At 72.8% G+C, this 56,933-nt stretch carries 48 protein-coding genes and 2 tRNA genes (1 of these 50 only partly in view); 35 read left to right on the plus strand and 15 right to left on the minus strand.

Annotation, left to right across the window (positions count from 1 at the left end):
• Positions 1-188: 188 nt before the first annotated feature.
• The 5 genes from pelF (at position 189) to moeZ (ending at position 5,894) form a co-directional block, all read left to right on the plus strand.
• Complete coding sequence (gene pelF / locus ACFW2G_RS14485; protein ID WP_384584350.1) at positions 189-1,808, plus strand: GT4 family glycosyltransferase PelF; 1,620 nt, start codon at positions 189-191, stop codon at positions 1,806-1,808.
• Positions 1,805-2,767: a hypothetical protein gene (locus ACFW2G_RS14490; RefSeq protein ID WP_384584341.1), complete on the plus strand. Its 963-nt coding sequence runs from the start codon at positions 1,805-1,807 to the stop codon at positions 2,765-2,767. Before pelF ends, ACFW2G_RS14490 begins: the two co-directional genes overlap by 4 nt.
• Positions 2,768-2,899: 132 nt before the next feature.
• On the plus strand, positions 2,900-3,910 hold the full coding sequence (locus ACFW2G_RS14495; protein ID WP_037919555.1) for an NAD-dependent epimerase/dehydratase: 1,011 nt from the start codon (positions 2,900-2,902) through the stop codon (positions 3,908-3,910).
• Complete coding sequence (locus ACFW2G_RS14500) at positions 3,898-4,653, plus strand: spherulation-specific family 4 protein (protein ID WP_037919557.1); 756 nt, start codon at positions 3,898-3,900, stop codon at positions 4,651-4,653. The genes ACFW2G_RS14495 and ACFW2G_RS14500 overlap by 13 nt, the downstream gene beginning before the upstream one ends.
• A gap of 62 nt (positions 4,654-4,715) precedes the next feature.
• Positions 4,716-5,894 carry an adenylyltransferase/sulfurtransferase MoeZ gene (gene moeZ / locus ACFW2G_RS14505; protein WP_037919559.1) on the plus strand — a complete coding sequence of 393 codons (1,179 nt, stop codon included), beginning with the start codon at positions 4,716-4,718 and terminating at the stop codon, positions 5,892-5,894.
• 81 nt (positions 5,895-5,975) lie between these two features.
• Here the strand turns inward: moeZ and ACFW2G_RS14510 are convergent, their stop codons facing one another.
• Positions 5,976-7,586: an alpha/beta hydrolase gene (locus ACFW2G_RS14510; protein WP_384584338.1), complete on the minus strand. Its 1,611-nt coding sequence runs from the start codon at positions 7,584-7,586 to the stop codon at positions 5,976-5,978.
• A gap of 141 nt (positions 7,587-7,727) precedes the next feature.
• Positions 7,728-10,520 (minus strand): YbhN family protein, encoded by a 2,793-nt coding sequence (locus tag ACFW2G_RS14515; protein ID WP_384453072.1) that lies wholly within the window; start codon positions 10,518-10,520, stop codon positions 7,728-7,730.
• Between the two features lie 119 nt (positions 10,521-10,639).
• Here ACFW2G_RS14515 and ACFW2G_RS14520 point away from each other — a divergent pair, with 119 nt between their 5' ends.
• The 5 genes from ACFW2G_RS14520 (at position 10,640) to nudC (ending at position 20,751) form a co-directional block, all read left to right on the plus strand.
• Positions 10,640-11,029, plus strand: coding sequence for an MGMT family protein (locus ACFW2G_RS14520; protein WP_384453075.1), 390 nt, complete (start codon positions 10,640-10,642; stop codon positions 11,027-11,029).
• A gap of 180 nt (positions 11,030-11,209) precedes the next feature.
• Positions 11,210-14,581, plus strand: a complete 3,372-nt coding sequence (locus ACFW2G_RS14525) for an ATP-dependent helicase (RefSeq protein ID WP_384453078.1) — start codon at positions 11,210-11,212, stop codon at positions 14,579-14,581.
• 107 nt (positions 14,582-14,688) lie between these two features.
• Positions 14,689-18,324, plus strand: a complete 3,636-nt coding sequence (locus tag ACFW2G_RS14530; RefSeq protein ID WP_384584335.1) for a UvrD-helicase domain-containing protein — start codon at positions 14,689-14,691, stop codon at positions 18,322-18,324.
• 9 nt (positions 18,325-18,333) lie between these two features.
• Complete coding sequence (locus tag ACFW2G_RS14535; RefSeq protein WP_384453084.1) at positions 18,334-19,758, plus strand: dipeptidase; 1,425 nt, start codon at positions 18,334-18,336, stop codon at positions 19,756-19,758.
• Between the two features lie 51 nt (positions 19,759-19,809).
• Complete coding sequence (gene nudC, locus ACFW2G_RS14540; RefSeq protein ID WP_037919568.1) at positions 19,810-20,751, plus strand: NAD(+) diphosphatase; 942 nt, start codon at positions 19,810-19,812, stop codon at positions 20,749-20,751.
• Between the two features lie 103 nt (positions 20,752-20,854).
• Here nudC and ACFW2G_RS14545 read toward each other — a convergent pair whose 3' ends face one another.
• Entirely contained in the window at positions 20,855-21,115 is a 261-nt protein-coding gene (locus ACFW2G_RS14545) for a mycoredoxin (RefSeq protein WP_030011087.1), read from the minus strand.
• A gap of 170 nt (positions 21,116-21,285) precedes the next feature.
• On the opposite strand from ACFW2G_RS14545, the gene ACFW2G_RS14550 reads away from it, so the two are divergent.
• The 5 genes from ACFW2G_RS14550 to ACFW2G_RS14570 all read left to right on the plus strand — a co-directional run bounded on the left by ACFW2G_RS14550 (position 21,286) and on the right by ACFW2G_RS14570 (position 25,132).
• Positions 21,286-23,451 (plus strand): ATP-dependent DNA helicase UvrD2, encoded by a 2,166-nt coding sequence (locus ACFW2G_RS14550; protein ID WP_384584332.1) that lies wholly within the window; start codon positions 21,286-21,288, stop codon positions 23,449-23,451.
• Positions 23,452-23,630: 179 nt separating this feature from the next.
• Positions 23,631-23,942, plus strand: a complete 312-nt coding sequence (locus ACFW2G_RS14555) for a hypothetical protein (RefSeq protein WP_037920017.1) — start codon at positions 23,631-23,633, stop codon at positions 23,940-23,942.
• 183 nt (positions 23,943-24,125) lie between these two features.
• The gene (locus ACFW2G_RS14560; protein WP_037919572.1) at positions 24,126-24,497 is read left to right on the plus strand and encodes a WhiB family transcriptional regulator; all 372 of its coding nucleotides are present in this window, start codon (positions 24,126-24,128) and stop codon (positions 24,495-24,497) included.
• Positions 24,494-24,823, plus strand: coding sequence for a hypothetical protein (locus ACFW2G_RS14565; RefSeq protein WP_037919577.1), 330 nt, complete (start codon positions 24,494-24,496; stop codon positions 24,821-24,823). Before ACFW2G_RS14560 ends, ACFW2G_RS14565 begins: the two co-directional genes overlap by 4 nt.
• A 99-nt stretch (positions 24,824-24,922) precedes the next feature.
• A complete protein-coding gene (locus tag ACFW2G_RS14570; protein ID WP_037919579.1) occupies positions 24,923-25,132 on the plus strand; it encodes a hypothetical protein in 210 nt (69 codons plus the stop codon).
• Positions 25,133-25,144: 12 nt separating this feature from the next.
• Here the strand turns inward: ACFW2G_RS14570 and ACFW2G_RS14575 are convergent, their stop codons facing one another.
• On the minus strand, positions 25,145-26,473 hold the full coding sequence (locus ACFW2G_RS14575; RefSeq protein ID WP_384584329.1) for an ABC1 kinase family protein: 1,329 nt from the start codon (positions 26,471-26,473) through the stop codon (positions 25,145-25,147).
• A gap of 74 nt (positions 26,474-26,547) precedes the next feature.
• Positions 26,548-27,702, minus strand: coding sequence for a ThiF family adenylyltransferase (locus ACFW2G_RS14580; protein ID WP_384453096.1), 1,155 nt, complete (start codon positions 27,700-27,702; stop codon positions 26,548-26,550).
• Between the two features lie 220 nt (positions 27,703-27,922).
• Here ACFW2G_RS14580 and ACFW2G_RS14585 point away from each other — a divergent pair, with 220 nt between their 5' ends.
• From ACFW2G_RS14585 to ACFW2G_RS14600, 4 genes are all read left to right on the plus strand, one after another.
• Entirely contained in the window at positions 27,923-28,462 is a 540-nt protein-coding gene (locus ACFW2G_RS14585) for a M48 family metallopeptidase (RefSeq protein ID WP_052030310.1), read from the plus strand.
• A 173-nt stretch (positions 28,463-28,635) separates the two neighbouring features.
• On the plus strand, positions 28,636-30,270 hold the full coding sequence (locus ACFW2G_RS14590; protein WP_384584326.1) for a TerD family protein: 1,635 nt from the start codon (positions 28,636-28,638) through the stop codon (positions 30,268-30,270).
• Between the two features lie 20 nt (positions 30,271-30,290).
• Positions 30,291-30,971 (plus strand): AIM24 family protein, encoded by a 681-nt coding sequence (locus ACFW2G_RS14595; protein WP_037919595.1) that lies wholly within the window; start codon positions 30,291-30,293, stop codon positions 30,969-30,971.
• 17 nt (positions 30,972-30,988) lie between these two features.
• Entirely contained in the window at positions 30,989-31,744 is a 756-nt protein-coding gene (locus ACFW2G_RS14600) for an AIM24 family protein (protein WP_384453102.1), read from the plus strand.
• A gap of 78 nt (positions 31,745-31,822) precedes the next feature.
• On the opposite strand, the gene ACFW2G_RS14605 is transcribed toward ACFW2G_RS14600, so the two are convergent.
• Positions 31,823-32,359: an NUDIX hydrolase gene (locus tag ACFW2G_RS14605; RefSeq protein ID WP_037919599.1), complete on the minus strand. Its 537-nt coding sequence runs from the start codon at positions 32,357-32,359 to the stop codon at positions 31,823-31,825.
• Complete coding sequence (locus ACFW2G_RS14610) at positions 32,356-33,774, minus strand: zinc-dependent metalloprotease (RefSeq protein ID WP_384584323.1); 1,419 nt, start codon at positions 33,772-33,774, stop codon at positions 32,356-32,358. Before ACFW2G_RS14610 ends, ACFW2G_RS14605 begins: the two co-directional genes overlap by 4 nt.
• A gap of 193 nt (positions 33,775-33,967) precedes the next feature.
• Between ACFW2G_RS14610 and ACFW2G_RS14615 the strand changes: the two genes are divergently transcribed.
• The 4 genes from ACFW2G_RS14615 to ACFW2G_RS14630 all read left to right on the plus strand — a co-directional run bounded on the left by ACFW2G_RS14615 (position 33,968) and on the right by ACFW2G_RS14630 (position 37,314).
• Positions 33,968-35,146, plus strand: a complete 1,179-nt coding sequence (locus ACFW2G_RS14615) for an SDR family oxidoreductase (RefSeq protein ID WP_384584320.1) — start codon at positions 33,968-33,970, stop codon at positions 35,144-35,146.
• Positions 35,147-35,246: 100 nt separating this feature from the next.
• Positions 35,247-35,708 carry a molybdenum cofactor biosynthesis protein MoaE gene (locus ACFW2G_RS14620; protein ID WP_384453110.1) on the plus strand — a complete coding sequence of 154 codons (462 nt, stop codon included), beginning with the start codon at positions 35,247-35,249 and terminating at the stop codon, positions 35,706-35,708.
• Between the two features lie 166 nt (positions 35,709-35,874).
• On the plus strand, positions 35,875-36,090 hold the full coding sequence (locus ACFW2G_RS14625; protein ID WP_037919606.1) for a hypothetical protein: 216 nt from the start codon (positions 35,875-35,877) through the stop codon (positions 36,088-36,090).
• 132 nt (positions 36,091-36,222) lie between these two features.
• Positions 36,223-37,314 carry a PDZ domain-containing protein gene (locus ACFW2G_RS14630; protein WP_384584317.1) on the plus strand — a complete coding sequence of 364 codons (1,092 nt, stop codon included), beginning with the start codon at positions 36,223-36,225 and terminating at the stop codon, positions 37,312-37,314.
• Positions 37,315-37,360: 46 nt separating this feature from the next.
• On the opposite strand, the gene ACFW2G_RS14635 is transcribed toward ACFW2G_RS14630, so the two are convergent.
• Positions 37,361-37,957, minus strand: coding sequence for a PPA1309 family protein (locus ACFW2G_RS14635; protein WP_384453114.1), 597 nt, complete (start codon positions 37,955-37,957; stop codon positions 37,361-37,363).
• Between the two features lie 131 nt (positions 37,958-38,088).
• Here ACFW2G_RS14635 and ACFW2G_RS14640 point away from each other — a divergent pair, with 131 nt between their 5' ends.
• The 4 genes from ACFW2G_RS14640 (at position 38,089) to ACFW2G_RS14655 (ending at position 43,320) form a co-directional block, all read left to right on the plus strand.
• Entirely contained in the window at positions 38,089-40,968 is a 2,880-nt protein-coding gene (locus ACFW2G_RS14640) for a UPF0182 family protein (RefSeq protein WP_052030311.1), read from the plus strand.
• Positions 40,969-41,020: 52 nt separating this feature from the next.
• A tRNA-Met gene (locus ACFW2G_RS14645) sits at positions 41,021-41,094 on the plus strand.
• A gap of 201 nt (positions 41,095-41,295) precedes the next feature.
• Entirely contained in the window at positions 41,296-43,143 is a 1,848-nt protein-coding gene (locus tag ACFW2G_RS14650) for a tetratricopeptide repeat protein (RefSeq protein ID WP_037919615.1), read from the plus strand.
• Positions 43,144-43,246: 103 nt separating this feature from the next.
• A tRNA-Met gene (locus ACFW2G_RS14655) sits at positions 43,247-43,320 on the plus strand.
• A gap of 150 nt (positions 43,321-43,470) precedes the next feature.
• On the opposite strand, the gene ACFW2G_RS14660 is transcribed toward ACFW2G_RS14655, so the two are convergent.
• Positions 43,471-43,887, minus strand: a complete 417-nt coding sequence (locus ACFW2G_RS14660; protein WP_384451970.1) for a Fur family transcriptional regulator — start codon at positions 43,885-43,887, stop codon at positions 43,471-43,473.
• A gap of 130 nt (positions 43,888-44,017) precedes the next feature.
• On the opposite strand from ACFW2G_RS14660, the gene ACFW2G_RS14665 reads away from it, so the two are divergent.
• Positions 44,018-45,487, plus strand: coding sequence for a catalase (locus tag ACFW2G_RS14665; protein ID WP_384451973.1), 1,470 nt, complete (start codon positions 44,018-44,020; stop codon positions 45,485-45,487).
• A gap of 69 nt (positions 45,488-45,556) precedes the next feature.
• On the opposite strand, the gene ACFW2G_RS14670 is transcribed toward ACFW2G_RS14665, so the two are convergent.
• The gene (locus ACFW2G_RS14670) at positions 45,557-45,949 is read right to left on the minus strand and encodes a cyclic nucleotide-binding/CBS domain-containing protein (RefSeq protein WP_037919620.1); all 393 of its coding nucleotides are present in this window, start codon (positions 45,947-45,949) and stop codon (positions 45,557-45,559) included.
• A 175-nt stretch (positions 45,950-46,124) separates the two neighbouring features.
• Positions 46,125-46,928: a histidinol-phosphatase gene (gene hisN, locus ACFW2G_RS14675; RefSeq protein ID WP_037919621.1), complete on the minus strand. Its 804-nt coding sequence runs from the start codon at positions 46,926-46,928 to the stop codon at positions 46,125-46,127.
• A 143-nt stretch (positions 46,929-47,071) separates the two neighbouring features.
• On the opposite strand from hisN, the gene ACFW2G_RS14680 reads away from it, so the two are divergent.
• A complete protein-coding gene (locus ACFW2G_RS14680; RefSeq protein WP_384451978.1) occupies positions 47,072-47,614 on the plus strand; it encodes a TetR/AcrR family transcriptional regulator in 543 nt (180 codons plus the stop codon).
• Here the strand turns inward: ACFW2G_RS14680 and ACFW2G_RS14685 are convergent.
• The 4 genes from ACFW2G_RS14685 to ACFW2G_RS14700 form a co-directional block, all read right to left on the minus strand.
• Positions 47,580-47,903 (minus strand): multidrug efflux SMR transporter, encoded by a 324-nt coding sequence (locus tag ACFW2G_RS14685; RefSeq protein WP_030658800.1) that lies wholly within the window; start codon positions 47,901-47,903, stop codon positions 47,580-47,582. The genes ACFW2G_RS14680 and ACFW2G_RS14685 overlap by 35 nt on opposite strands.
• Positions 47,904-48,004: 101 nt before the next feature.
• Complete coding sequence (gene rsgA, locus ACFW2G_RS14690; protein ID WP_037919623.1) at positions 48,005-49,015, minus strand: ribosome small subunit-dependent GTPase A; 1,011 nt, start codon at positions 49,013-49,015, stop codon at positions 48,005-48,007.
• Between the two features lie 8 nt (positions 49,016-49,023).
• Positions 49,024-50,382 (minus strand): 3-phosphoshikimate 1-carboxyvinyltransferase, encoded by a 1,359-nt coding sequence (gene aroA, locus ACFW2G_RS14695; RefSeq protein ID WP_384583875.1) that lies wholly within the window; start codon positions 50,380-50,382, stop codon positions 49,024-49,026.
• A 64-nt stretch (positions 50,383-50,446) separates the two neighbouring features.
• A complete protein-coding gene (locus ACFW2G_RS14700) occupies positions 50,447-51,160 on the minus strand; it encodes a M50 family metallopeptidase (RefSeq protein WP_037919630.1) in 714 nt (237 codons plus the stop codon).
• Between the two features lie 53 nt (positions 51,161-51,213).
• Between ACFW2G_RS14700 and ACFW2G_RS14705 the strand changes: the two genes are divergently transcribed.
• The 6 genes from ACFW2G_RS14705 to ACFW2G_RS14730 all read left to right on the plus strand — a co-directional run.
• The gene (locus ACFW2G_RS14705; protein WP_384451986.1) at positions 51,214-52,032 is read left to right on the plus strand and encodes an SOS response-associated peptidase; all 819 of its coding nucleotides are present in this window, start codon (positions 51,214-51,216) and stop codon (positions 52,030-52,032) included.
• A gap of 58 nt (positions 52,033-52,090) precedes the next feature.
• A complete protein-coding gene (locus tag ACFW2G_RS14710) occupies positions 52,091-52,741 on the plus strand; it encodes an alpha/beta family hydrolase (RefSeq protein ID WP_384451989.1) in 651 nt (216 codons plus the stop codon).
• Between the two features lie 294 nt (positions 52,742-53,035).
• On the plus strand, positions 53,036-53,680 hold the full coding sequence (locus ACFW2G_RS14715; protein ID WP_030771483.1) for a sigma-70 family RNA polymerase sigma factor: 645 nt from the start codon (positions 53,036-53,038) through the stop codon (positions 53,678-53,680).
• Complete coding sequence (gene rsrA, locus ACFW2G_RS14720; RefSeq protein ID WP_037919638.1) at positions 53,677-53,982, plus strand: mycothiol system anti-sigma-R factor; 306 nt, start codon at positions 53,677-53,679, stop codon at positions 53,980-53,982. The genes ACFW2G_RS14715 and rsrA overlap by 4 nt, the downstream gene beginning before the upstream one ends.
• A 197-nt stretch (positions 53,983-54,179) precedes the next feature.
• On the plus strand, positions 54,180-55,727 hold the full coding sequence (locus tag ACFW2G_RS14725; protein WP_384583872.1) for an HD-GYP domain-containing protein: 1,548 nt from the start codon (positions 54,180-54,182) through the stop codon (positions 55,725-55,727).
• A protein-coding gene (locus ACFW2G_RS14730; protein WP_384583869.1) for an HD-GYP domain-containing protein crosses the window boundary here: on the plus strand, positions 55,724-56,933 show its 5' portion. 50 nt of this gene lie beyond the right edge of the window; 1,210 of the gene's 1,260 nt are visible here — the first part of the coding sequence; it begins with the start codon at positions 55,724-55,726; its stop codon lies beyond the right edge, outside the window. The genes ACFW2G_RS14725 and ACFW2G_RS14730 overlap by 4 nt, the downstream gene beginning before the upstream one ends.

Raw genomic sequence — 56,933 nt, forward strand, 5'->3', positions numbered from 1 at the left:
GCCCGCCGTGCTCTGAACGCGGGGGCCCCCCCCACCCCCACGGCCGCCTACGTCCACCCCCCCCCCCCGGGGGGGGGGGCGCCCCCCACACCGCCCCCCCCCGCCTCCGGTCCATCCGCTTGAGTTCTCCCGCAGCGGGTCGCCTGACCGACGGCGACCGCCTGAACGGGAGATCGGGGGTGCCGCTCGTGCGGATCGGACTGCTCACAGAAGGTGGTTATCCGTATGCCACGGGCGAGGCCGCGCCGTGGTGCGACCGGCTCGTGCACGGACTCCCGCAGCACGAGTTCGAGCTCTACGCGCTGAGCCGCAGCGCCGAGCAGGAGCGCGCCCGGGTCCCGCTGCCCGAGCACGTCACCCACGTCCGCACGGCCCCCCTGTGGGCCCCCGCCGACGACGGGCGCAGCTACTCCCGGCGTGAGCGCCGCCGGTTCACCGACTGCTTCCAGCAACTGGTCCACGGGGTCTGCTCCGGCTCGCCGGAGCCCTTCGCCACCGGTCTGTACGGTCTCGCCGGCCTCGCCCGCGAACAGGGCGGGCTGTATGCGGCATTGCGCTCCGAGTCCGCGGTGCGGGCACTGGAGGCCGCCTGTCGGGCCCCGGGCGCGAGTCGCACCGTGCAGGTCGCCCAGGTGGCGGACCTGCTGGAGTTCGTGGACGAACTGGAGCGCATGCTGCGCCCGCTGTCCCTCGACTGGTACGAGGAGGACGCCCGGGGCGAGGGCCTCGGCGCCGTCGACGTCTGCCACGCCGGCGCGGGTGGGGTGGCGGCGCTCCCCGGTCTACTGGCCAAACGCTTCTTCGGAGTCCCGCTGCTGGTCACCGAGTATGGAGTCCAGCTGCGCGCCCACTACCTGTCCCACCTCGGCGCGGGCGGGGGCGAGGAGCCCCGCCCCGCGGTACGGGCCCTGCGCGCCGCCTTCCACCTGCGGCTGGCCTGCGAGATCTACGCCCGGGCCGACTTCCTGACCCCCGGCAACGCTCACGCCCGGCGCTGGCAGGAGCGCTGCGGCGCGACCCGTGACCGGCTGCGGACCGTCTACCCGGGGATGGAGGCGGACCGATTCGCCACCGTGGGGGAGTCCGCCGACTGCGGGGACCCCCACACGCTCGTGTGGGTGGGCCGGGTGGAGCCCGCCAAGGACCTGATCGCACTGCTGCACGCCTTCGCCGAGATCAGAAGGGCCGAGCCGGGCACCCGCCTGCGGATCTTCGCCACGGCCGCGGACCCCGGCTACCTCGCCGACTGCCGTAGCCTCGCCGCGCAGCTGTTCCCCGATGAGGCCGCGGACCGCGTCACCGTCGGGGAGAACCCGGTCGCCTTCGAGCAGATCGGCGGACCGGAGGCACCTTCCACGGCCGAGGCCTACGGCGCCGGGCGGATCGTCGTGCTGTCCTCCGTGATCGAGGGCTTCCCCCTCGCCCTGGCCGAGGCGATGCTCTGCGGGCGCGCCACCGTCTCCACCGACGTGGGCGCGGTCCGCGAGGTCATCGGAGGCACCGGGCTGGTCGTCCCGCCGCGCAACCCGAAGGCGCTCGCCGAAGCCTGTCTGTCCCTGCTCGGGGACGCCGAGCGGGCGGAGCGCCTGGGAGCCGCCGCCCGGGCACGGGCCCTGGAGCTGTTCACCGTCGAGCAGAACGTCACCGCCTTCCAGGAGATCTACCTGCGGCTGCTCGCCAGGGGTTCCGAACGGCCCGACGGCGGCGTCCCCTTCGCCCGCCCCCCGGAGGCGCGGGTACCCGGGCACTGGACCAGCCCGACCTGGGCGAAGCCCGCACCGGAACCGACCGCGGAGGCCGCCGTATGACCACCGTCGACCCCGAAGCCGTCGCCCCCGAGGCCGTCCGCACCGAGACGCCCGGCCCCGACGCCCCGGTCCCGGCCGCACCCTTGCCGTCGCCGGTCGCCGGCCAGGCCCGCCGGCGGGCCGCGGGGGATCCGGTCAAGGCCCTGCTGCACCGGCACCGCGAGCTGTGCGAGCGGGCCGTGGACCCGCTGGAGATCGCCGCCGGGCTGGAGGCGCACGGCATCACCGACCGCACCGCCGCCCGCTTCCGGCACCGCGACGTCTTCTCCCTCGCCGAGGAGCTGTACGCCCGCAGCCCGCGCGGGGAGGTGCCCGCCGCCGCGCCGGCCCTGGTCCCGGCCGGGCCGTCCGCCTTCCGCCGGTTCGGCTGCGCGCTACTGCCCGGGGCCCTCGCCGCGGCCGCGGCCGGTGCGGGCCAGGCATGGGCCGGGCCCGCCGCCGTGGCCGCCATCGTCGCCGCCCTGGTGTGGCCGGGGCGGGCCGCCGGAAGCCGCGTCCCCTGGCTCGCGCACCTGCTCGCCGCCGCCGTCGCCGGCTGGGCCGTGTACCGGTACGGCACCGCCCTCGCGGTCTGCCTCGCACTGGCCGTCGCCCCCGGGCACCTGCTCGCCGCGGCCTTCGCCGCCGGGGCCCGGACCCGGCTCGGCGGGAGCCGCGCCCTGGAGGACTTCGCGGCCCGGGCGCGCCCCCTGCTGCTGGCGTCCGTCGGCGTCTTCACCGGGGCCGCCGCGGGGGCCGCCGTCCTCGCCGGGACACCGCTCGCGGCGGCCGTGCCGCTCGCCCTGTTGCTCTTCCTGACCAGGCTCCAGCTTCGGCACGGAACCCGCCCGGGGCCCGTCGCCGCCGCACTCGCCGTCGCTCTGGTCCCGACTCCGGCGGCGGCCACCGCCGCCGCGGCCGCCCTCCTCGTACACACCGTCCTCGCCCTGTCCCGCGCCTGCGCGCACGCGAGGACCTGACGCCCCCCGGGACCACCACAGCCCTTCGGAGCCGGCGCCGAGGCACTCAGCCTGTACCCCGCCCCGTCCATCCACACGTCCGCAAGGAGAAACAGACATGACCGGCCAGCCAACCGACCAAGGGGTCGCGCGATGAGGGTGCTGCTGATCGGAGCCAACGGATACCTCGGCCGCTACGTCGCCGACCGGCTGCTCGCCGACCCGGCCGTGCAGCTCACCGCACTCGGCCGCGGCGACGACGCCGACGTCCGCTTCGACCTCGCCACCGGTAGCCCCGGAGCGCTCACCCGCTTCCTCGACGCCGTCCACCCGGGCGTCGTCATCAACTGCGCCGGAGCGACCCGGGGCGGGGCCCGCGAGCTCACCCGGCACAACACCGTCGCCGTCGCGACGATCTGCGAGTCACTCCGCCGCAGCGGCTGCGGGGCCCGGCTCGTACAGCTCGGCTGCGCCGCCGAGTACGGGCCCAGCCAGCCGGGGTCCTCCACGGCCGAGGACGCCGTCCCGAGACCCGGCGGACCGTACGGCGTCAGCAAACTGGCCGCCACCGAGCTGGTGCTCGGCTCCGGTCTGGACGCCGTCGTGCTGCGGATCTTCTCGCCCGTCGGCCCGGGCACCCCTGCCGGATCCCCGTTGGGCCGACTCGCCGAGGCCATGCGCCGGGCGATGCAGTCCGGCGACGGCGAGCTCAAGCTCGGCGGGCTCGGCGTGCAGCGCGACTTCGTCGACGTACGGGACGTCGCGCGGGCCGTGCACGCGGCATCCCTGTCCGCCGCCCAGGGCGTGGTCAACATCGGCACCGGCCGTGCCGTCCGGCTGCGCGACGCGGCCGCCGTCCTGGCACGGGTCGCCGGCTACGGAGGAGCCCTGCACGAGCTGGACGTGCCGCACGGCGGTTCCCAACAGGCGCACGGGCACCCCGGCCGCCCGGCCGGGCTCGCCTCCATCGGGAGCCCCCGCTCCGAGGCCACTGCCGAGCAGATGGCCGCGGCGGCTCCCCAGTCGTATCCCTACCCGGACGGATGCGGAGCCTGGCAGCAGGCGGACGTGCGAACCGCCCGCGACCGGCTCGGCTGGCGGCCCCGGATCGGCCTGGAAGAGTCCCTCGCGGACATCTGGATGGAGGCGGCGTGCCGCATCTGACCACTCCGCCCGGCGCCCTGACGGCAGCCGCGACCGGTGCGGGCCGTCTCGGGCTGGGCATCCCCGGCTACGCCCACCCGCTGCTCGCTCCCGTCGAGTGGGCCGAGCTGACCCGCCCAGGCACCCCGCTGCACTGGGCCGTGCTGAACGTCACGGACGGCCCGGGCGGCCGGCCCGACCCGCACTGCACCGAAGCGGCCGCCAAGCTGCACCGCGCGGGCGGCACGGTCCTGGGCCATCTCGCGATGCGGGACGGGGCGCGGTCCTTCGGTGAGCTGGTCTCCGACGCCCACCGCTTCCGCGACTGGTACGGCGTCGGCGGTTTCTACCTCGCCGAGGCCCCGGCCGACAAGGCGGACCTGGACGCGGTGCGCCGGGTCGTCGACGCCCTGCGGAGCCTGGGCGAGGACCTGCGGATCGTCCTCGGCCACGGCACCCACCCGTACGCGGGCTACGCGGAGGCCGCCGACCAGCTGGTCACCTTCTCCGGGGCCTGGACCGACTACCGCTGGTCGCAGGTGGCGGAGTGGACGGCGGAGTACCCGCCGGAGCGGTTCTGCCACCTGGTCCACGGAGTCCCGCGCACTCATCTGGAAGAGGCGATGCGGATCGCCCGCTGGCAGGGCGCCGGCACGATCTGGTTCACCGACCGGCGCGCCGTCGGGGACCGCGACCCGTGGGCCTCGATGCCCGGCTACTGGGACGAAATCGTCTCACGTATCGGAACAGGTGTCTTGGAATGAAGACGGGCGTGGCAGTGTTACGGAGAGAACCACCGTTAAGTCGTCACATCTACGGAGTCCCCGTGTCGCTGCCACCCCTGGTCGAGCCGGCTGCTGAGCTCACCGTTGACGAGGTCCGTCGGTACTCCCGCCACCTGATCATCCCGGATGTCGGGATGGACGGTCAGAAGCGCCTGAAGAACGCCAAGGTGCTGGCCGTGGGCGCGGGCGGCCTCGGCTCGCCCGCCCTCATGTACCTGGCCGCGGCCGGCGTGGGCACGCTGGGCATCGTGGAGTTCGACGAGGTCGACGAGTCGAACCTGCAGCGCCAGATCATCCACAGCCAGTCGGACATCGGCCGATCCAAGGCCGAGTCCGCCCGCGACAGCGTGCTGGGCATCAACCCGTACGTGAACGTGGTCCTTCACGAAGAGCGGCTCGAAGCCGAGAACGTGATGGAGATCTTCAGCCAGTACGACCTGATCGTCGACGGCACGGACAACTTCGCCACGCGCTACCTCGTCAACGACGCCTGCGTGCTGCTGAACAAGCCGTACGTCTGGGGTTCGATCTACCGCTTCGACGGCCAGGCCTCGGTCTTCTGGTCCGAGCACGGCCCCTGCTACCGCTGCCTCTACCCGGAGCCCCCGCCGCCGGGCATGGTGCCCAGCTGCGCCGAGGGCGGTGTCCTCGGCGTGCTCTGCGCGTCCATCGGCTCCATCCAGGTCACCGAGGCCATCAAGGTCCTCACCGGTGTCGGCGAGCCGCTGGTCGGCCGCTTGATGATCTACGACGCCCTGGAGATGCAGTACCGCCAGGTCAAGGTCCGCAAGGACCCCGACTGCGCGGTCTGCGGCCCGAACGCGACGGTCAAGGAGCTCATCGACTACGAGGCCTTCTGCGGCGTGGTCTCGGAAGAGGCCCAGGAGGCGGCCGCCGGCTCCACGATCACTCCGAAGCAGCTCAAGGAGTGGATCGACGGCGACGAGTTGATCGAGATCATCGACGTCCGCGAGGTCAACGAGTACGAGATCGTCTCGATCCCCGGCGCGAAGCTGATCCCCAAGGGCGAGTTCCTGATGGGCACGGCCCTCCAGGACCTGCCCCAGGACAAGCGCATCGTCTTGCACTGCAAGACGGGTGTCCGCAGTGCGGAAGTCCTGGCGGTCCTGAAGTCGGCGGGCTTCGCCGACGCGGTGCACGTCGGCGGTGGCGTCATCGGCTGGGTCCACCAGATCGAGCCCGAGAAGCCGGTCTACTGATCCTTCCGCGAAGGGGCTGTACCCGCTCGCAGAGCGGGTACAGCCCCTTCGCGCTGCCTGCGCGTCCCCGGCCCCGGTCGGTCAGGCGCCGAGGGGTTCCACCGAGGCCGACGCCGACGGTGGCGCGGGGGACTGGGAGGGGTCCGGCGGCGGGGTGCAGACGGTGTTCGAGGGCGGCACCTTGCCGTCCAGCAGGTAGGAGTTCACGGCGCCCTGCACGCACGGGTCGCCGCTGTTGTAGGCCCCATGCCCCTCGCCCTTGTACGTGAGCTCCACGCCGACGCCGGGGCCGAGCCGCTCGACCATCTTGCGGGCGCCCTCGTACGGGGTGGCCGGGTCTCCCGTGTTGCCGATCACCAGGATCGGGTCGGCCCCCGGGGCGGAGACGTCCGGGGTGGACGCCGTGCCGGGGACCGGCCAGCCGGTGCAGCCCATCATGGCCCAGCCGAGGAAGTCGCCGAACACCGGTGAGGCGGCCCGGAAGGCGGGCAGCTTGGCCTTGGTCTGCTCCAGGGTGTAGCGGTCCTTGGAGTCGACGCAGTTGATCGCGGTGTTGGCGGCGCCGATGTTGCTGTAGGCGCCGTTCTGGTCGCGGCCGTTGAGGGCGTCGGACAGCGCCATCAGCAGCTGCCCCTGACCGCCCTCGGCCTCGTCCAGGCCCTGTTCGAGCAGCGGCCAGAGTTCCTCGGAGTAGAGCGCCTGGGCGATGCCGTTGGTGGCCGCGGACTCGGTCAGCATCCGGTCGCCGATCCCCGGGACGGGTTGGGCGGCCAGCCGCGTCTGGAGCTTGATGATGTTGTCCTCGATCTCCTTGGCGGTGCTGCCCTGGAGCCGGCACTCGTCGCCGCGGTCCACGCAGTCCTGCGCGAAGTTGCCGAGGGCCAGCTGGAAGCCCTTGGCCTGACCGAGCGCGCCTTCCTCGGCGGTCGCGGTCGGGTCGACGACGGCGTCGAAGACGGCCCGGCCGACCTTGTCGGGGAAGAGGTGGGCGTAGACCCCGCCGAGCTCGGTCCCGTAGGAGATCCCGAAGTAGTTGAGCTTCTCGTCGCCGAGGGCCTGGCGGATCCGGTCGAGGTCGCGGGCGGCGTTCCGGGTGCCGACGTAGGGGAGCACCTTTCCGGACTTGGCCTCGCAGGCCTGTTGGTACCTGCGGGTGTTGTCGAGGTAGGCCTTCTCCGCCTCCGGGGTGTCGGGGGAGGAGTCCGAGGCGTAGTAGGCGTCGAGCTGGCTGTTGTCCAGGCACAGGACGGGGGAGCTGCGGCCCACCCCGCGCGGGTCGAAGCTCACCAGGTCGTAGCGTTCGCGCAGGGCCTCGTACTCCTTGGCGGCGCCGGGCAGGGTGGCGATGCCGGACCCGCCGGGGCCGCCGAAGTTGAACACGAGCGAGCCGAGGCGCTCGTCCTGGTTTCTGGCCTTCGCCCGGATCAGGGCCAGAGGAATCGTTTCTCCTTCGGGATCCGCGTAGTCGAGCGGCACGTGGAGCGTGGCGCACTGCCAGTCCTTGGGCGGTGCCTGCCCGCCCCCCTCGGCGGCCGTCGGAGGCTCACAGTCCCCCCATTTCAGCGGGGGCGCCCCCTCGGTGCCGCCGGCCTTGGGGGGCTTCTCCTCCCCGCCTCCGGAACAGCCACTGGTACTGGCCGCCCCGGCCAGGAGGGCGACGGCGACGGCGACCCGCAGGAGGTGTTTGGGCATGTCACCATCGTGCGTGACCCCGTCCGCCCCCGCCCGCGCGCTGACCCGTTCGGGTGGGCCGGGGACGGCCCGCGTCCGCACCCGCACGGACCCGCGGCGCGGGCGGTCGCCCGGCGAACGCCGCCCGCCGCAGATCACGCCTCAGATCGCTTCCTTGCGGGTCAGGAAGTTGAAGGAGATCCACCCCGGCAGCACCGGCAGCCAGAAGGTCATCAGGCGGAACAGCAGCACGGCAGAGATCGCAACCTCCTTCTCCAGCCCCGCCGCGATCAGCCCCAGTGTCAGCGTGGTCTCCACCGCGCCCATGCCGCCCGGCGTCGGCGCCGCCGAACCGAGCGCGTTGCCCGCCAGGAACACCACCGCGATGCTCGCGTAGCTGATGGCCTCGCCGCCGCCGAACGCCCTGATCGACGCGTCCAGGCACATCACGAAGCAGCCCGTCAGCAGCAGCATCCCGCCGATGCCCGTCACCAGCTTCTTCGGCCGCTGGAGCACATCCAGCATGCGCGGCACCACGCCCGCGAACAGCGCCCGTACCCGCGTGACCACGAACTTCCGCATGAACGGGACCGCCGTGACCACCAGCACCAGCACCGCCACGGTCAGCAGCCCCGCGATGACCGCCCGGGACGGGGTCATCTCCGGCGTCTTCTCCGTTCCGGTCAGGTAGCCGAAGGACAGCAGCAGCAGGATGTGGCTGGCCAGACCGAAAAGCTGCGAGGCGCCCACGCTCGCGACCGCCAGACCCGGCCGGACGCCCGCGCGCTGGAGGAAGCGCGTGTTCAGCGCGACACCGCCGACCGCCGCCGGGGCCACCAGCTTCACGAACGACCCGGCCACCTGCGCGACCACGGTCCGCAGGAACGACACCCGCTCCGGCACGAAGCCCAGCAGGCTCATCGCCGCCGCGAAGTAGGTGAGGGCCGAGAAGGCGAGCGCCGCCCCGACCCAGCCCCACTGCGCGTCGGCGATGATCGTCCCGAAGTCCACGTGCGCCAGCTGGGTGAGCAGGAAGTACGCACCGAACGCGCCCGCGATGAACGACACCAGGGTGCGCGGCCTGATCCGCTCCAGCCGGGCCGGCTCCACCGGCGCCTGCGGGCGGATCAGCAGCACCTGCTGGCGGATCTGGCTCAGCAGGTCTTCCTCGCGGGCCTCGTCCAGCGCGTCGTCGAGGGCCTTCTTCTCGGCCTTGCGTTCGGCGGCGGCCGAGGTCGGCGCGGAAGGGGGCGCGGAGCCCGCCTCGCGCGCGGCCTTCGCCGCGCGCGAGGACTCCAGTACGGCCTCCCGCTCGCGCTCCGCCCGCTCCCGGGCCAGCTTGCGCAGCGACGCCCGGGTGGACCGGCTCAGCGCGATCGGCTGGAGCAGCGGCAGACAGTCCGCCACGATGTCCGGGCCGAGCACCGACACCGCCGAGGCCACCGACCGCTCCGCGCCGACCCGCAGGCCGAGCGTGGCCAGCAGCTGTGCCACGTCCATCCGGAGCACCAGGTCGCCGGCCGCGATCTCGCCTCCGCGCAGGTCGGTAAGGGTGACGTTGCCGGAACGATCCACCACCAATGCGTCCCCGGTGAGCCTGCGGTGGGCGATCCGCCGTGACTGCAGGGCGTGCACCTGCTCCCAGGCGTTGCGGGTCAGCTCGTCGGTGATCTCCTCGTCGGGGAGGGAGTCCAGGGGCCGGCCGCCCAAGTGCTCGTACACGAGCATCACCGCGTCCGGGCCCAGCTCCGAGGTGGCGATCAGCTTCGGCGCGTTCGCCCCGGCCGCGATGGCCGCGTACGCGAGGAGCGCCTCCTGCTCCAGGGCCTGCCGCAGCGACTGCAGGCTGCGGCGGGTGGTGATGCCGCGCAGGGTGAGACGGCGCCAAACGCGGTAGAAGAAGCCCTGGGCCTGCTGTTCCCGGTCGACGACGGTGACGTCGAGCGGAGGGCCGTCCTCAAGGGTGACGTGGTAGCGCCGGCCGCGGTCGCCCGCCTCGGACGCCTCGGGGCCCTCGGCCGTCTCGGCGCGCATCGCGCTGACCGGCTGGAAACCGACCCGGCGCAGACCGGCCAGGAGGTTCTGCCCGGTGGGTCGCACGTTGGGGGAGCCGACGGCGTACAGGGTGCCGTAGGCCACGCTCCAGCCGATCAGCACGGTGAGGATGATCGAGAAGGGGGTGGTGTAGCCGTTGACCAGCATCGTGAACGCGTTGAGCAGCAGGACCACCCACAGCGCGACACGCCAGTGGGGTCTGCGGGTCATGCCGACGGCGGTCATGTACGCGATCACGGGCGCGAGGTAGCCGTGCACGGGATCGGTGAGGGTCCCGCCGCCCGCGGGACGGGTCAGGGCGTCCTGGATGGTGCCGGGGGCGGCCTGGGAAACCCACAGGTCGGTGGCCAGGGTGACGCCGTGCGCAAGGACGGCCGCGAGCACGCCGTCGGCGATGCGCAGCCCGTCGCGTTTGATCAGCCGCTCGATCGCGAAGGCGACCGGGAGCAGCAGCACCGCGATGCTGGAGACCAGCGCCGCGACCTTGATCAGCAGGTCCGGCGCCTGGCCGGTGCCCTTGCTGATGTCCTCCTCCAGCCCGACGGTGGTGCCGTGTGCGAAGGCGGCGATGCCGAGCAGGACGGCGATGCCGAGGATGCCCACGAGCAGGCGTACGAGGTCGGAGGGCCGGTGCACGCGGGCGGCGAGCAGCGGTTCGTCGACCTCGACCCGGTCGGCGTCGGTCGGGGCGTGGCCGTGCGGGGCCAGCGCGTCGCCGTCGGGGGCTCGGCCGGCCGGGAGGTCGGGGGCGAGGTCGGGGGCGAGGTCCTCGGGGCGGTTCTGCGGGCGGGAGGCGGGGCCGTCGCCAGGGCGCGCGCCGTCGTCCCCCGCCGCGCCTTCCGGAGGGCTCACACCCTGCTCCTTAGTCGTCACATCCGTCTCTTCTTGATCACGTATCACCAGTCACCGCCCGGAAGATGGTGGCACGGACCGAGGGGCCGCCGGGGCATCAGGGTGCGCGCCGGTCCGGAACCACAACATCCGCCGGCGGGTGGCCGGCGTACTGCACCATGTGCTGAATGAGTGAGGAGCTGCCCGCGTACGCGGAGCGCGTACTGGAGGCCGTCGAGCGTATTCCGCCCGGCCGGGTGATGACATACGGGGACGTCGCCGAATGGCTCGGCGAGGGAGGGCCGCGCCAGGTCGGGCGCGTCATGGCCCTGTACGGGGGAGCCGTGCCCTGGTGGCGCGTGGTGCGGGCGGACGGGCTGCCGCTGCCCGGACACCAGGCGCGCGCCCTGGAGCACTACCGGACCGAGGCCACGCCGCTGCGCCTGGCGGCCGGCGGCGACCCGCGCCTGGACATGCGCCGGGCACGCTGGGACGGGTCCCCCGGGCCGGAGGGCGGTCCGGACACCGGCGGACCGGGCCCCGGACGGGACGACGGACGCGACGAGGCTCACACCTGACAGCTTCGGCCATGCGGCGCCGGGGCGGGCGATCGAGCGGCCGCGCGAACCCCCGTCCGGGGTACCCGGGGGGACTGCGCGGTACGCGCCGGTTGCCGTAGCGTTGCCTCTTCGGCTTCCGCGCGAGCCGTCACGGCAGCACCGCCACACCCCGCAGACCCACCAGGACCGGCACCTCACGTGATCACCTCTTCCTCGGACCGCACCGAACGGCGGCGTACGCGGACCTACGACGCGTACCGCCTCGTGCGCACCGGGCCGGAACGGGTGGATCCCCCTGTGCTGGACGCAGCGCAGCGGGCGGTGGTTGACCACCCCGGCGGACCACTGCTGGTGCTGGCCGGACCGGGCACCGGGAAGACGACCACGCTGGTCGAAGCCGTCGCCGCCCGCGTGGACGCGGGTACGGACCCCTCCCGGATCCTGATCCTCACCTTCAGCCGCAAGGCGGCGGTCGAACTGCGCGACCGCGCCGCCCTGCGGCTCGGCGGGGCGCGCGCCCCACAGGCCACCACCTTCCATTCGTTCTGCTACGGACTGGTCCGCGCCCACCAGGACACCGACCTGTTCGCCGATCCGCTGCGGCTGCTGTCCGGCCCCGAGCAGGACGTGATGGTCCGCACCCTCCTGGAGGGCCAGCGCCGGATCCGCTCGATCCGCTGGCCGGACGACCTGCGGGCCGCGCTGACCACGCGCGGGTTCGCCGACGAGGTCCGGGCGGTCCTCGCCCGCGCCCGCGAGTTGGGCCTGGGCCCGGCGTCCCTCGCCGGCTTCGCCGACCGCATCGGCCGTCCCGACTGGAAGGCGGCGGCGGCCTTCCTCTCCGAGTACCTCGACGTCCTGGACATGCAGGGCACACTGGACTACGCCGAACTCCTGCACCGGGCGGTGCTCCTCGCGGAGCGGACCCCGTCGTTGGCCTCGGCCTATGACGCGATCTTCGTGGACGAGTACCAGGACACGGACGCCTCGCAGCTGCGGCTGCTGCGGGCGCTGACCGGACGCGGCGGCACGCTGGTCGCCTTCGGCGACCCGGACCAGTCGATCTACGCCTTCCGCGGCGCCGACATCAACAACGTGCTCGACTTCGAGACCGCCTTCCCGGGCGCACAGGTGAAAGCCCTGACGGCGGGCCGCCGCTCCGGCGCGGCCCTCCTGGAGGCGACCCGGCTCCTGACGACCCGCATGCCGCTGCCCCGCCTGCCGGCGGCCGCGGTCCGCGCGCACCGCGCCCTGCGGGCCACCCGGGAAGGCGGCCGGGTGGAGGTCTTCACCTACCCCACGGCCGGCGCCGAGCTGGACAACATCGCCGACATCCTGCGCCGGGCCCACCTGGAGGACGGGGTGCCGTGGCAGGACATGGCCGTCCTGGTCCGGGCCGGCGGGCGCGCCCTCCCGGTGATGCGCCGCGCCCTCGTCGCCGCCGGGGTCCCGGTCGAGACGGACGGCACGGACACCCCGCTGCGCCACGAACCGGCGGTGGCCCCCCTCCTGACGGCCCTCCGCCTGACGGCCACCGTCCCCGGCGGGCCCGGTGAGCGGACGGCTCCCGCGGGACCGCACCAGGCCACCGCCCCACCGGTTGCCGCAGGAGGGGCCGTTGCGGCGGCGGACCCCGTCGACGGGTCCTCGGGCGCGGCCGACGAGGCCGTCGTCGGGGGCGGACACGGCGCCGACGGTGACGGGGGCGTGGAAGCGGCGCTCACGCTCCTCGCCTCGCCGCTCGGCGGGATGGACGCCGCCGATCTGCGGAGGCTCGGCCGCGCCCTGCGCGAGGAGGAGCGGGCCGCGGGCGTCAAAGTGCCCGCACCGTCCGACGTCCTGCTCGCCCGCGCCCTCGCCGAGCCCGAGCGCCTCACCGCGCACGACCCGGCCCACGCCCGTGGCGCGCAGCGCCTCGGCCTGCTGCTGCGCAAGGCCCGCGAGCTCCTCCAGGGCGGCGGCACCGCCGAAGAGGCCCTGTGGATCCTCTGGGACGGCACCCCCTGGCCTGACCGGCTGGAGCGCCAGGCCCGGCGCGGCGGCGCGGCCGGCCGCAACGCTGACCGCGACCTCGACGCCGTCTGCGCCCTCTTCGACACCGCCGCCCGCGCCGAGGAGCGCACCGGCGGCAGCGGCGCGCTCAACTTCCTCGAACAACTGGAGGCGGAGGACATCGCCGCCGACACGTTGACGGCCCGCACCTCCCGCCCCGACGCGGTCAGGCTGATGACCGCCCACCGTTCCAAGGGGCTGGAGTGGTCCCTCGTCGTCGTCGCGGGCGTCCAGGAGGGACTCTGGCCCGACCTCCGCCGCCGCGGCTCGCTCCTGGAGGCGGACCGCATCGGCCGCGACGGCCTGGCCGAGCCCCTCACTCCCGGCGCCCTCCTCGCCGAGGAACGGCGCCTCTTCTACGTCGCCGCCACCCGCGCCCGCGACCGCCTCGTCGTCACCGCCGTCAAAGCCCCCGCCGAGGACGGCGACCAGCCCTCCCGCCTCCTCACCGAGCTCGGCGTCACCCCGAAGGACGTCACGGGCCGGCCCCGCCGCCCGCTCGCCGTACCGGCGCTCGTCGCGGAGCTGCGCGCCACCACCGTCGACCCGGACGCCTCGCCCGCCCTGCGCGACGCGGCCGCCCGCCGCCTCGCCCGCCTCGCCGCCCTCACCGACGACGAGGACCGCCCCCTGGTCCCCGCCGCGCACCCGCAGCGCTGGTGGGGCCTGTACGAGCCCACCCGCAGTAGGGTTCCGCTGCGCGACCGGGACCGGCCCGTCGCCCTCTCCGGCAGCGCCCTGGACCAGCTCGCGCACACCTGCTCCCTCCAGTGGTTCCTCGGCCGCGAGGTCAAGGCCGACGCCCCGTCCACCGCGGCCCAGGGCTTCGGCAACGTCGTCCACGTCCTCGCCGACGAGGTCGCCTCCGGCCGTACCCCCGCCGACCTGGCCGTCCTCATGGAACGGCTCGACTCGGTGTGGGACGCCCTCGCCTTCGACGCGCCCTGGAAGTCGGCCCAGGAGAAGGAGAACGCCCGCGCCGCCCTCGAACGCTTCCTGCGCTGGCACACCACCGACCGCGGAGGCCGGACGGCAGTGGCGACCGAGCACGAGTTCGACGTCACGCTCGAAGCCGGTGACGTCGCCGTCCGTGTCCGCGGCTCCATGGACCGCGTCGAGGCGGATCCGCAGGGGCGTGCGTACGTCGTCGACTTCAAGACCGGCAAGTCCGCGCCCAGCAGGGACGAGGTCGCCCGCCACCCCCAGCTCGCCGTCTACCAGCTCGCCGTCCGCGAGGGCGCCGTCGACGAGGCCTTCGACGGCCGGCGTCCCGCCCCCGGCGGCGCCGAGCTCGTCCAGCTCCGCCAGGGCGCCGCGCAGCGCGACGGCGGCGGCACGGTCCCCAAGGTCCAGGCCCAGGAGCCCCTCGACGGGGAGTGGGTGGGCGACCTGCTCGCCACCGCCGCCGGCCGCGTCCTGGACGAACGCTTCACGCCCGCCACGGGCCGCCACTGCGACCACTGCTCCTTCCGCAGCTCGTGCAGTGCCCGCCCCGAGGGCCGCCAGACCGTCGAGTGAGCCCGGCGGCCCGGCGGCCCGGCAGCCGGCTCCGGACGGTGCCCGGACCCGCCCGGTGGCCGCTTCGGCGGTCCGGGGCTGTCGGTGGGGACGGCTAGCCTTTTCACGTGTCCGCGCGTGCGTCCGTACTGAGCGATCCCGAGCAGCTCAAAGAGCTCCTCGGGATCCCCTTCACGCCCGAACAGATGGCCTGCATCACCGCCCCGCCCGCCCCCCAGGTCGTCGTCGCCGGCGCCGGATCCGGCAAGACCACCGTCATGGCCGCCCGCGTCGTCTGGCTCGTCGGCACCGGCGCGGTCGCGCCCGAGCAGGTCCTCGGCCTCACCTTCACCAACAAGGCGGCCGGCGAACTGTCCGAGCGCGTACGCACCGCCCTGGCGCGGGCCGGCATCACCGACCCGGACCCCTCCCCGGCCGATGCCGAGGCGGCCGGCGGCGAGCCGCGCATCTCCACCTACCACTCCTTCGCCGGCCAGCTCCTCAAGGACCACGGCCTGCGCATCGGCCTGGAGCCCAGCTCCCGCCTCCTCGCCGACGCCACCCGGTTCCAGCTCGCCGCGAAGGTGCTGCGCGACGCCCCCGGCCCGTACCCCGCGCTCACCAAGTCCGTCCCCGACCTCGTCGGCGACCTCCTCGCCCTCGACGCAGAACTCTCCGAGCACCTGGTCGACCCCGAGCATCTGCGCCGGTACGACACCGCACTGCTGGACGTTCTCGCCGGTACCCGGCTGACCAACGAGGACCTGCGCAAGGTGCCCGAGGCCCTGCGCGGCCGCCTCGAACTGCTGGAGCTCGTCGGCCGCTACCGGGCCGCCAAGCGCTCGCGCGACCTGTTCGACTTCAGCGACCAGATAGCCCTCTCCGCGCAGCTCGCCACGACCCGGCCCGAGGTCGGCGCGCTGCTGCGGGAGGAATTCCGGGTGGTTCTCCTCGACGAGTACCAGGACACCTCGGTCGCGCAGCGGCTGCTGCTGTCCGGCCTCTTCGGAGCCGGCACCGGCCACGCGGTCACCGCCGTCGGCGACCCCTGTCAGGCGATCTACGGCTGGCGCGGGGCCTCCGTGGCCAACCTCGACGACTTCCCCGAGCACTTCCCGCACGCCGACGGCACCCCCGCCACCCGGCTCTCGCTCAGCGAGAACCGGCGCAGTGGCGGCCGCCTCCTGGACCTCGCCAACGGTCTCGCCGCCCCGCTGCGGGCCCTGCACGAGGGCGTGGAGGCACTGCGCCCCGCGCCCGGCGCGGAGAGCGCCGGACAGGTCCGCTGCGCCCTGCTGGAGACCCACGCCCAGGAGCTCGACTGGGTCGCCGACTCCGTCGCCCACCTGGTCCGCACCGGCACGGAGCCGCGCGAGATCGCCGTGCTGTGCCGGTCCGCCGGTGACTTCGCGCGGATCCAGGCCGTGCTCGTGGACCGGGACGTCCCGGTGGAGGTCGTCGGCCTGTCCGGGCTGCTGCACCTTCCCGAGGTCGCCGACCTCGTGGCCGTTTGCGAGGTCCTCCAGGACCCGGGCGCCAACGCCTCCCTCGTCCGGCTCCTCATCGGCCCGCGCTGGCGGATCGGCGCCCGCGACCTGGCCCTGCTGGGCCGGCGGGCGCGGCTCCTGGTGGGCCGGGCGCCGGCCGGGGCCGACCCCGACGAACGGCTGGCGGCGGCCGTGGAAGGCGTGGACCCGGCCGAGATCGTGTCCCTGGCCGACGCCCTGGAGACCTTCCTCGACGGCGCCGAACAGGCACCGGACGACCTGCCCTTCTCGGCGGAGGCCCGAGTCCGCTTCGCGCACCTCGCACAGGAGCTCCGCGACCTGCGCCGGTCCCTCGCGGACCCGCTGATGGACGTCCTGCACCGGGTGTTGTCCGCCACCGGCCTCGACGTGGAGCTGTCCGCCTCTCCGCACGCGCTGGCGGCCCGCCGGCGCGAGACCCTCTCGAACTTCATGGACGTCGCGGCCGGCTTCGCCGCGCTCGACGGCGAGGCCACGCTGCTGGCCTTCCTGGCGTTCCTGCGTACGGCCGTCCAGTACGAGAAGGGCCTCGACCACGCCCTGCCGGGCGGCGAGAACACCGTGAAGGTCCTGACCGCCCACAAGTCCAAGGGGCTGGAGTGGGACGTGGTGGTGGTCCCAGACCTGTGCGCGGGGTCCTTCCCCAAGGAGAAGGCGCCGGAGGCCTGGACCTCGTACGCGAAGGTCCTGCCCTACGCGCTGCGCGGCGACGCCCCCACCCTGCCCGCGGACCCGGCGTGGACCTCGGCCGGACTGAAGTCCTTCAAAGCCGCCCTCAAGCACCACAAGTCGGTGGAGGAGCTCCGCCTCGGCTACGTGACCTTCACCCGGCCCCGGTCCCTGCTGCTGGCGTCGGGCCACTGGTGGGGTCCGACCCAGAAGAAGCGCCGCGGGCCGTCGGGGTTCCTCACCGCGCTGTACGAGCACTGCGCCGCCGGCCACGGCGAGATCGAGGCATGGGCGGACGAGCCCGAGCCGACCGCGGAGAACCCGGCCCTCGCGAGCGGGGCCGCGGCCGAGCACTCCTGGCCGCTGCCACTCGACCCGCACTCCCTCGCCCTGCGCCGAGCGGCGGCCGCCCTGGTCGAGTCCTACCTGGCGGCTCCGCCCCCGCCGGAACCGCAGGACGCCTACCTCTGGCCCCCGGACTGCGAGGATCCCGCCTACGACGACGAGCCCTGGCCCGACGACCCGTGGTCGCAGCCCCACCCGGGCCCGGCCGAGGTCCGGGACGGCGCCGTCCTCCCGGGCGCCCCCGCCGCCACCCCGTGGCCGCACACACCGCCCGCCGCCGACGCCCGGGGCGACGCCGACCGCGCCGCGGGCCAGAGCCCGCCTGCCGTGCCCCAGCCGCGCGACGCCCGGGCAGACGACGCCTGGGAGGAGGACGCCTGGGAGGAGGACGCCTGGGCCGACGAGGCCTGGGCGGCCGACTCCGCGGCGCGGTCGCGCTCCGTGCCGCGGCCCGTGGTGCCCGCCCTCCCGGAGGAGGCGCGGCCCACGCCCGAGGAGGCGCGGGCCATCGCCTCCTGGGATCGGGACCTCGACGCCCTGGAGGGCGAGCTGCGCCGTGCCCGCGCGGCCGTCCGCGAGGTGCAGCTCCCCCCTGCGCTCTCCGCCAGCCAGCTGCTCCGGCTCGCCGCCGACGAGCAGGGCTTCGTCCGCGACCTCGCCCGCCCCATGCCCAAGCCCCCACAGCCCGCGGCCCGTCAGGGCACCCGCTTCCACGCCTGGGTCGAGTCCCGCTTCGACGAACTCCCGCTGCCCTTCCTGGACGTCCTCGACCCCGTCGCCGACCTCCCCGGCGCAGACTCCGGGCAGGACATCGCCGACGAGGCCGAGCTCGACGCCCTCAAGGCCGCCTTCGAGCGCAGCCCGTACGCGGACCGCCCGCCCCACCGCATGGAGGCACCGGTCCAGCTCACCCTCGCCGGCCGAGTCGTCCGGGGCCGGATCGACGCCGTCTACCGGACCACCGACGAGGACGGCATCGACAGCTACGAGATCGTCGACTGGAAGACCGGCCGGAGCACCGAGGCCGATCCGCTCCAGCTCGCCGTCTACCGCCTCGCCTGGGCCGAAGCCACCAACACCCCGCTCGACCGGGTCACCGCGGCCTTCCTGCACGTCCGCAGCGGCCGTGTGATCCGCCCGCGGGACCTCCCCGGCAGGGCCCGCCTTGAGCGGATCCTCCAAGGCGAATCGGGTACCGGCGGTGACCACCGGGCGGACGGCTAGGCTCGGGGCATGAGCGACACCCAGCCGGACAGCGCCGTCCGCACGTACATCGACACCCACCGCGCCGCGTTCCTCGACGACCTGGCCGAGTGGCTGCGCATCCCCTCCGTCTCGGCCCAGCCCGAGCACGCTGACGACGTGCGGCGCAGCGCGGAATGGCTCGCGGCGAAGCTCAAGGAGACCGGCTTCCCGGTCGCCGAGGTCTGGGAGACGGACGGCGCTCCCGCCGTCTACGCGCACTGGCCGAGCGAGGATCCGCAGGCCCCGACCGTCCTCGTGTACGGCCACCACGACGTGCAGCCCGCCGCCGTCGAGGACGGCTGGCACACCGACCCGTTCGAGCCGGTGATCCGCGGCGGCCGCATGTACGCACGCGGCGCCGCCGACGACAAGGGCCAGGTGTTCTTCCACACGCTGGGCGTGCGGGCGCACCTCGCGGCCACCGGCGCCGCCGCCCCCGCCGTGCACCTCAAGCTGATCGTGGAGGGCGAGGAGGAGTCCGGTTCGGCCCACTTCCGCGAGCTCGTGGAGACCCGCGCGGCCGAGCTCGCCGCCGACGTCGTGATCGTCTCCGACACCGGCATGTGGTCCGAGACCACTCCCACCGTCTGCACCGGCATGCGCGGCGTCGCCGACTGCGAGATCGACCTCCACGGTCCCGACCAGGACATCCACTCCGGAGCCTTCGGCGGGGCCGTGCCCAACCCGGCCACCGCCGCCGCTCGCCTGGTCGCCGCCCTGCACGACGCCGACGGCAGGGTCACGGTCCCCGGCTTCTACGACGGCATCGCCGAGCTCACCGACGCGGAGCGCGCGCTCATCGCCGAGCTGCCCTTCGACGAGTCCGAGTGGCTGCGCACGGCCAAGTCCCACGCGGCCGCCGGCGAGGCCGGCTACTCCACCCTGGAGCGCGTCTGGGCCCGCCCGACGGCCGAGGTCAACGGCATCGGCGGCGGCTACCAGGGGCCGGGCGGGAAGACCATCGTCCCCGCCTCCGCCCACGTGAAGCTGTCGTTCCGACTGGTGTCGGGACAGGACCCGTACGAGGTCGAGGCGGCGGTCAGGGAGTGGGTCACCAGCCGGATCCCGGACGGGATCCGGCACTCCATCACCTTCGGGGCACCGACCCGCCCCTGCCTGACCCCGCTGGACCACCCGGCCCTGCAGTCCGTCGTACGGTCCATGGGCCGGGCCTTCGGCCAGAAGATCCGCTTCACCCGCGAGGGCGGCTCCGGACCCGCGGCCGACCTCCAGGACGTCCTGGGCGCGCCCGTCCTCTTCCTCGGCATCTCCGTGCCGTCCGACGGCTGGCACGCGCCGAACGAGAAGGTCGAGTTGGACCTGCTGCTCAAGGGCGTCGAGACGGCCGCGTACCTCTGGGGGGACCTGGCCGACGGCCTCCGCGGCCACCGCACGACCCGCCCACACGCCTGACCGGCCCACACACCTGTCGTACCGAGCCTGCCTGTCCCACCACCGGGGGAGTTGGAAGTACCAGTGAGCACCCATACCGAGCGACCTCTCTCGCTCACCGCGCCCAGCGGGATCGACCGCGCCGCGCACCACCGCCTCGACGAGGCCTGGCTCGCCGCCGCCTGGAGCCACCCGACGACCCGCGTCTTCGTCGTCTCCGGCGGCCAGGTGCTGATCGATGACACTCCCGACGGCGGCACCGGCATCGTGATGACCCCGGCCTTCGAGGCCCCGGTCACCGAGACCCACCGCTACTTCCTGGGTACGGACGAGGACGGCGTACGGTACTTCGCGCTGCAGAAGGACGCCCTGCCCGGCCGCATGGACCAGTCGGCCCGCCCGGCCGGGCTGCGCGAGGCCGGGTTGCTGCTGAACGACCGCGACGCCGGTCTGATGGTCAACGCGGTGGCCCTGGAGAACTGGCAGCGGATGCACCGCTTCTGCTCCCGCTGCGGGGAGCGCACGGTGGTCGCCGCCGCCGGGCACATCCGGCGCTGCCCCGCCTGCGGCGCCGAGCACTACCCGCGCACCGACCCGGCCGTGATCATGCTGGTCACCGACGAGCACGACCGTGCGCTGCTGGGCCGGCAGGTGCACTGGCCGGAGGGCCGCTTCTCGACCCTCGCCGGGTTCGTGGAGCCGGGCGAGTCGATAGAGCAGTCCGTCGTCCGCGAGGTGTGGGAGGAGGCGGGCGTCAGGGTCGGCCGGGTCGAGTACGTGGCCAGCCAGCCGTGGCCCTTCCCGTACAGCCTGATGCTGGGCTTCAACGCCCGCGCCACCAGCTCCGAGATCACCGTGGACGGCGAGGAGATCCAGGAGGCCCGCTGGTTCTCCCGCGACGAGCTGCGCGCGGCGTTCGCGTCGGGCGAGGTGCTGCCCCCGTCCGGCATCTCCATCGCGGCCCGGCTGGTCGAGCTCTGGTACGGCGAGCCGCTGCCGAAGGCCGCGGCGTAGCGTTGCGCCCCGGGCCCGCGCCCGGCCGGGCCCCGGGTGCCCGCGCCGAGCGGCGGGCCCCGCCTCGGCGGCGGGTGCCCGCCGCGGACGACCGAGGGCCCGCTCAGACGGCGAGGGCCTGCTTCACCTGGGCCAGGCTCGGGTTGGTCATGACGGACTCGCTGCCGGCGGCGGACTTCACCAGCACGGTGGGCACCGTCTGGTTCCCGCCGTTGGCCTTCTCGACGAACGCCGCGGACTCCGGGTCGAGCTCGATGTTGATCTCGTTGTACGCGATGCCTTCCCGGTCCAGCTGGGTCTTCAGCCGACGGCAGTAGCCGCACCAGGTCGTGCTGTACATCGTCACGGTGCCCGTGTCCTGCATGGTGCGCTCTCCTTCGTGAAGGCTCTGTGGTCCGAGTACACGAACGTACGCGACCGCACGGCCATTCCCGTACGTGCGCATCCGTACCGCCGGTGTGACCGATACGACGAATCCACCTCTCCTGTGGACGGATTTCCCGCCCGGCTCACGCGACCTGGCAGCATGGCGGAGTGACAGCAGCAACGCACTCCTCGTCCTTCCCCGCCGCCGCGGACTCGGCCGACGCGGTGCTCCTGGGCCTCGACCCGGAGCAGCGCGAGGTCGCGACGACCCTGCGCGGACCGGTGTGCGTGCTGGCCGGCGCCGGCACGGGCAAGACCCGGGCGATCACCCACCGCATCGCCTACGGCGTCCGGTCCGGGCAGCTCATGCCGGCCAGTGTGCTCGCCGTCACCTTCACCAACCGGGCCGCCGGCGAGATGCGCGGCCGCCTGCGCGCGCTCGGCGCGGGCGGGGTCCAGGCCCGGACCTTCCACTCGGCCGCCCTGCGCCAGCTCCAGTACTTCTGGCCGAAAGCCGTCGGAGGGGACGTGCCCCGGCTGCTGGAGCGCAAGATCCAGCTCGTCGCCGAGGCCGGCGCCCGCTGCCGCATCCGCCTCGACCGGGGCGAGCTGCGCGACGTGACCGGCGAGATCGAGTGGGCCAAGGTCACCCAGACGGTGCCGGCCGACTATCCGGTGGCCGCCCTCAAGGCGGGCCGGGAGGCCCCCAGGGACATGGCCGAGATCGCCCAGATCTACGGGACGTACGAACAGCTCAAGCGCGACCGCGGAATGATCGACTTCGAGGACGTGCTGCTCCTGACCGTCGGCATCCTCCAGGACCGCCACGACATCGCCGAGCAGATCCGTGCCCAGTACCAGCACTTCGTCGTCGACGAGTACCAGGACGTCAGCCCGCTCCAGCAGCGGCTGCTCGACCTGTGGCTCGGCGAGCGCGACAGCCTCTGCGTCGTCGGGGACGCCAGCCAGACCATCTACTCCTTCACCGGCGCCACCCCCGACCACCTGCTGAACTTCCGCACGCGCTACCCGCAGGCCACCGTGGTCAAGCTGGTCCGCGACTACCGCTCCACCCCGCAGGTGGTGCACCTCGCCAACGGGCTGCTCAAGCAGGCCAGGGGGCGGGCGGCCGAGCACCGCCTCGAACTCGTCTCCCAGCGCGAGAGCGGCCCCGACCCGGTCTACGCCGAATACGCGGACGAGCCCGCCGAGGCCGAGGGCGTCGCCCGCCGGATCCGCGACCTGATCGCCGCGGGCGTGCCGGCGGGCGAGATCGCCGTGCTCTTCCGCATCAACGCCCAGTCCGAGGTCTACGAGCAGGCCCTCGCCGACGCCGGGGTGCCCTACCAGCTGCGCGGTGCCGAGCGGTTCTTCGAGCGCCAGGAGGTCCAGAAGGCCATCCTCGCGCTGCGCGGAGCGGCCCGTTCGGGCGGGAACGACCCGCTGCTCGACGACGTCGTCGACCTGGGTTCCCAGGTCCGTGCGGTGCTCAGCTCCATCGGCTGGACCACCCAGCCGCCCGCCGGTTCCGGCGCAGTCCGCGACCAGTGGGAGTCGGTGGCGGCGCTGCTGCGGCTCGCCGAGGACTTCGCGCGCAGTCGGCCCGGCGCCACCCTGGCGGATCTCACGGTCGAACTCGACGACCGCCGGGCTGCCCAGCACGCCCCGACCGTCCAGGGCGTCACCCTGGCCTCGCTGCACGCGGCGAAGGGCCTGGAGTGGGACGCGGTGTTCCTCGTCGGCCTCACCGACGGCATGATCCCGATCACCTACGCCAGGACCGACGACCAGGTCGAGGAGGAGCGGCGGCTGCTCTACGTCGGCGTCACCCGGGCCCGGCTGCACTTGAGCCTGTCCTGGGCGCTCTCCCGCACCCCCGGGGGGCGGGCCTCCCGGCGCCCCAGCCGTTTCCTGAGCGGTCTGCGGCCGGGCTCGGCGGCCCCGGGCAGCCGGACGGGCTCCGCGGGCGAGCGGGCGGCCCCCGGGCGCGGCCGCCGCGCACCGGTGCTGTGCCGGGTCTGCGGCAGGACGCTGACCGAGGCCGGCGAGCTGAAGCTGATGCGCTGCGAGGACTGCCCGTCCGACATGGACGAAGGCCTCTACGAGCGGCTGCGGGACTGGCGCGCCGTCCAGTCGAAGCGGCAGGGCCTGCCCGCCTACTGCGTCTTCACGGACAAGACACTGATGGCGATCGCGGAGGCCGCGCCCTCCGAAGCGGGGGAGCTGGCGATGATCTCCGGGGTGGGTGGTCGCAAGCTTGACCGGTACGGAGCCGATGTTCTGGCCATCTGTGCAGGTCAGGAGCATGAGGAGGGGGATCCTGACGGCGCGTAGAAAATCGTCGGAAAAATAGTTTGCACATGCCCAGCGAAGACCCATAGGTTCTTAGCAACGGAAACGGTGGCTTCTCCGAAGCCCCGGATCCGTGCTGTACTTATCCGAATACGCATGGGACAGGCCCTCGGGCCGGGTCCCCGAGACGCCGAGAGGAGGCGAGACCAGTGACCAGCTTCATGACCTTCACCAAAATGACCGATCGCTCGGTTGATGCCTCCTGCCTGCTCGGTTCCGTCTCCGCTCTGGGCACCGGTGCGTCCGCGATTTCCGCCGGCCGCCCCGCCCTGCTCGCGACCCTTGCGATCAGTGAGCGCAACGAGCGACCGACCCAGGCACCGGTGGCAGTACTGGCAGCAGAAGCCCAGGCGCATGGCGCCTACGGATTCGCCGCCGCGGCCGGTGCCGGATCCCTGACGAAGCAGACGAAGCAGCAGTACCACCTGATGTGGGCCTTCCGCGGGCTCGAACCCTGGAGTGATCCAGCCTGATCGCATGATCAGGCCGGCGCCTTCAGGGCCGCGGAACCCCACCCGGGATCCGCGGCCCTTCTGTTTGTCCCCGACCGGGGGCTACAGCAGAGAAGGGGCCTCGGGACTGGCAGAACCAGGTACCAGCCGAACCCGGCCGACCGGCCGGAACGCCTAGCCGCACAAGACGAGGAAGAAACCACCGTGCAACTCGAAGCGCACGCCCCGTCCGTACCGCAGACCCAAACGATCTCCCCGCCCGCAGTCCCGGAGGACCACGCCTTGACCCCGCTCACCGCGCTCACCGCGCTCGACGACGCCATCGAGAACCTCGGCGTCCCGGTTCCCTGCCGCACCTTCGACCCCGAGGTCTTCTTCGCTGAGTCCCCGGCCGACGTCGAGTACGCCAAGTCCCTCTGCCGTACCTGCCCGCTGGTCGAGGCCTGCCTCGCCGGAGCGGTCGAGCGCCGCGAGCCCTGGGGTGTGTGGGGTGGCGAGCTCTTCGTCCAGGGTGTCGTCGTAGCCCGGAAGCGCCCCCGTGGCCGTCCGCGCAAGAACCCGGTTGTCTCGGCATGACCGCCATCGGAACCATCGACCGCCCCCTCACGCACGACCCCCTGAAGCAGGCCCTCATGACCGCCCACACCACGAGCGAGCAGCCCCACGGCGCCGCCCACGCAGACTTCATCACCACCGGCGCGATCACCTCGCGTCAGAACAGGACCCGAGAAATGCAACTCATCCCAGAAGCCCTGGCTCGCGCCCATATGGACGACCGCATGCGTGAGGCGGACGCCGAGCGTCACGCCGTCCGCCTGGTCGCCGCGCGCCGCATGCAGCGGCGGGCCGAGCGCGTCTCGATGCGCGCCCGGCGCGCACTGGCCATGGCCGTCATGCACTGAGAGCTGAAAGCCACTCCCCGGGGGGACCGGTCCGAACGGACCGGTCCCCCCGGGGCGTTGCGCGGGCCCGGCCACCCCCGGCGGATGTATCGTCCGGAGGTGGACACGCCGACTCCCCAACCCGACCCGTCGGGATCCGAGGCCCAGCCCGTCGTCGTCTGCGCGCGCTGCGGCAGACGGTCCCCCGGCGGAGCCCCGCCCACCTGGACCTGTTCGGTGGAGAACGGGACCAGGGAGTACTTCTGCGTCGAGTGCGCCCGCGCCAACCTCAGGGCCATCGAGGGAAGGCTCGACTCCTCCTGGTGGTGACGGCCGAAGCCGTCATTCGGCCGACGCGAACCCGGGCAGCCAGGTGTCCAGTTCGTCGCGCAGTCGCACGGTAGCGCCCAGCTGGCACAGCACGCCGATGGTGCTCAGCGTTACCCGGTGGATCAGCAGGTACGAGGGCGGCAGGTTGATCTGTCGGCCCAACTGGTGAGCGGGGGAGCGCGGATCGGCGATCCGTGCCGCCTGGCCGCGCAGCCACGGCCGGGTGAAGGTGAACTCCTCGGCCTCGGCCGGCTCGATGATCGGCTTCAGATAGTCCAGGACGGCGTCCGGTTCCAGGGCGACGGTGTCCTTCACGAACCCCTCGGCGCGCAGGTGGCCGTAAACCCCCTCGGCGTCGCCGTCCAGCGTCATCCGCAGGGACCTGCCGATCGGCCTGGGCCAGCCCCCGGGCAGCCGGTCGACCGTGCCGAAGTCCAGGACGCCCAGCCGCATCCGGCCGTCCGCCCCCGCTATCAGCCGGAAGTTGCCCGGATGCGGATCGGCGTGCAGCAGGCCCGTGCGTGCGGGACCGGAGAAGAGGAACCGGGCCAGCAGCTGCCCCGCGCGGTCGCGCTCCTGCTCGGTGCCGTCGGCGATCACCTCCGACAGCGGGGTCCCGTCCAGCCATTCGGTCACGAGCACCTGGTCGCCCTGGTGCACCACGTCCGGGACGATCACATCGGGGTCGTCCACGAAGGCGTCGGCGTGTGTCCGCTGGGCCTCGGCCTCCAGCTCGTAGTCGAGCTCCTCCGCCACCCGGTCGCGCAACTCCTTGATCAGCGGCTTGATCTCCATGCCGGGAACCAGCGGGCCCAGCAGCCCCGCGAACCGGCCCAGCTGCTTCAGGTCCGATAGCAGCGCCTCACCGGCCCCCGGGTACTGGACCTTGACCGCCACCTGACGGCCGTCGTGCCACACCGCCCGGTGCACCTGCCCGATCGAGGCGGCCGCCGCCGGCTCGTCCTCGAACTCCTCGAAAAGGTCCTGCCAGTCCGTCCCCAGACGGTCCGTCAGTACCTGGTGCACCGTCGTCGCGGGCAGCGGCGGGGCCGCCTCCTGGAGCTTGGTCAGCGCCGCCCGGTAGGGCCCCGCGACCTCCTCGGGCAGCGCCGACTCGAAGACCGAAAGTGCCTGCCCGAACTTCATCGCGCCGCCCTTCAGTTCCCCGAGCGTGCGGAACAACTGTTCGGCTGTGCGCTGCTGGAGCTCGCGCGCCACGATCTCGGCGGACTTGCCACCGATCCGCTTGCCCAGCCCCCAGGTGACCCGTCCCGCGATGCCGATCGGCAACGCGGCCAGCTTGACGGTGCGGGTGACCGCCTTCCGGGGAAGATCAGACATGCGCCCCTCCATTTCCCGGGCAGCTGAGCCGCGAGCGGCGGTTCGGCAGAAGCCCTCCGGTCCGGAGCATCCTGTCACGGCCCTCCGGGCGGGTCCGCTCCCGATCCTCTTCCCGTGGTCCGCCCGGCCGACCGGAGTCGCCCTGCGGGCTCCGGGGCCGCCCCGCAGGGGCAGTCGGGGTGGGGGCGGACCGCCGTCGGCTCCCAGTGAAGGCCGGGCAGGGCGGCCTCCCAGCGGGAGCCCGCGGAGGCGGGCAGCTGCCCGTCGAGGAAGGCGAGCGCATGGGCTGCTGCCAGCCCGGCCACCGCCGTGGACAGGCCCAGGTCGCAGGCGGCGCTCCCGCGGCGGCGGTGCGACGAGCGCCACTGCACGAGCATCCTCGGCCAGGCTGCGTCCCGGTCCACCCGGTCGCGCTCCATGCACCCGGCGCACGCCGTCGTGCCCGGCAGCACCAGCGGCCCCACCAGCCCCGTCCCCTCCAACACCCCCGCGTACAGGTGCGGAATCCCGGAGGCGACCCAGTCGGCCGCGGTGTCCGGATCCGGCGCCCAGGCATGCAGCCCGTCCCTCGGCGCGACCACGACCAGGGCCAGCCCGGGTTCCGGACCCTCCTCCGCTCCGGCCCGCGGACCCGGACCGGGTGCCGCGGAGCGGACCACCGAGGCCGCGGCCCCGGCCCGCATCCGGCCCACGCTCGCGGGACCCAGGCCGCCGGGCGCCACGTCGGCCGGCTCCACCCGCCCCCCGTCGAGCACGTCGACCCGCCCCACACCGGCTCCCGCCAGGACGGCCGCGATCACCGAACCCACCCGGCCGCTCCCGCGCACCCGGACCCGTATCGCCCGGCGCGCCGCGACCCCCCGCAGGTCCCCGCCGGGCTCGCGGTGGACCAGGGAGAGGGAACCCAGGTCCGGGCCCAGTCGCTCCAGCGCCTCCGGATGGCTGCGCAGGGCCTGCGCCCGCGGCCCGCCCGCGGTGGCGTCGTCGAGCAGACCGGCCCCCGCCAGCCGTCGGACCAGTGCGTCGGCCAGCCCCTCCGGCAGCCCCATCCGGGTGGCCTCGGCCCGCAGCAGACCCATCCCCCGCGTCCCGTCGATTCGGTCGATGAGCGCACCCGTAGCCGTGTCCACGGGCCCGAGCACCACCGCGTGTGCCGGAGTCACCCCGAACTGCACCGTCTGCAGATCGCGCCAGGCCCGCGCCAACGCGGGCTTCACCCTCGGAAACATGAACGCTCCCTCGATATCCGTGCGAACGAGCTCGGTCCCATTTCTCGCTCCCCGGCAACAATGCCCCTCCGTCGGATACCGCGCAGAAAGTTGTCCACAGGTACGAGGTGTTCGGCATATGGGATGAAGAGGAATGCCTTTCGGGTTCGACGACGAACCGCCCGTGTTCGAACCCCGGACGCGCGGGACTTCCGCCGCCGACACCGGGTAACGTCGTGGCGTGTCCGCCGACCCACCGCCGCGCGCCGTCGAAGTCCGCCGGAGCGCGCGCCGCCGCAGGACCGTATCCGCCTATCGCGAGGGTGATCGTACGGTCGTCCTGATCCCTGCCCGGATGTCCGAGGCCGAGGAGCAGCGCTGGGTGGGCGTCATGCTCGACAAGCTGGCCGCCCAGGAGAGCAAGCGCACCCTCGGGGACGCGGAACTCACCGAACGCGCCGAGCGTTTGTCCGAGCAGTACTTCGACGGCCGCGCCCGCCCCCGCTCGGTCCGCTGGGTCACCAACCAGAACACCCGCTGGGGCTCGTGCACCCCGGCCGAAGGCAGCATCCGGCTCTCGCACCGCCTCCAGGGCATGCCGGAGTACGTCGTCGACTACGTGCTCCTGCACGAGCTGGCCCACCTCCTCGTGCCCGGCCACGGCCCCCGTTTCTGGCAGCTGCTGGAGGCGTACCCGCGCACCGAGCGGGCCCGGGGCTACCTGGAGGGCGTGGTCGCGGCCGAGCGCCTGCCGCAGGTGCCCGCCGCCCGCGAGGAGTGACCCGGCCCACCGGAGCGGCCCGTCCGGGACCGGGCCGCGGACCCACCCCGCACCACCCGTGGTGTTGCACTCCGTGATCTGTACCGGGTTGGTACCGGCTTGGTCGGATGCCGCCGTATGCCGTTAGCCTGAGCGGCACGAATGCTCAGTCGGGATGGGGGACGTCGTTACGCATGGCAAGGGAATTCCAGCGCGGCCACAAGGCCAAGGTCAGTGATCTCACAGCGGGCACCGATCTGTACGTGGGCGTCCAGATCGCCGGGCCCGGACTCACCCTCGACATCAGCTGTTTCGGTCTGGACGCCGACGAACGGCTTTCGGACGACCGCTACTTCGTCTTCTTCAACCAGCCCACGTCGCCGGAAGAGTCCATTCAGCTGCTCGGTGCGCAGGCCGGTGACACGGAATCCTTCCGGGTGACCCTGGACCGCGTTCCGGCGTCCCTCCACAAGCTGTCCTTCACCGCCAGCATCGACGGCGCCGGACAGATGTCGCAGATCGGCCCGGGCTACATCCGGATCGTGGCCGGTGGCGAAGAGGTCGTCCGGTACTCCTTCACCGGCTCGGAGTTCAGCACCGAGCGGGCCGTGATGCTGGGCGACTTCTACCGCAAGGACGTGTGGCGCTTCGCCGCCGTCGGACAGGGCTTCGACGGCGGGCTGGAGGCCCTCCTGAAGAACTTCGGCGGAGAGGTCGCCGAGGAGCAGCCGCAGGAGCAGGCCCCGGCGGCCGTAGCCCCCGGCTTCGCCCCGCCGCCGCAGGCGGCCGCCCCGGCCCCCGCGCCGTCCTTCGGCGCCCCCGCCCCCGCCCCCGCCCCCGTCCCGGCCCCCGCCCCGGCCCCGGCGCCTGCACCGACGTTCGGCGCGCCCGCCCCCGCACCGTCCGCCCCGCAGCCGCCGCAGTACCCGCAGCACGCGGCCCCCGCCCCGGTGCACGCCGCGCCGACCATAGCCGCGCCGCTCGCCCCGCAGGCTCCCGCGCCCTACGGCCAGCCGCCGCAGCAGCCCTCGTACGGCCAGGTCCCCGGCCAGTACCCGGGCCAGGTGCCGCCGCCGGCCCCGGCCCCCGCCCCCTACGGTCAGCAGCCGGGCTTCGGCCAGGTCCCAGGCCAGCAGCCCGGCTACGCCCCGCAGACCGCCGCCCCGGCGGCCGGCCTCGCCGCGGCGCTCCAGCCGTACAAGGAGGCCCCGACTGGCTCCCGCTGGACCGCGCAGAACCAGCAGCTCGTACGCGTCGACCTTTCGATGGGCGGCCAGGCCGTCCTTGCCCGCCAGGGCAGCATGGTCCTCTACCAGGGCAAGGTCGACTTCGCCTACAAGGGCGCCGGATTCGCCGGTCGCATCGTCGGCAACGCCACGGGCCAGGAGATGCAGCTGATGCGCTGCACCGGCCGCGGCCAGGTCTTCCTCGCCGAGAACGGTGCCCACCTGCACACCATCGAGCTCCAGGGCGACGCCATCTGCGTCTCCGCGGAGAATGTCCTCGCCTTCGACGAGTCCCTCCAGCACGAGGTCCGCCGGATCGAGGGCCACGGCATCCCCGGCGGCGCGCTGTTCACCCTGCAGTTCCAGGGCACCGGCACGGTGGTCGTCAAGACCCACGGTGTCCCGGTCGTCCTGCCCGTCACCCCGACCACCTTCGCGGACAGCAACGCCATCGTGGCGTGGTCGGCCGCCTCGCAGGTGATCCTGTCCAGCCAGGTCCGGCTGCGGCGCAACGCCTACCCCGGCCACAGCGGGGAGACCGTGAACCTCCAGTTCCGCGGCGCTCCCGGAAACTTCATCGTCGTCCAGCCGTACGAGGTCTGAGGGAGCCCGGCATGAACGCAATGAACCAGCAGCTCGTGGGCTTCGCCCCGACCCCGGTGACGACCCGCATGGAAAACCACGGGCCGTCGATGCTCAAGGTCGCCATGCAGAGCGGCCAGGACCTCTTCGCCCGCACCGGCTCGATGGTCGCCTACGAGGGCTTCGTGCAGTACGAGCCGAACCCCCCGGCCGTCCGCCAGATGGCATCGCAGTGGGTCACGGGCGAGAGCGCACCCCTGATGAAGTGCACCGGCGACGGTCTCCTGTACCTCGCCGACTACGGCGCCGACATCGTCGTCATCCATCTCGACAACGACGCGCTGTCGGTCAACGGCACGAACCTCCTCGCCTTTGACGCGCACCTCCAGTGGGGCGTCGAGCGGGTCAAGGGTTTGGCGAAGTTCGCCGGCCAGGGCCTGTTCAACGTCCAGGTCGCGGGCACCGGCTGGGTCGCGCTGACCTCGCGCGGCACTCCGATCGTGGTCGACTGCGGCCGCGGCGAGGACGAGACGTACGTCGACCCCGACGCGCTCGTCGCCTGGTCGCCGAACCTGAAGGTCAAGGGCAAGCGCAGTTTCAAGGCCTCGTCCATGATCGGCCGGGGCAGTGGAGAGGCCTACCAGATGGCCTTCTCCGGCCAGGGCATCGTCGTCGTACAGCCCAGCGAGGACAGCACCGACCGGCTCCGGGTCCGGGGCTGAGGGGGAGCGTACACATCATGCAGAGCGCACTTTTCGCCCACGCCGAGGCGCAGTCCCAGGACCGGTACACCGTCCAGAACCCGCAGCTGCTGCGGGTCTCCCTGACGGGCTCCGACGACGTACTCGCCCGCAAGGGCGCGATGGTCGCCTACCAGGGGCTGATCGACTTCGACGGCGAGTACCAGAGCAGCAACCAGCGGGGCGCCCGCCGCCGCACCGGTGAGGGCCTGGACCTCATGCGCTGCTCCGGGCAGGGCACGGTCTACCTCGCCAACCTGGCCCAGCACGTCCACGTCGTGGACGTCGAGCAGGAGGGCCTGACGGTCGACAGCAGCTACGTCCTGGCCCTGGACTCGACCCTGCACACCGAGGTCATCGCGGTGGACAGCCAGTACGGGATCTCCGGATCCGGCAAGTACCAGCTCAACATCTCCGGCCACGGCAAGGTCGCCCTGATGACTTCCGGGCAGCCGCTGATGATGCACGTCACGCCCGACAAGTACGTCAACGTCGACGCGGACGCCATCGTCGCCTGGTCCACTTCGCTGCGGGTGCAGATGCAGGCCCAGACGCACTCCAGCGGTGTCTGGCGGCGCCGCGGCAACACCGGCGAGGGCTGGGAGCTCAGCTTCCTCGGCACGGGCATCGCGCTGGTGCAGCCCAGCGAGGCGCTGCCGCCGCAGAACGCGCAGGTCGGACAGGGCCTCGCCGCGCAGTTCGGGATGGGCCAGCAGGGCGTCCACGCCCAGAACCACAGCAACGGCTGGAACTGATCCGGTACGGCGGAGGGGGCGGTCCCGCACGGCCGCACGGGACCGCCCCCTCGTCATGCCGCTGGGCAGCCCGCGGGCTCAGCCCGCCGCGGCGAGCCGCGCACGGGCCGCCTCCAGCAGCAGGACCACCGAGGTGTCGGCCACCGAGGCCACCTCCTGGTACGGGAACCAGCGCAGGTCCAGTGACTCCTCGCTGATCTCCGCCACGGCGTCGGCCGGGGCCAGTGCCGCGTACTGCACGTCCAGGTGCCAGTTGCAGGGCGCCGGGATGGGATGCCGGTCCAGGCGCACCGGACCGCCGGGCACCAGGGTCAGCCCGTGCTCGATGCCGGACTCCTCGCGGGCCTCGCGCAGGGCCACGTCCGCCAGGGTCGTGTCACCGGGCTCGCAGTGGCCGCCCATCTGCAGCCACAACCCCAGCTTCTTGTGCAGGGTCAGTAGGACCCGTCCGCCCACCGGGTCGATCACGAGCGCGCTGCCCGTGACGTGCCCCGCCTCGCAGGGCTTGTAGACCCCGTCCGGATGGGCGGCCAGATGTGCCAGGTACAGGTCGCGCAGCTCGCTCTGGTCCTCGTAGCCCTTCAGGACCAGGGCCGCGTCGTCGTGGAGGCTCACTTGTTCTCTTCGCCCTCGCCGTCGCTCTGCTGACCGCGCTTCTCGGCCGCCTCGCCGAGCATCTTGTCGATCTCGGAGAAGTCCAGCTGCTCGCGGTGCACGAAGCCGTCCGGATCGTCGAGGTCGGAGGCCGTCGGCAGCATGTCCGGGTGTTCCCACAGGCCGTCGCGGCCGTCCACCCCGCGCGCGTCGGTCAGCGAGGCCCACAGGCGCGAGGCGTCGCGCAGGCGGCGCGGGCGCAGCTCCAGGCCGATCAGTGTCGCGAAGGTCTGCTCCGCCGGGCCACCCGAGGCGCGGCGCCGGCGCATGGTCTCGCGCATCGCGTCCGCCGAGGCCAGCCGGGGCTTGGCGGCCTCGTGCACCACCGCGTCGACCCAGCCCTCGACCAGCGCGAGCGCCGTCTCCAGGCGGGCCAGGGCGGCCTTCTGCTCGGGAGTGTCCTGCGGCTGGAACATGCCGCCCTGCAGGACTTCCTGCAGTTGCTCCGGGTTGGACGGGTCCAGCTGCCCGACCACGTCCTCCAGCTTCGAGGTGTCCACCTTGATCCCGCGCGCGTAGCCCTCGACGGCTCCGAACAGGTGCGAGCGCAGCCACGGGACGTGCGCGAAGAGCCGGGCGTGGGCCGCCTCGCGCAGCGCCAGGTACAGCCGCACCTCGTCCGAGGGCACGCCCAGATCCCGGCCGAAGCCCTCGATGTTCAGCGGGAGCAGCGCGGCCTTGCCCGCCGGGCCCAGGGGCAGCCCGATGTCGGTGGAGCCGACGACCTCGCCGGCGAGGACGCCGACGGCCTGGCCGATCTGCTGGCCGAACATGGCCCCGCCCATGGAGCGCATCATGCCCAGCAGCGGGCCCGCCATGGCCTGCATCTCTTCGGGCAGCACGCTGCCCATGGCCGCGCCGACGCGCTCGGCGACCGGGTCCACGAGCTCCTTCCACACCGGGAGGGTGGCCTCGACCCACTCGGCGCGGCTCCACGCCACTGCCGTGGTGGCACCGGAGGGCAGCGAGGTCACGCCGTCCAGCCAGTGGTCGGCCAGGCGCACGGCCTCCTCGACGGCCGACTTCTCGGCGATGCCGACGCTGGTGTCCTTCACGCCGTCCGCCGTGCCCTGCGCGACGGTCCGGCGGGCGATGTCCTTGGCCATGTCCCAGTTCACGGGACCGCCCTCGTAGCTGAGCATCTGGCCGAGCTGCTGGAAGGCCGCACCGAGGTCGTTCGGGTTCATGGAACCGAACATCGCGGCGAACGGATTGTCCGCGCCGCCGGGGGCACCGGCGCCCGGCAGCCCCATGCCGGGGAACCCGAAGGGATTCGCAGGGCCGCCCTGACCGCCCTGGTTGCCCTTCTTCTTGCCTTCGTCGCCGTTGTCCGGCTCCTCCGGCGGAAGGCCGAATCCGAATGGGGTGTCGCTCACGGGTTTCCTCGGCTCGTAGGGCCGTCGGCGGGTGCCGACGGGCAATGGTCCGACAACACCACCCAGCGTAGACACCGGAGCCCGCATCCGGGCTCGGTGCTCCGCCGACTCCTGGGCTGCGGCAGGATGGACATCACCTGGTGGGGCCGCGTCACGGCGCGTCCCTACTGAAGACAACCGCTGGAGACGCCCGGTGAGTTCCCCAGATCCGCACGTTTCGGATAAGCGCAGCCGCGCGACGCAGGACGACGACCGCCCCGAGCACGGCGACGGCGCCCCCGGCGTTCGCCAGCCGCGAAACCCGGAAAGCCCCCGTCGGCCCAGCCCCGTGATCGCCGTGACCGGCGCCGCCTCGGGCGTCGGTGCAGCCCTCGTGACCCGCCTCGCCGCCTCCGACGAGGTCAGGCAGGTCGTGGCCATCGACGAGCGGCGAGGCGACTGCGCGGACGCGCAGTGGCACGTACTCGACGTACGGGACCCTGCGATCGCCGAGAAGCTGCGCGGCGCGGACGTCGTCGTCCACCTCGCCCTCGACCTCGACCTGGAGACGGACCCGGCGGCCCGTACGGCATACAACGTGCGCGGGACCCAGACCGTCCTCACGGCCGCCGCCGCGGCCGGCGTGCACCGGGTGGTGCTGTGCACCTCAGCCATGGTCTACGGGGCCCTGCCCGACAACGACATCCCGCTGTCGGAGGACTCCGAGCTGCGGGCCACCGCCGAGGCGACCGGTGTCGGCGACCTGTTGGAGATCGAACGGCTCGGCCGACGGGCCCCCCGCGCCCACCCCGGGCTCAACGTCACCGTGGTCCGCCCCGCGGTGCTCGTCGGCGGTACCGACACCGCCCTGACCCGGTACTTCGAGTCCCCGCGCCTGCTCGTCGTCGCGGGATCCCGGCCCACCTGGCAGTTCTGCCACGTGGAGGACCTGGTCAGTGCCCTGGAGTACGCGGCCCTGGAGAAGGTCGAGGGCGAGCTGGCCGTGGGCTGCGAGGGGTGGCTGGAGCAGGAGGAGGTCGAGGAGCTGAGCGGCATCCGCCGGATGGAGCTGCCCTCGGCGGTCGCGCTGGGCGCGGCGGCCCGCCTGCACCGCATCGGCCTGACCCCGTCCCCGGCCGGGGACCTGGCGTACACGATGCACCCCTGGGTGGTCAGCGTCAGCGGGCTGCACGCGGCCGGCTGGCGGCCGCGCTGGACCAACGAGGAAGTCCTCGCCGAGCTCCTCCAGGAGGTCGCGGGCCGCCACACCGTCGCCGGCCGCCGGCTGGGCCGCAGGGACGCCGCCACGGCCGCCGGTGCGGCGGGCGCGACGGTGGCCCTGCTCGGCGCGGCCGCGGCGGTCCGGCTGGCCCGCAAGCGCCGCGGGATCTGATCCCGCGGCGGCGGTCCTGTAGGAGGCTCCCAAGGCCGGCACCGCGGGCCGGGCGAATCAGCTATTCCGCCGGGTCGGCGGCTGGGGCACGATGGACGGTATGGCACCGCACTTCGACCACCCCGGCGAGCAGGCCGCCCAGGACCCCGTCCGGCTGCTCGCGATCCGCGACACCCCGCTCTCGATCGACGAGGTCTTCCAGGCCGTCGGCGACGACGCCACGGGCGGTACGACGCTCTTCGTCGGCACGGTGCGCAACCACGACGGCGGGGCCGACGTCGATGCGCTCGGCTACTCCTGCCACCCGACGGCGGAGGCCGAGATGCGCCGGATCGCCGAGCGCGTCGTGGCCAAGTACCCGGTCCGCGCCCTGGCCGCCGTGCACCGCGTGGGCGACCTGGCCGTCGGTGACCTGGCCGTGGTGGTCGCGGTCTCCTGCCCGCACCGCGGCGAGGCCTTCGAGGCCTGCCGGATGCTGATCGACGACCTCAAGCACGAGGTCCCGATCTGGAAGCACCAGACCTTCGCGGACGGCTCGGAGGAGTGGGTCGGCGCCTGCTGACGCCGCCGGCCCCGGTCGGCCGACCCCGGTCGCGGAGCGTGATCGTCGGGCGGATACCCTCACACCCGATCGGCCGCGCAACACGCCCTCGATTTGCGTAACCCCCCCATGGGCACGAGCGTTGAAGCCACCAACGAAACGCACTTCGGGGCAGGGAGGCGCGCCCATGGGATCTCTGGCGTGGTTGCTGATTCCGCTGTTCGCCGCGATCGGCGCGGCGATATGGGGCAGCTGGGCGGCACGGGACCGCACGCAGGGCGACATATCCGAGCTCGCGGGCTACGCGCGGTTCCGCGAAGCCATGGGCAACGGCCAGGGTCACGGCAGCGCGGATCAGGTCAGGGCGAAGGCCGAGGCCGCTTCCGCCTCCGACACCGTCTGACGCGATCCGACCCGGCGCGGGGCGTCCACCCCGCCCCCGCACCGTGAGATTCCGCTGAGAGTTTCGCCGACGAACCCCGTACGGACCGGCCCCGAGGGCCGCTCGCCGGGGCCGTCCCGTACTGTCGGATCCATGCCACGCCGCACCGCGACGATGCTCGCCTCCACCCTGGTGCTGTTCGCGCTGCTCTGCGCGGGGGTCTTCATCAAGGTCCCGTACTCCGAGATGAGCCCCGGCCCGACCGTGAACACGCTCGGGGACTCGCACGGTGAGCCCGTCCTCAGCATCTCGGGGCGCAAGACGTACCCGACCAGCGGTCACCTCAACATGACGACGGTCCGCGTCACGGGCGCCGACTACGACATGAATCTGGTGGAAGCCGTCTACGGGTGGCTGGCGGGCGACAACATCGTCGTCCCGCACGAGAACCTCTACCCGGACGGCAAGACCGACGCGGAGTCCACCCAGGAGAACGCCGAGGAGTTCAGCCAGTCCCAGCAGAGCGCCAAGGTCGCGGCGCTCCGGCAGCTCGACATCCCGGTCACCGCCCGGGTGATCGTCGCCTCCGTGGTCAAGGACAGCCCCTCCGAGGGCCTGCTGCACGCCGGTGACGTGGTCAAGGCCGTGGACGGCGCCCCCGTCACCGCCCCCGAGGACGTGGCCAAGCTCGTCACCAAGCGCAAGCCCGGCGAACCGGTCGAGTTCACCATCGTGCCCGCCGCCGACGCCGCGGCGGCCGCGAAGGCCGGCCGCGAGCCCGCAGGCACCTCCAAGGTCACCATCACCACCGGCAAGGCGGAGGGCGACGGCCGCGCCATCGTCGGCATCCGGGCCGGCTCCGACCACACCTTCCCGTTCACCATCGACATCAAGCTCGCCGACGTGGGCGGCCCGAGCGCCGGGCTGATGTTCGCGCTGGGCATCGTCGACAAGCTGACTCCGGAGGACCTGACCGGCGGAAAGTTCGTCGCGGGCACCGGCACCATCGACGACGCCGGCAAGGTCGGTCCGATCGGCGGCATCCAGATGAAGACCATCGGCGCCCGCAAGGCCGGTGCGGAGTACTTCCTCACTCCTGCCGACAACTGCGCCTCCGCGGCATCCAACGTGCCGGACGGGCTGACGCTGGTGAAGGTCTCCACCATCGACGACGCCATGAAGTCGTTGCAGAAGATCGGCAAGGGGGACACGGCCGGGCTGCCGCAGTGCGGCGCCAAGCCCTGACCGGTCGCCCTCCCCGGGGCCGGGGTCCGTCCGGCGGTGACGGACCCTAGGCGAAGGTCGCGGCCAGGGCCTCGGCCAGTCCCGGCACCAGGCCCCCGCCGGTGAGGACCTCCGTCGCGGAGTCCTTCTCGCGCAGTCGTACAGCTGACTCGCGCGAGCCGTCGCGCAGGACGGCCACGGTGATCCGGACCTCCTGCCGCTCCGGATGCCCGGCGACCCACTTCGCCAGCTGCTTGTCGCTCAGGCCCTCCGGTACGGAGGCCTCCGCGGACGGCGGCAGCATCAGGCGCTCGACGGTCAGCGCACACCCGATGACGGCGTCGGGCCAGGCGATGGTGCCCAGGAACGTGTCGAGCGGGGTTCCGGACGGGACGGTGTCCTGCTCGATCGGGGTGAGGGAGCTCTTGCCGGCGTCGTCCGCGTCGAGGCCGAGCTGGGAGGCCAGGCGCGGCTCCTGCTTCTTGAGCCGGGCGGTGTCGACCAGCGCGAACAGCCGCGCGGGCTTGTCCCAGCCGAGGCCGGCGGCGTACTCGTCGATCTCGAGACAGGCGCGGGTCAGCGGACTGGCCGCCATGGGGGCCGTCGGCGGAGTCGGCTCGTCGGACGGCGTGGGGGAAGGCGAAACGTTGGACATGGACAACATCCTGCCTCCTTTCCGACCCATACCGGGAACTGACCGGGGCCTCAGTAAGTTGCATGAATGGGCTCTACGATCGGGGGTCCGATCCATACCAGTACTCAGCGACTTTCGAGGTGCGCACCTTGGCTTTCCAGATGCCGGACCGCGGCGGAGGCCCTTCCGGGCCACGGATGAGAGTCGGACGCCCCTCCCGGCGTGCTCGCACTCTTCTCATGACCTTGGGCGTGCTGGCCGTCCTGGGAATGCTCTTCATCATGTTCGCCGGCTTCTGGACGGACTGGCTCTGGTTCCGCTCCGTGAAGTACTCCAGTGTCTTCACCACCACGCTGTGGACCAAGATCGGCCTCTTCAGCGTCTTCGGGCTGCTGATGACGGGCGCGGTCGGGCTGAACATCTGGCTGGCGCACCGGCTGCGGCCGCCGCTCAGCGCGATGTCGATGGAACAGCAGAGCCTCGACCGCTACCGGATGAGCATCGCCCCGTACAAGAAGTGGCTGCTCCTGGGCATCTCGGTGCTCGTCGGCCTGATCGCCGGAGCCTCGGCGGCCGGCCAGTGGAAGACCTGGCTCATGTACGTGAACGGGGTGCCCTTCGGCACGAAGGACCCCCAGTTCCGGATGGACGTGTCGTTCTACACCTTCGACCTGCCCTGGTACCGCTTCCTGCTCGGCTTCGGCTTCGCCGCCGTCGTGCTGTCGGTGATCGCCGCGACCGTCGTGCACTACCTGTACGGCGGACTGCGCGTGACGAGCCCGGGCGCCCGGGCCACCGCCGCCGCGACCGGCCACCTGTCGGTGCTGCTGGGCCTCTTCGTCACGCTCAAGGCGGTCGCGTACTGGCTCGACCGCTACGGGCTCGCCGTGAAGTCCAGTGACTTCAAGGCCGCCGACAACTGGACCGGTCTGCGGTACGTCGACGCGAACGCCTACCTGCCGGCGAAGACGATCCTGGTGGCCATCGCCGCGATCTGCGCCGTGCTGTTCTTCGCGACGCTGTGGCGCCGCACCTGGCAGCTGCCGGTGATCGGCTTCGGCCTGATGGTGCTCTCGGCCATCCTGATCGGCGGGCTCTACCCGGCGATCGTGCAGAAGTTCCAGGTCCAGCCGAACGAGCAGGCCAAGGAATCCCCGTACGTCCAGAAGAACATCAAGGCGACGCGCGAGGCCTACGGGATCGCCGGCTCCGAGGTCACCGACTACCCGGGCGTCTCGCAGACGGCGGACCGTACCAAGCTGCGTTCGCAGGCCGACTCCACCGCGAGCATCCGGCTCCTCGACCCGAACATCGTCTCGCCGGCCTTCCAGCAGCTCCAGCAGGTCAAGGGCTACTACGCCTTCCCGTCCACGCTGGCCGTGGACCGGTACAGCGGCCAGGACACGGTCATCGGACTGCGCGAGCTGAACATCGGCGGCATCCCGAAGAACAACTGGATCAACGACCACTTCAAGTACACGCACGGCTACGGCGTGGTCGCGGCCAAGGGCACCACCGTCGGCGACCAGGGCGCCCCCGACTTCACCCAGTCCGACCTCCCCTCCAAGGGCATGTTCGGCACGGACTTCGAGCAGCGGATCTACTACGGCGAGCAGACGAAGCAGTACTCGATCGTCGGCGGACCGCAGAAGGAGCTCGACTACTCCGACGACAACGGCGAGAAGGAGACCAGCTACACGGGCGGCTCCGGCGTCAACCTCGACAACCCCGTCAACCGGGCCGCCTACGCGCTGACCTTCAACGAGCCGCAGATCCTGTACTCGGGCGCCATCGGCGAGGGTTCGCGGATCCTGTACAACCGCACGCCCAAGGAGCGCGTCGAGGCCGTCGCCCCGTGGCTGACCATCGACGGCGCGCCCTATCCGGCCGTGGTCGAGGGCCGGATCAAGTGGATCGTCGACGCGTACACGACCACCAACGGCTACCCGTACGCCTCGCGCACCACGCTGGGGCAGAGCACCGCGGACTCGCTCACCAACAGCCAGCGGGCCGTCGTGGCCCAGGAGAACCAGGTCAACTACATCCGCAACTCGGTGAAGGTCACCGTCGACGCCTACGACGGCTCGGTGGACCTGTACCAGTGGGACACCGAGGACCCGGTCCTGAAGACCTGGATGAAGGCGTTCCCGGGCACGGTCAAGCCCAAGAGCGAGATCGACGAGCCGCTCATGGAGCACCTCCGCTACCCGCAGGACCTCTTCAAGGTCCAGCGGGAGCTGCTGACCCGGTACCACGTCACCGACCCGCAGACCTTCCTCAGTGGCAGTGAGGCCTGGGCCGTCCCGGACGACCCGACGACCAAGGCCGGCACGGCGGTTCCGCCGTACTACCTGTCGATGAAGATGCCGGGCCAGAAGGAGAAGGACCAGGTCTTCTCGCTCACCACGACGTTCACGCCGAACGAGCGGCCCAACCTGAGCGCCTTCATGGCGGTCAACGCCGATCCGACGACGCAGGACTACGGCAAGATCAGAATTCTGAAGATGCCGACGAGCAAGCCGCCGGACGGCCCCGGCCAGGTGCAGAGCAAGTTCCAGTCGGAGCCGAAGATCGCCGAGTCCATCCGCCTGCTGCGCGGTGGCGACTCGGAGATCGAATACGGCAACCTGCTCGCGGTGCCGCTCGACGGCGGCATGCTCTACGTGGAGCCGGTGTACGTCCGCAGCTCCGGGCTGAAGTACCCGCTGCTGCGCAAGGTCCTCGTGACCTATGGCGGCCAGACGGCCTTCGAGGACACCTTGGAGAAGGCGCTGAACGTGGTCTTCGGGGCCGAGGCCCCGACCACACCGGTTCCGCCGGCCCAGCCGCCGGGTGAGGGCACCGTCACGCCGCCGACCAACCAGGACCCGACGGTCAAGGCGGCCCTCTCCGACGCCCAGAAGGCGATCGAGGAGGCCGAGAAGGCCCGGCAGGCTGGTGACTGGGCGGCCTTCGGCAAGGCCCAGGACGACATCAAGGCCGCGCTGAAGCGGGCGATCGAGGCGGAGGCGAAGGCCACGCCCCCTCCCGCGGGCGGTTGATGATCAATGGGTGAGGGCTCCGTCCCGCGTCGTGATACTGTGGTTTCACCGACGCGGGGTGGAGCAGCTCGGTAGCTCGCTGGGCTCATAACCCAGAGGTCGCAGGTTCAAATCCTGTCCCCGCTACTGAAGACGAAGGCCCGGATCCATGGGATCCGGGCCTTCGTCATGTCCGGACGGGACACGCGGTAGCTGGGGTGGGTGAGTTGGGGCAGGAGCGTGTTTGACTTACCCCACTGTGGGCATGTCGACAAAACGCTGTAGTGACCTCACTGACTGCGACATACCAGGTGTACGCGGGTAGCAGGTGATGCGACGATGGGATTTATGGGGGACAGGTCAACTCTGCTGGAGACAGGGCGGTTTGTGAGGGCGCAGGCCGAAGCGGGCACAGGAGCCAACGAGTCGGCACCCGTTGCCGACACGCAGACCGCGCTGACCGATGCGGAGTTCGCGCAGGAGATGTTCGCCGAGACCGACGCGGCGAGTGACGCCGAGCTGGAGGCCCGGCACCGGGTGGCCGCCGACAAGGGCGACCCCGGTGCCATGAGCGTGCTCGGCGCGCTGCTGCTGCGCCGCGGAGACCTGGACGGCGCCGAGCCCTACCTGCGCGGGGCCACCGCCGAGGGGGACCGCGCCGCCGCCAACAACCTGGGCGTCCTGCTGCTCCAACGGGGCTACCCCGACGAGGCCGCCGGCTGGTGGCGGGTCGCCGCCGTGGCCGGGTCCGCACCCGCCGCGCACGCCCTGGGCCGCCACTTCCGCGAGCGCGGCGACGAGCCGGCCGCCGAGTACTGGCTGCGCCAGGCGGCGGAATCCGGCCACGCGCTGGGTGCGTACGGGCTGGCCGACCTGCTGGAGCACCGCGGGGACAAGGGCGTGGAGCAGTGGTTCCGCGCTGCTGCCGAACAGGGCCACCGCGAGGCCGCCTACCGGCTGGCCAGGCACCTGCGCAAGGGCGACCCCGCCGAGGCCGAGCAGTGGTACCGGCAGGCCGCCGCCCGCGGGCACCGGCGCGCGGCGCTCCACCTGGGCGCCCTGCTGGAGGCGCGTGGGGAGCTCAAGGAGGCCGGGCGCTGGTACCTGACCTCCGCCAAGCAGGGCGAGGCGCGGGCCGCGTGTGCGCTCGGCTTCCTGCTGCGTGACGCCGGCGACGAGGAGAGCGCGGCCGCGTGGTGGCACCGGGCGGCCAAGGACGGCGACGGCAACGCCGCCAACGCCCTGGGTGCGTTGCACGCCGCGCGGGGCGAGACCCAGACCGCGGAACGCTGGTACCGGACCGCCATGGACGCCGGAGATCAAAACGGGGCGTACAACCTTGCTTTGCTGTGCGCCGCACAGGACCGGACCGCGCAGGCCGAGCAGTGGTACCGGCGGGCTGCCTACGCCGGCCACCGCGAGGCGGCCAACGCGCTGGCCATCATGCTGCTCCAGGTCGGCGATGCGGCGGGCGCCGAGCCGTGGTTCTCGAAGGCCGCGGAGGCGGGCAGCGTGGACGCGGCCTTCAACCTCGGCATCCTCTTCGCCAGCCGCGACGAGGATCGTACGGCGCTGAAGTGGTACGAGCGGGCCGCCTCGGCGGGCCACACCGACGCCGCCCTCCAGGTCGGCATCGCGCTGGTACGGGACGGGGAGGAGCGGGCGGCCGAGCGTCACCTGCGCTGCGCGGCCGGCGGCGGCAGCGCGGAGGCGGCCTTCCGCCTGGCCGCGCTGCTGGAGTCGCTGGCCCCGCCGCCGGAGCCGCCGGCGCTGGGCGAGCCGGTCGGCAGCGCCCCGCGCACCGAGAGCGAGGAGTGGTACGAGCGCGCCGCGGAGCTGGGGCACCGCCGGGCCCAGGTGCGCGTCGGCATGTTGGCGGCAGCCCGCGGCGACATGGAGTCCGCCGCCCGCTGGTACCGGGAGGCAGCCGAGGCTGGGTCCCGCAACGGCGCGTTCAACCTGGGTCTGCTGCTGGCGCGAGAGGGCAGCGAGCCGGAGGCGGCGCTGTGGTGGACCCGGGCGGCGGTGGCCGGCCACGGCCGAGCCGCCCTGCGACTGGGCCTGCTGGCCGCTCGCCACGGCGATCTCGCGGAGGGGCAGAAGTGGTGCGCCCGCGCCATGGAGCTGGGGCCCGCGGAGGTCTCGGAGCGGGCGGCCCGGCTGCGCGAGGCCCTGGCGGAGGAGCTCTCGGCGTGACCCCCGCCAGGCCGGGGCCCGGCCCCCGGACGGATCCCGGACCGGTCCCCGGTTAACCGATTTGCATGTGCCGGGGGCCTTCACGTAACGTTGGGTTCACCGACGCGGGGTGGAGCAGCTCGGTAGCTCGCTGGGCTCATAACCCAGAGGTCGCAGGTTCAAATCCTGTCCCCGCTACTGAAGGCTCAGGGCCCGGATCCATTGGATCCGGGCCCTGAGTTGTTTCCGTGCGCGAAGCGCCCGGGAATTTCCGGAGGTCGCGGAAGCCGTGAAGGCCCCGACCCCTTGAATCCGCCATGGGGGCCGGGGCCTTCACGGCTTCCGGGATCAGGCGCCCGCGCAGTTCGGGCAGAGGCCGCGGTAGGTGACCTCGACCGCCGACACCACGAAGCCGAAGCGTTCCGAGTCGGGCAGGTCGGCCAGCGGATTGCCCGCGGGGTGGACGTCGCGGATGGCGCCGCACTGCGCGCAGACCAGGTGCTGGTGCGGCCGGTGGGCGTTCGGGTCGTACCGCTTGGCGCGCCGGTCCGTGGCGACTTCCAGCACCTCGCCGAGGGAGACCAGCTCGCCCAGCGTGTTGTACACGGTCGCCCGCGAGATCTCCGGCAGCTTGGCCACGGCGCGTGCGTGCACCTCGTCGGCCGTCAGGTGCACGTGGTCACCGTCGAGCACCTCGGCCACGACACGCCGCTGTGCCGTCATGCGCCAGCCGCGTCCGCGAAGTCGTTCCAGCAGGTCACTCATGGACACCAGCCTAACAGTGAGGGGATTCGGTGTAACTCCCGAACCGGTGCGGACTTGGATCCTTACTTGACTTGGACAATGTCCATTGTAGGATCGAGTGCGGCTGATGCCGAGGACAGGACAGGCAGCGATGACGCAGGAGGCGCACGTGACGCAGGGACCGCTCACCACCGAGGCCGGGGCGCCGGTGGCCGACAACCAGAACAGTGAGACGGCCGGCATCGGCGGTCCCGTTCTGGTCCAGGACCAGCTCCTGCTGGAGAAGCTCGCGCACTTCAACCGCGAGCGCATCCCGGAGCGAGTGGTGCACGCCCGCGGCGCCGGCGCGTACGGCACCTTCACGCTGACCCGCGACGTCTCGCAGTGGACGCGGGCCGCGTTCCTGTCCGAGGTCGGCAAGCAGACCGAGACCTTCCTGCGCTTCTCCACCGTCGCGGGCAACCTGGGCAGCGCCGACGCGGTGCGCGACCCCCGGGGCTGGGCGCTGAAGTTCTACACCGAGGAGGGCAACTACGACCTCGTCGGCAACAACACCCCGGTGTTCTTCATCAAGGACGCCATCAAGTTCCCCGACTTCATCCACACCCAGAAGCGCGACCCGTACACCGGCTCGCAGGAGGCGGACAACGTCTGGGACTTCTGGGGTCTGTCGCCGGAGTCCACCCACCAGGTGACCTGGTTGTTCGGTGACCGGGGCATCCCGGCGTCCTACCGCCACATGAACGGCTACGGCTCGCACACGTTCCAGTGGAACAACGAGGCCGGCGAGGTCTTCTGGGTCAAGTACCACTTCAAGACCGACCAGGGCATCAAGAACCTCACCCAGGCCGAGGCCAACGTCCTCGCCGGCGAGGACCCCGACAGCCACCAGCGCGACCTGCGCGAGGCCATCGAGCGCGGTGACTTCCCGACCTGGACCGTGCAGGTGCAGATCATGCCGGCGGCCGACGCGGCGACCTACCGCTTCAACCCCTTCGACCTCACCAAGGTGTGGCCGCATGCGGACTACCCGCCGATCGAGATCGGCAAGCTGGAGCTCAACCGCAACCCGGAGAACGTCTTCGCCGAGGTCGAGCAGTCCATCTTCAGCCCGGCGCACTTCGTCCCCGGCATCGGCCCGTCCCCGGACAAGATGCTCCAGGGCCGCCTCTTCGGCTACGGCGACGCCCACCGCTACCGCGTCGGCATCAACGCCGACCACCTGCCGGTGAACCGTCCGCACGCCACCGAGGCGCGCACCAACTCCCGAGACGGCTACCTCTACGACGGCCGCCACAAGGGTGCGAAGAACTACGAGCCGAACAGCTTCGGAGGCCCGCACGAGACCGGTCGTCCGCTGTGGCAGCCGGTCGCGGTCACCGGTGGCACCGGCAACCACGCCACCCCCGTGCACAGCGAGGACGACGACTTCGTCCAGGCGGGCAACCTCTACCGGCTGTACTCCGAGGAGGAGAAGAGCCGCCTGGTGGAAAACCTCTCCGGTTTCATCGCCAAGGTCTCCCGCGACGACATCGTCGAGCGTGCGATCGACAACTTCCGCCGGGCGGACGGCGACTTCGGCAAGCGCCTGGAGGCCGCGGTCCAGGCCCTCCGCGCCTGATCGGGACCGCTTGCCGTAGCAGGACGCCGGGCCGCGGCCCTCTTCGGAGGGTCGCGGCCCGCCGTCGTTTCAGGCGGAGACCGCGCGCCGGGCCGGGACCCAGCAGCGGATGACGTCGCGCACGGACACGATGCCCACCGGTCCGCCGTGCTCCAGCACGATCAGGTGTCGGAAGCCGCCGTGGGCCATCGCCTCGGCGGCTTCCTGCAGCGTCGCGTCCGGGGTGCAGAAGACGACGTTGTTGGTGGTGTGCGCGGCCACCGACTCCCGGTCGGGGTCGTGGCCCGCGCCGATCGAGTTGAGGACGTCGCGTTCGGTCAGGATGCCGATTCCGCTGTGGTCGGGGTCGAGGACGACGGCCGCGCCGACGCGCCGGCCGGACATCAGGCAAGCCGCCTGTCGGAGGGTGTGTGCGGGTCCGAGGGTGAGGATCACGGTGCTCATGGCGTCGCGGACGAGCATGAAGAGAGCCACCTCCTGGGGGTGAGCCCCCGCGCCGGGGTGGGTGCGACCGGTGGAACGCCTCATCAAGAGAAACGTTTCACAAGCGCACAAGCGTGGGGAGTCTCAGATTCCCACGGACCGGGAGGGCCAGCAAGGAGGCGTGCACAGGGAGCGCGGCCGGCGCGCGGGTGGGTCAGGCGCGCGGGCGGAGCAGGTCGAGCATCTCCTCGTGGAGCAGTCCGTTCGACGCCGCCGCGTTCCCGCCGTGCACGCCGTCGACCCCGTCCAGGCTGCTGAAGCGGCCGCCCGCCTCCTGCACGACCACCGCGACGGCCGCCATATCCCACAGGTTCAGCTCCGGCTCGGCACACAGGTCCAGGGAGCCCTCTGCGACCATCATGTACGGCCAGAAGTCGCCGTACCCCCGGGTGCGCCAGCACGCCCGCGTGAGGTCCAGGAAGCCGGGCAGCCGCCCCTGCTCCTCCCAGCCGCTCAGCGAGGAGTACGCGAACGAGGCGTCGCCCAGTCCGCCCACCCGGGACACGCCGATCGCGGTGCGCTCCCCGAGCGCACCGCCCGAGTACGCGCCGGAGCCCTGCGCCGCCCACCAGCGCCGGCCCAGCGCCGGGGCGGACACCACGCCGACCACCGGGCGGAAGACGCCGTCCTCCCCCTCCGTCATCAAGGAGATCAGGGTCGCCCAGACGGGGACCCCGCGCACGTAGTTCTTCGTGCCGTCGATCGGGTCCACGACCCAGCGGCGCGGGCCGCTGCCCATGAGCCCGTACTCCTCGCCCAGGATGGCGTCGTCCGGCCGGGCCGCCGTGATGCCGGCCCGCACGACCTCCTCCGCTGCCTTGTCCGCCTCGCTCACCGGGGTCATGTCCGGCTTCGTCTCGACCTTGAGGTCGAGGGCGCGGAACCGTTCCATCGTGGTGACGTCCGCCGCGTCGGCGAGTTCGAGGGCGAGGCGCAGGTCATTCTCATACTCGGGCATGCCCGAACAGTAGCGAGACTCCCGGACCCCGGCCAACGGCGTCCGGAACGCGGCCGGACGTGCCCTCTTGACGGCGGGCGCGCCCTTGACAGGGTCTGGCGCCCCGTCAACTCTGGGCCGGAGAACCGAGCGGGGAGGCACGGATGCCGGCAGCCCGGGACACCTTGCTGGACGCGGCGGCAGCGGCGCTCGCGGCGCGCCCCTGGCCGGACGTCCGGATGGTCGAGGTCGCCGCCGCGGCCGGGGTGTCGCGGCAGACCCTCTACAACGAGTTCGGCGGCAAGGCGGGGCTGGGTCGCGCCCTGGTCCGGCGCGCTGCCGACCGGTACCTGGAAGGGGTGGACGAGGCCCTGTCCACCCGGGAGCGGGCCCCGGAGCGGCTCGCCGCCGTTGCGGAGTGGACGGTGCGGGCGGCCCGCGAGCACCCCCTCCTGCGGGCCCTGCTGACCGGCGGCTGGGGGCCCGGCCTGCCCGCGGCGGGCCGGCGTGAACCAGGACCCGGGGAGCTCGCCCGCACCGTCCGGGACCGGGCGGCCGCGGCGCTCACTCCGGTGGAGGGGCCGCAGCGGTGCGAACTGGCGGTGCGGCTCGCCCTCTCGTACGTGATCGCCCCGGGCGAGGAGCCCGGGCCGGGGGAGCTGATCGGACTGCTCAGTGCGCCGATCCGGACAGCTGGAGCCCGATGACCCCCAGGATGACCAGCGTGATCGAGACGAGTTTGAGGGTGGAGACCAGGTCGCCGAGGAAGACCATCCCGTAGATCGCCGTACCGGCCGCACCGATGCCCGTCCAGACCGCATAGGCCGGCCCCACGTCCAGCTTCTTGAGGGCCAGGGTCAGCAGGCCGAAGCTGCCGAGGGCGAAGCAGGCGAAGGCCACCGTCGGCCAGAGCCGGGTGAATCCGTGGGAGAGCTTCAGGCAGACCGCGAAACCCGTCTCCAGGAGTCCGGCGACGACGACCAGCAGCCACGCCATGGCGAATGCCTCCCCGCGTCATGTGACATCGCGTCACTTGGTGCGATTATGCACTTATCCATGCAGGTCCTCCGACAAACACGGCATACCCGCCGGGTCGGTCAGTCGCCCTCGCGCCGCTCCCGTGTCCGCAGCAGCCGCCGCAGCGAGTAGAGCCGTGCAGGATCCGCGTGGCCCTCCTCCACCCACGTGTCGAGCGCGCAATCCTGCTCGTCGTGGCTGCACGCGCGCGGGCACTCCTCCGTACCCGGCACCAGGTCCGGGAAGGCGAGGATCACCCGGGACGGGTCCACGTGGTGCAGGCCGAAGGAGCGCACGCCCGGGGTGTCGATGACCCAGCCGTCGCCCGAGGGCAGCGGGAGCGCCAGCGCGGAGGTGGTCGTGTGCCGGCCCCGGCCGGTGACCGCGTTCACGTGCCCGGTGGCGCGCTGGCGGCCCTCGGCGACCAGCGCGTTCACCAGGGTGGTCTTTCCGACGCCGGAGTGCCCCACGAAGGCCGTGATCCGGCCGGTCAGACGCTCCCGGACCCGCTCGGCCGCGCTGCCGGAGGTCAGCTCCTCGCGGTTGGTGACCACGTAGTCCAGGCCGAACGTCGAGTAGATCTCCAGGATCTTGTCCGCCGAGGTCAGGTCGGACTTGGTCAGCACCAACAGGGGCTCCAGGCCGGCGTCGTACGCCGCCACCAGGCAGCGGTCGATCATCCGGGGCCGCGGCTCCGGATCGGCCAGGGCCGTGACGATCGCCAGCTGGTCGGCGTTGGCGACCACCACCCGCTCGTAGGGGTCGTCGTCGTCCGCGGTGCGCCGCAGGACGGACTTGCGCTCCTCGATCCGCACGATGCGGGCCAGGGTGTCCTTCCTGCCGGACAGGTCACCGACGATCCACACCCGGTCGCCCACGACCGCGGCCTTGCGGCCCAGCTCCCGGGACTTCATCGCGGTGATCGTGCGCCCGTCGACCAGGCAGGTCAGCCGGCCGCGGTCGACGGTCAGGACGAAGCCTTCGGAGGCGTCCTCGTGCTTGGGCCGGATGTTCGTCCGGGGCCGGTTGCCCTTGGGGTTCGGGCGCTGGCGGATGTCGTCCTCGTCGGTGTGCTTGCCGTACCTGCGCATGACGTGCCCTACGCTCCCGCACCCGCTCCGGGTCCCGAGTCCCCGGCCAGCATGTCCGTCCACATCGCCGGGAAGTCCGGCAGGGTCTTGGCGGTCGTGGCCACGTTCTCGATCCGCACGCCCTCCACGGCCAGGCCGATCACCGCGCCCGCGGTCGCCATCCGGTGGTCCTCGTACGTGTGGAACACCCCGCCGTGCATCCGGCGCGGCCGGATGCGCAGGCCGTCCTCGGTCTCGGTGACGTCGCCGCCGAGCGCGTTGATCTCCTTGGTCAGTGCGGCCAGCCGGTCCGTCTCGTGCAGCCGCAGGTGGGCGACGCCGCGCAGCACCGACTCGGAATCGGCCAGGGACGCCACCGCGGCGATGCCCGGGGTGAGCTCGCCGACCTCGCTCAGGTCCACGTCGATCCCGTGGATCTTGCCCGTGCCGGTGAAGACCAGGCCGGCGTCGGTCAGTTCGCAGGACCCGCCCATCTCCGTGAAGATCCGGCGCAGCGCGTCACCCGGCTGCGTGGTGCGGCGCGGCCAGTCGGGAACGGTCACCGTGCCGCCCGTGATCAGGGCCGCGGCCAGGAAGGGCTGTGCGTTGGACAGGTCCGGCTCCACGACCATGTCGCGGCCCAGCAGGGCGCCGGGGGAGACCCGCCACACGTCCTTCTCGCCGCCGGCCTCAGCGGTGTCCACCTGGGCGCCCGCTGCGCGCAGCATCTCCACGGTCATCCGGATGTGCGGCATCGAGGGCAGGTTTCCGCCCACGTGCCGGACCTCGACGCCCTGGTTGAACCGCGGCGCGGACAGCAGCAGGGCGGAGACGAACTGGGAGGAGTTGCTGGCGTCGATCTCGACGGTGCCGCCCTCCAGCGCCCCGCCGCCCTGGACGGTCATGGGCAGCGCGCCGCGGCCGTCGTCGTCGATCCGGGCGCCGAGCGTGCGCAGGGCGGCGATGACCTGGCCGAGGGGCCGTTCGTAGGAGCGCGGGTCGCCGTCGAAGCGGATGTCGCCGTCGGCGAGGGTGGCGACGGGAGGCAGGAAGCGCATGACCGTTCCGGCGTTGCCGACGTCCACCGTCGTCGGGCCGTGCAGGGCCGCCGGGATGACCCGCCAGGCCTCGCCGCTCGCGTCGGCGCCGGCGGAGCTGGAGGAGACGGTCTCCTCGATGCCCACGCCCATCGCGCGCAGCGCGTCCGACATCAGCTGGGAGTCGCGCGAGCGCAGCGGGCGGCGCACCCAGCCCGGCTCGGACGCGAGCGCGGCGAGCACGAGGGCGCGGTTGGTGACCGATTTGGACCCCGGCACCGTGACGGTGGCGTGGACGGTCCCATCGGCGAGCGGAGCGGGCCAGAGGGCAGGGGCGGGGGTCTCGGTCATGGCCCCCACTTTAGTGGCTTCCTCCGGGCCCGGATCTTGATCGCCTTCCGGTCTCAGAGGGTGGTCACAGGCCGAGCAGCCAGCGGCCGCCGCCGAGCAGCGAGCACAGCGCGACGACGTGGAAGAAGAGAAGCCACACCACCGGGTGTACGTGGGTGAGGCGCCCCAGCTGGTCGGCGTCGGAATCGGGTGCCCCGCCGCCCCGCCGCTTGGCGCCCAGTTCGAAGACCGGCCGGACCCCGCCCAGCAGCAGGAACCACACGACGAGGTAGGCGAAGCCGGCCTGCACCTCGGCCGGGGCCAGCCAGGACACCAGCAGGAAGGTTCCGCCGGTCAGCACCACCGTCAGTGCCCCGTACGCGTTGCGGATCATCATGAGCATGGCCGCCAGCAGGGCCGTGGCCGCCCACAGCAGCAGGGTGATCCGGTGCGCCGAGAGCAGCGCCGCTCCGCCGAGGCCGAGCAGCGAGGGCGCGGTGTAGCCGCCGGCAGCGGTCAGGATCATCCCCAGGCCCGTCGGCTTGCCCCGGCTGACGGTGACCCCGCTGGTGTCGGAGTGCAGGCGTATTCCGCTCAGCCGCCGCCCGGTGAGCAGTGCCAGCAGGCCGTGCCCGCCCTCGTGGGCGATGGTGATGGCGTTGCGCGACAGCCGCCACAGCGGGCGGGGCCCCACTGCGGCCAGTGCTACCACGCCGGTCGCGATCACCAGCCATTGCTCGGGTGCGGTCTGTACGCCCGTGAGCCGGTCCCACAGGCCGGCCGTCGTGCTGCTGTCCATAGGGTGGCGGACTCCTTGCGGTGGTGTGCGGTGGACATGGCAGTGTGGCAGCCATGTGCGGACGGTATGCAGCGAGTCGTGGACCGCAGGACCTCGTGGAGGCCTTCGGCATCGAGAAGTGGGAGCCGGAGGAGTCCCTGGCCCCCGACTTCAACGTGGCGCCGACGAAGGAGGTCCACGTCGTCCTCGACCGTCCTCTGAAGGACGCTTCGCACCCGCGTCCGGTTCGCCAGCTGCGCGTCCTGAAATGGGGACTCGTGCCCTCCTGGGCCAAGAACCCCGACGGCGCCGCCCGGATGATCAACGCCCGGTCGGAGACCCTGCACGAAAAGCCGTCCTTCCGGCGCGCGTTCGCGCAGCGCCGCTGCATCATCCCCGCCGACGGGTACTACGAGTGGGTCACCGCCCACGACGAGCGGCAGCTGGAGGTGGAGGGCCGGCGGAAACGGGCCCGCAAGCAGCCCTACTTCGTGCTCCCCTCCGACGGCTCCCTGTTCGCCATGGCCGGCATATACGAGTTCTGGCGCGACCGGACCCTGCCCGACGAACACCCCCTCGCCTGGTGGGTGACCTGCTCGGTGATCACCACCGAGGCCGAGACCGGACCGCTGGGCGTCGCCCCCGTCGAGGGGCCGCGCTCGCTGTCCGAGATCCACCCGCGGATGCCGCTGATGCTCACCCCCGACCGCTGGGACGCCTGGCTCGACCCTGCGAACACCGACACCGAGGGCTCCCTGCGGGAGCTGCTCGCGCCGCCGCCCGGCGGGCTGATGCGCGCCTACCCGGTGTCCACCGCCGTGAGCAGCGTGCGCAACAACGGGCCGGAACTGCTGGCGGAGCTGGCCGCACCGGAGGAGGGCACTCTCTTCTAGGGCCCGCCCGACCGGAGGCGGGCGGGTGCCCGACCGGCCGGGACGGCACGATGGGGACATGACCACGCGTACCGAGAGTGTCGACACCCCGGCGGGTGAGGCCCGCATCACCTGGCACACCGCCCCCGGGGCCCGGCTCGTCCTCGCCGTGAGCCACGGCGCCGGCGGCGGCATCGAGGCCCGGGACCTCCAGGCGCTGGCCGCCGCCCTGCCCGCCCGCGGGATCACGGTGGCCCTCGTCGAGCAGCCCTGGCGGGTCGCCGGGAAGAAGGTCGCCGCAGCCCCCAAGGTGCTGGACGAGGGCTGGCGCGGGCTGTGGCCGGTCCTTACGCGGCCCGGAGCGGCGGTGGTCGCGGGCGGGCGCAGCGCCGGGGCCCGCGTGGCCTGCCGCACGGCCGATGAACTGGGCGCCGCCGGCGTGCTGGCCCTGGCGTTCCCGCTGCACCCGCCGGGCCGGCCCGAGAAGTCCCGCGTTGGGGAGCTCACCGGGGCGGGTCGGCCCGTCCTCGTGGTGCAGGGCACCCGGGACCCCTTCGGCCGCCCCGAGGAGTTCCCGACGCCCGGCGGGATGCACCCGTACGAGCTCGTGGAGGTGGCCCACGGCGATCACGGCTTCGCGGTGCCGAAGAAGGCCTCCACCACCCAGGAGGAGGCCCTGCGGACGATCACCGACGCGGTCGGGGAGTGGCTGGAGCGGCTCCCCGGGTGACCTGGGCCACGGCCCTGGTCCCGGCCCGGGGAAGGCCTGAAGAGCCGTGGCGCACCGGGGAATGCGCGGCCCCGCTTCTCTGTTGTGCCGGATGTCGGTACATACGGAACGTCGGAGGAGAGGGAGCGCATGACCCAGGTCATCAGCCAGAACCGTCCGCAGGCCGCTGACCTGGACTGGACGGTGCTGCCCGCCCCCAAGCGCGGCCCGCTCCGGGCGGCGGGGGCCCGGGAAGGTCGACTATTCTCCGATTCGAGCGGATCCGCCTTCGGAGCCGCCACGCAGTCGGAGGAGGTGGGTCCTGTCGCTGGGACCGACGAAGGCCACGCGGAGGAGACGACCCCGGAGCGCAACGCGCGCTTCGAACGGGACGCCCTCGGCTACCTCGACCAGATGTACTCGGCCGCGCTGCGCATGACGCGCAACCCGGCCGACGCCGAGGACCTGGTCCAGGAGACGTACGCGAAGGCATACGCGTCCTTCCACCAGTTCCGCGAGGGCACCAACCTGAAGGCCTGGCTGTACCGCATCCTGACCAACACGTTCATCAACTCCTACCGCAAGAAGCAGCGCGAGCCCCAGCGCAGTGCCGCGGAGGAGATCGAGGACTGGCAGCTGGCGCGCGCCGAGTCGCACATGTCGACCGGACTGCGCTCGGCCGAGTCGCAGGCGTTGGACCACCTGCCCGACTCGGACGTGAAGGAAGCGCTGCAGGCCATTCCGGAAGAGTTCCGCATCGCGGTCTATCTTGCCGACGTAGAGGGCTTTGCGTACAAGGAGATCGCGGACATCATGGGTACACCCATCGGAACGGTCATGTCGCGACTGCACCGTGGCCGCCGTCAACTCCGCGGAATGCTGGAGGACTACGCCCGCGAGCGCGGGCTGGTTCCCGCGGGCGCGGGCGAGGCGAACGACCGGAAAGGCTCGGGGTCATGAGTTGCGGAGAGCCGCACGAGACGGAGTGCTCTGAGGTCCTGGACCACCTGTACGAGTTCCTCGACCGTGAGATGCCCGACAGTGATTGCACGAAGTTCGAGACCCACTTCGGCGAGTGCAATCCCTGTCTGGAGAAGTACGGCCTGGAGCAGGCCGTGAAGAAGCTGGTCAAGCGCTGTTGCGGGTCGGACGACGTGCCGACCGACCTGCGCTCGAAGGTGATGGGCCGGATCGAGCTGATCCGATCGGGGCAGGCGGTGCCCGACCACGACGTGACCGCCGACAACCCCGCCTCCGGCTGACCGCTCCGCCGGCGGTGAACTGCTGAACAAACGCCCCCGCAAGATCAGTGCATTCACCCGAATGCGCTAATCCGGGGGCGTCCGCATGGCGCAATGCGAAATTGTGGCCCGCCCCGCTCGGGGCCCCACCTATTCTCCCCAATCGGTACCGCTTCGATGCGGCACCCGGCGTGCACGGCCCAGGGGAGGAGAACGCCATGCGGGATCTTCCGGCGGCCGCGCGCGGATTGGTCATCTGCGCCGTCCTGGCGGCACTCGCCTGCACCGTTCCGGCCCTGACGGATTCCGCCCCGTGGCCGGCCGCGGCCCTCCTCGCCACGCTCTGCCTGGGCTGCGAACTCGTCAGGCTCTGCCCGCTGCCGGGCGGGCGGGTGCCCGAGGCCATCGGCTCCTTCCTGCCCGGGGTGCTCGCCGCCGTCTTCCTGCTGCCACCCGCCGTCGCCGCGCTCGTGGCACTGCCCGGAGGCCTCGCCGCAACCGTCGTCCAGCGGCCCGTCGCGGTGCGCCGGGTGTGGCACGGAGCCCAGCAGTCCATCGGTGCGTGGGCGGCGGGTCAGGTGTTCGGTCTGCTCGGCGGCCCGGCCGCCCTCGGCGCAGCGCCCTCCGCCGCGTCCGGGCAGCCCGGGTGGCCGGCCGACCTGCCCTCTGCGCTGCTCCCGGCGACGGCGTCCGCCACCGCCCTCTGCCTGGTGGTCACCGTGCTCGACGGGGCCATCCTGGCCGCCGCCGAGCGCAGGCCCCCCGCCGCCACCTCCCTGCACGGCCTGGTCGCCGGTTCCCTCGCCCCGTACGGCGTGCACGGCCTGGCCGGACTGATGATGGCCGTCATGTGGCGCAGCCCGTACGGGGTCCCGGCCGCGCTGCTCGTCCTGCTGCCGATGTACGTGTCCTGCTGGGTGTCCGCCCAGTACCACCGCGAGCGCTCCGCCCACCAGGCCACCATCCGCGCCCTGGTCCGGGCCGTCGACATCAAGGACCGCTACACGCGCGGCCACAGCGAACGGGTCGGCCAGGCCGCCACGATGATCGCCCGCGAGCTGGGGATGGTCGGGGACCGGCTGGAAATGGTGCGCATCGCCGGCATCCTGCACGACGTCGGCAAGCTCGGCGTTCCGACCCGGCTGCTGCGCAAGGACGGGCCGCTCACCCCGCAGGAACGCCGGATCATCGAACTGCACCCCGAGTACGGGCACGAGATGGTGCGCGGCATCGGCTTCCTGGGGGAGGCCAGGTCCGCGATCCTGCACCACCACGAACGCGTCGACGGCACCGGCTACCCCTATGGGCTGACCGGTGAACAGATCCCGGAGCTCGCCCGGGTGGTGGCCGTGGCCGATGCCTTCGACGCCATGACCTCCACCCGCTCGTACAGCCGGGCCCGGCCGGTGCCCACCGCCCTCGCCGAGCTGGAGCGGTGTGCGGGGGCCCAGTTCGACCCGGCGATGGTGCGGGCCCTCACGGCGGCGATCGGCCGGCACGGCTGGCATCCGGTGGTCACCTCGGACGACGACCTCCAGGTGATCGGTTCGTCGGCGACCGGGTCCTCGGCCGGGGCTTCCGCGGCGGCCGCGACGGCCGCGGCCGCGGAGCCTTCCGCGCCATGCGGCCGTGGCTCCCCGCCGGATCCCTTCTCTGCTCCCGGTTCCGGTTCCGGTTCCGCTTCGGGTGTCCCGGGGGGCCGCCGGGCCGGCACGGGGAAGAACGCAGCCGAGGACCCCTCGCCGCCCGCCCGGGGCGCGCGGTGAGCGCGACCGCCGCCCGGGCCGTGCGCGGCGCGGCCGGGGTGCTCGCCGTGGCCGCCCTCGCCCACACCCTGTGGAACGGCCTGGCGGAGCCCGGGGCCGCCCTGGCCTTCGGCATCCTGGTCGCCTTCGGTGAACTCGCCCGCAGGGACGGGCCCGGCGCCCCCGGCTACCGGGGCGCGCCGCTCGGCTCCGCCGGGGCGCTCGCCTACGCACTGCTCGGCCAGAACTCCGGCGGGCCGACCCGCCACGGCGTACTGGAGACCGTCGCCGTCGTGGCCGCAGCCGTCCTCGCCGGGACCGTCCCGCACATCGCCCGCGGCTGCGGGCCCGCCGCGGACCAACTGGCCCGCCGGGTGCTCACCGTCGCCTTCGCGGCCGCCTGCTTCCGCCCGCTCCACACCTCGGGCCGGCTGACCGAACTGGCCGGCGAGGGCCCGTACCTCGTGCCCTTGCTGCTGCTCCTGTTGGGCCTGGCCGCCCTGTGCGACGCCGTGATCGCCGCAGCACTCGCCGGGGCCCGCACGGAACGACCGTACGGGCCCCGGCTGCGCGAGGCGCTCCGCGCCCAGCTCGGCATCGGCTCGGCGGTCTGCGCCACCGGCGCCGTCATCGCGCTCGGGGTGGCCGTCGCGGGCCTGTGGTCCGTGCCCGTCTTCAGCGTGCCGCTCCTGGTGACCCAGCTGTCCTTCCACCGGATCACCGCGATCCGCACCACCTACCGCCAGACCATCACCTCCCTGGCCCGGGCCACCGAGATCGCCGGATACACCCCGCCGGGCCACTCCCGCCGGGTGGCGGCCCTCAGCTGTGCCGTGGGCCGGGAGCTGGGCCTGTCGGAGCGGGAGCTCACGGTGTTGGAGTACGCCGCCCTGATGCACGACATCGGCCAGCTCTCCCTGGTCGATCCGGTGCCGGCCGGGGCCACGGCCGGGCTGCCCGGCGCCGAGGCCCGCAGGATCGCCGGGCTGGGCGCGGAGGTGGCCCGGCAGACCGGGGTCCCGGACGAGGTCGCCGTGGTGGTGGAGCGGCAGGCGGACCCGTACCGCGAGCAGCCCCCGCTCGCCCGGATCGTGCGCGCGGCCAACGCCTACGACGACCTCGTCGGCGCGAACCGTCACCCGGGCGGCGCACTGGCCGCCCTGGAGCAGCTCCGGCTGGGCACCGGCCACGATTACCAGCCGGAGGTCGTGGAATGCCTGGCGAGGG

The organism is Streptomyces sp. NPDC058880 (genome assembly GCF_042742535.1).
Lineage (GTDB): Bacteria > Actinomycetota > Actinomycetes > Streptomycetales > Streptomycetaceae > Streptomyces.

Excerpts from the sequence above, each read along its gene's own strand:
- ACFW2G_RS14490 (WP_384584341.1), top strand. The coding sequence starts at position 1,805 with ATGACCACCGTCGACCCCGAAGCCGTCGCCCCCGAGGCCGTCCGCACC.
- ACFW2G_RS14495 (WP_037919555.1), top strand. The coding sequence starts at position 2,900 with ATGAGGGTGCTGCTGATCGGAGCCAACGGATACCTCGGCCGCTACGTC.
- ACFW2G_RS14510 (WP_384584338.1), bottom strand. The coding sequence starts at position 7,586 with ATGCCCAAACACCTCCTGCGGGTCGCCGTCGCCGTCGCCCTCCTGGCC.
- ACFW2G_RS14520 (WP_384453075.1), top strand. The coding sequence starts at position 10,640 with ATGAGTGAGGAGCTGCCCGCGTACGCGGAGCGCGTACTGGAGGCCGTC.
- ACFW2G_RS14535 (WP_384453084.1), top strand. The coding sequence starts at position 18,334 with ATGAGCGACACCCAGCCGGACAGCGCCGTCCGCACGTACATCGACACC.
- ACFW2G_RS14545 (WP_030011087.1), bottom strand. The coding sequence starts at position 21,115 with ATGCAGGACACGGGCACCGTGACGATGTACAGCACGACCTGGTGCGGC.
- ACFW2G_RS14555 (WP_037920017.1), top strand. The coding sequence starts at position 23,631 with ATGACCTTCACCAAAATGACCGATCGCTCGGTTGATGCCTCCTGCCTG.
- ACFW2G_RS14565 (WP_037919577.1), top strand. The coding sequence starts at position 24,494 with ATGACCGCCATCGGAACCATCGACCGCCCCCTCACGCACGACCCCCTG.
- ACFW2G_RS14575 (WP_384584329.1), bottom strand. The coding sequence starts at position 26,473 with ATGTCTGATCTTCCCCGGAAGGCGGTCACCCGCACCGTCAAGCTGGCC.
- ACFW2G_RS14580 (WP_384453096.1), bottom strand. The coding sequence starts at position 27,702 with ATGTTTCCGAGGGTGAAGCCCGCGTTGGCGCGGGCCTGGCGCGATCTG.
- ACFW2G_RS14590 (WP_384584326.1), top strand. The coding sequence starts at position 28,636 with ATGGCAAGGGAATTCCAGCGCGGCCACAAGGCCAAGGTCAGTGATCTC.
- ACFW2G_RS14595 (WP_037919595.1), top strand. The coding sequence starts at position 30,291 with ATGAACCAGCAGCTCGTGGGCTTCGCCCCGACCCCGGTGACGACCCGC.
- ACFW2G_RS14600 (WP_384453102.1), top strand. The coding sequence starts at position 30,989 with ATGCAGAGCGCACTTTTCGCCCACGCCGAGGCGCAGTCCCAGGACCGG.
- ACFW2G_RS14620 (WP_384453110.1), top strand. The coding sequence starts at position 35,247 with ATGGCACCGCACTTCGACCACCCCGGCGAGCAGGCCGCCCAGGACCCC.
- ACFW2G_RS14625 (WP_037919606.1), top strand. The coding sequence starts at position 35,875 with ATGGGATCTCTGGCGTGGTTGCTGATTCCGCTGTTCGCCGCGATCGGC.
- ACFW2G_RS14630 (WP_384584317.1), top strand. The coding sequence starts at position 36,223 with ATGCCACGCCGCACCGCGACGATGCTCGCCTCCACCCTGGTGCTGTTC.
- ACFW2G_RS14635 (WP_384453114.1), bottom strand. The coding sequence starts at position 37,957 with ATGTTGTCCATGTCCAACGTTTCGCCTTCCCCCACGCCGTCCGACGAG.
- ACFW2G_RS14640 (WP_052030311.1), top strand. The coding sequence starts at position 38,089 with ATGCCGGACCGCGGCGGAGGCCCTTCCGGGCCACGGATGAGAGTCGGA.
- ACFW2G_RS14650 (WP_037919615.1), top strand. The coding sequence starts at position 41,296 with ATGGGGGACAGGTCAACTCTGCTGGAGACAGGGCGGTTTGTGAGGGCG.
- ACFW2G_RS14660 (WP_384451970.1), bottom strand. The coding sequence starts at position 43,887 with ATGAGTGACCTGCTGGAACGACTTCGCGGACGCGGCTGGCGCATGACG.
- ACFW2G_RS14665 (WP_384451973.1), top strand. The coding sequence starts at position 44,018 with ATGACGCAGGAGGCGCACGTGACGCAGGGACCGCTCACCACCGAGGCC.
- ACFW2G_RS14670 (WP_037919620.1), bottom strand. The coding sequence starts at position 45,949 with ATGCTCGTCCGCGACGCCATGAGCACCGTGATCCTCACCCTCGGACCC.
- hisN (WP_037919621.1), bottom strand. The coding sequence starts at position 46,928 with ATGCCCGAGTATGAGAATGACCTGCGCCTCGCCCTCGAACTCGCCGAC.
- ACFW2G_RS14680 (WP_384451978.1), top strand. The coding sequence starts at position 47,072 with ATGCCGGCAGCCCGGGACACCTTGCTGGACGCGGCGGCAGCGGCGCTC.
- ACFW2G_RS14685 (WP_030658800.1), bottom strand. The coding sequence starts at position 47,903 with ATGGCGTGGCTGCTGGTCGTCGTCGCCGGACTCCTGGAGACGGGTTTC.
- rsgA (WP_037919623.1), bottom strand. The coding sequence starts at position 49,015 with ATGCGCAGGTACGGCAAGCACACCGACGAGGACGACATCCGCCAGCGC.
- aroA (WP_384583875.1), bottom strand. The coding sequence starts at position 50,382 with ATGACCGAGACCCCCGCCCCTGCCCTCTGGCCCGCTCCGCTCGCCGAT.
- ACFW2G_RS14700 (WP_037919630.1), bottom strand. The coding sequence starts at position 51,160 with ATGGACAGCAGCACGACGGCCGGCCTGTGGGACCGGCTCACGGGCGTA.
- ACFW2G_RS14705 (WP_384451986.1), top strand. The coding sequence starts at position 51,214 with ATGTGCGGACGGTATGCAGCGAGTCGTGGACCGCAGGACCTCGTGGAG.
- ACFW2G_RS14710 (WP_384451989.1), top strand. The coding sequence starts at position 52,091 with ATGACCACGCGTACCGAGAGTGTCGACACCCCGGCGGGTGAGGCCCGC.
- rsrA (WP_037919638.1), top strand. The coding sequence starts at position 53,677 with ATGAGTTGCGGAGAGCCGCACGAGACGGAGTGCTCTGAGGTCCTGGAC.
- ACFW2G_RS14725 (WP_384583872.1), top strand. The coding sequence starts at position 54,180 with ATGCGGGATCTTCCGGCGGCCGCGCGCGGATTGGTCATCTGCGCCGTC.